This is a genomic window from Vibrio sp. RM-41-2B (assembly GCF_024744415.1).
Lineage (GTDB): Bacteria > Pseudomonadota > Gammaproteobacteria > Enterobacterales > Vibrionaceae > Vibrio > Vibrio diabolicus.
The window spans coordinates 230,687-288,357 of the sequence record NZ_JAMQWD010000003.1 but is presented as its reverse complement, the minus strand read 5'-3'; the positions used below and the strand labels follow the sequence as shown (position 1 = coordinate 288,357).

At 45.5% G+C, this 57,671-nt stretch carries 52 protein-coding genes (2 of these 52 running past the window's edge); 30 read left to right on the top strand and 22 right to left on the bottom strand.

All coding sequences use genetic code 11. The features are described 5' to 3' along the window. The 3 genes from dapD to NB463_RS01410 all read right to left on the bottom strand — a co-directional run. Window positions 1–754, bottom strand: the 5' portion of a protein-coding gene (gene dapD, locus NB463_RS01420) for a 2,3,4,5-tetrahydropyridine-2,6-dicarboxylate N-succinyltransferase (protein WP_258431132.1). 278 nt of this gene lie to the left of the window's left edge; the window shows 754 of its 1,032 coding nt (coding positions 1–754); the start codon lies at window positions 752–754; its stop codon lies off the left edge, out of view. Between the two features lie 329 nt (window positions 755–1,083). Continuing rightward, entirely contained in the window at window positions 1,084–1,380 is a 297-nt protein-coding gene (locus NB463_RS01415) for a YebG family protein (RefSeq protein WP_041852896.1), read from the bottom strand. Between the two features lie 128 nt (window positions 1,381–1,508). Further along, complete coding sequence (locus NB463_RS01410) at window positions 1,509–2,435, bottom strand: LysR substrate-binding domain-containing protein (RefSeq protein ID WP_005482339.1); 927 nt, start codon at window positions 2,433–2,435, stop codon at window positions 1,509–1,511. A gap of 109 nt (window positions 2,436–2,544) precedes the next feature. Between NB463_RS01410 and NB463_RS01405 the strand changes: the two genes are divergently transcribed. Next, window positions 2,545–3,519 (top strand): TDT family transporter, encoded by a 975-nt coding sequence (locus NB463_RS01405; protein ID WP_005484954.1) that lies wholly within the window; start codon window positions 2,545–2,547, stop codon window positions 3,517–3,519. Between the two features lie 75 nt (window positions 3,520–3,594). Here the strand turns inward: NB463_RS01405 and NB463_RS01400 are convergent, their stop codons facing one another. Further along, on the bottom strand, window positions 3,595–5,418 hold the full coding sequence (locus NB463_RS01400; RefSeq protein WP_258431128.1) for a DUF3413 domain-containing protein: 1,824 nt from the start codon (window positions 5,416–5,418) through the stop codon (window positions 3,595–3,597). Between the two features lie 252 nt (window positions 5,419–5,670). Here NB463_RS01400 and recC point away from each other — a divergent pair, with 252 nt between their 5' ends. The 3 genes from recC (at window position 5,671) to recD (ending at window position 15,311) form a co-directional block, all read left to right on the top strand. Further along, window positions 5,671–9,162: an exodeoxyribonuclease V subunit gamma gene (gene recC / locus NB463_RS01395; RefSeq protein ID WP_258431127.1), complete on the top strand. Its 3,492-nt coding sequence runs from the start codon at window positions 5,671–5,673 to the stop codon at window positions 9,160–9,162. A 327-nt stretch (window positions 9,163–9,489) separates the two neighbouring features. After that, window positions 9,490–13,164: an exodeoxyribonuclease V subunit beta gene (recB, locus tag NB463_RS01390; protein WP_258431144.1), complete on the top strand. Its 3,675-nt coding sequence runs from the start codon at window positions 9,490–9,492 to the stop codon at window positions 13,162–13,164. Then, complete coding sequence (gene recD / locus NB463_RS01385; protein ID WP_145473550.1) at window positions 13,164–15,311, top strand: exodeoxyribonuclease V subunit alpha; 2,148 nt, start codon at window positions 13,164–13,166, stop codon at window positions 15,309–15,311. Before recB ends, recD begins: the two co-directional genes overlap by 1 nt. A gap of 34 nt (window positions 15,312–15,345) precedes the next feature. On the opposite strand, the gene NB463_RS01380 is transcribed toward recD, so the two are convergent. Together NB463_RS01380 and argA are read right to left on the bottom strand one after the other, a co-directional pair. After that, window positions 15,346–15,534, bottom strand: coding sequence for a hypothetical protein (locus NB463_RS01380; protein WP_005380230.1), 189 nt, complete (start codon window positions 15,532–15,534; stop codon window positions 15,346–15,348). Between the two features lie 400 nt (window positions 15,535–15,934). Continuing rightward, window positions 15,935–17,272, bottom strand: a complete 1,338-nt coding sequence (gene argA / locus NB463_RS01375) for an amino-acid N-acetyltransferase (RefSeq protein WP_065645525.1) — start codon at window positions 17,270–17,272, stop codon at window positions 15,935–15,937. 162 nt (window positions 17,273–17,434) lie between these two features. Between argA and NB463_RS01370 the strand changes: the two genes are divergently transcribed. The 5 genes from NB463_RS01370 to NB463_RS01350 all read left to right on the top strand — a co-directional run bounded on the left by NB463_RS01370 (window position 17,435) and on the right by NB463_RS01350 (window position 21,837). Beyond that, window positions 17,435–17,890: a DUF2850 domain-containing protein gene (locus NB463_RS01370; protein WP_065645491.1), complete on the top strand. Its 456-nt coding sequence runs from the start codon at window positions 17,435–17,437 to the stop codon at window positions 17,888–17,890. Between the two features lie 273 nt (window positions 17,891–18,163). Further along, the gene (mltA, locus tag NB463_RS01365) at window positions 18,164–19,267 is read left to right on the top strand and encodes a murein transglycosylase A (protein ID WP_145473551.1); all 1,104 of its coding nucleotides are present in this window, start codon (window positions 18,164–18,166) and stop codon (window positions 19,265–19,267) included. 99 nt (window positions 19,268–19,366) lie between these two features. After that, on the top strand, window positions 19,367–20,176 hold the full coding sequence (gene tcdA / locus NB463_RS01360) for a tRNA cyclic N6-threonylcarbamoyladenosine(37) synthase TcdA (RefSeq protein WP_005380241.1): 810 nt from the start codon (window positions 19,367–19,369) through the stop codon (window positions 20,174–20,176). A gap of 19 nt (window positions 20,177–20,195) precedes the next feature. Then, complete coding sequence (gene csdE / locus NB463_RS01355) at window positions 20,196–20,624, top strand: cysteine desulfurase sulfur acceptor subunit CsdE (RefSeq protein WP_053809816.1); 429 nt, start codon at window positions 20,196–20,198, stop codon at window positions 20,622–20,624. Window positions 20,625–21,207: 583 nt separating this feature from the next. After that, a complete protein-coding gene (locus tag NB463_RS01350; RefSeq protein ID WP_258431126.1) occupies window positions 21,208–21,837 on the top strand; it encodes a GGDEF domain-containing protein in 630 nt (209 codons plus the stop codon). 33 nt (window positions 21,838–21,870) lie between these two features. Here NB463_RS01350 and csdA read toward each other — a convergent pair whose 3' ends face one another. The 4 genes from csdA to NB463_RS01330 all read right to left on the bottom strand — a co-directional run bounded on the left by csdA (window position 21,871) and on the right by NB463_RS01330 (window position 25,491). Beyond that, a complete protein-coding gene (csdA, locus tag NB463_RS01345) occupies window positions 21,871–23,082 on the bottom strand; it encodes a cysteine desulfurase CsdA (RefSeq protein ID WP_145473552.1) in 1,212 nt (403 codons plus the stop codon). Next, complete coding sequence (locus NB463_RS01340; RefSeq protein ID WP_006742560.1) at window positions 23,082–23,681, bottom strand: DJ-1 family glyoxalase III; 600 nt, start codon at window positions 23,679–23,681, stop codon at window positions 23,082–23,084. Before NB463_RS01340 ends, csdA begins: the two co-directional genes overlap by 1 nt. Next, on the bottom strand, window positions 23,678–24,568 hold the full coding sequence (gene panE / locus NB463_RS01335; RefSeq protein WP_145473553.1) for a 2-dehydropantoate 2-reductase: 891 nt from the start codon (window positions 24,566–24,568) through the stop codon (window positions 23,678–23,680). Before panE ends, NB463_RS01340 begins: the two co-directional genes overlap by 4 nt. A 107-nt stretch (window positions 24,569–24,675) precedes the next feature. Continuing rightward, a complete protein-coding gene (locus NB463_RS01330) occupies window positions 24,676–25,491 on the bottom strand; it encodes a nucleoside-specific channel-forming Tsx family protein (RefSeq protein WP_104970872.1) in 816 nt (271 codons plus the stop codon). Window positions 25,492–25,814: 323 nt separating this feature from the next. Here NB463_RS01330 and NB463_RS01325 point away from each other — a divergent pair, with 323 nt between their 5' ends. The 4 genes from NB463_RS01325 to NB463_RS01310 are packed head-to-tail and all read left to right on the top strand — an operon-like array spanning window position 25,815 to window position 29,051. After that, complete coding sequence (locus NB463_RS01325; protein ID WP_170891056.1) at window positions 25,815–26,411, top strand: LON peptidase substrate-binding domain-containing protein; 597 nt, start codon at window positions 25,815–25,817, stop codon at window positions 26,409–26,411. After that, window positions 26,408–27,766, top strand: a complete 1,359-nt coding sequence (locus NB463_RS01320; protein ID WP_258431125.1) for a DUF4397 domain-containing protein — start codon at window positions 26,408–26,410, stop codon at window positions 27,764–27,766. Before NB463_RS01325 ends, NB463_RS01320 begins: the two co-directional genes overlap by 4 nt. Window positions 27,767–27,810: 44 nt before the next feature. Continuing rightward, window positions 27,811–28,395, top strand: coding sequence for an RNA polymerase sigma factor (locus tag NB463_RS01315; RefSeq protein WP_005380255.1), 585 nt, complete (start codon window positions 27,811–27,813; stop codon window positions 28,393–28,395). Beyond that, the gene (locus tag NB463_RS01310) at window positions 28,392–29,051 is read left to right on the top strand and encodes a ChrR family anti-sigma-E factor (RefSeq protein WP_006742555.1); all 660 of its coding nucleotides are present in this window, start codon (window positions 28,392–28,394) and stop codon (window positions 29,049–29,051) included. Before NB463_RS01315 ends, NB463_RS01310 begins: the two co-directional genes overlap by 4 nt. 63 nt (window positions 29,052–29,114) lie before the next feature. Here the strand turns inward: NB463_RS01310 and NB463_RS01305 are convergent, their stop codons facing one another. From NB463_RS01305 to NB463_RS01290, 4 genes are all read right to left on the bottom strand, one after another. Continuing rightward, window positions 29,115–30,467 (bottom strand): AmpG family muropeptide MFS transporter, encoded by a 1,353-nt coding sequence (locus NB463_RS01305; protein ID WP_258431124.1) that lies wholly within the window; start codon window positions 30,465–30,467, stop codon window positions 29,115–29,117. A gap of 71 nt (window positions 30,468–30,538) precedes the next feature. Then, on the bottom strand, window positions 30,539–31,084 hold the full coding sequence (locus tag NB463_RS01300) for a peptidylprolyl isomerase (RefSeq protein ID WP_258431123.1): 546 nt from the start codon (window positions 31,082–31,084) through the stop codon (window positions 30,539–30,541). Further along, window positions 31,084–31,653 carry a YajG family lipoprotein gene (locus NB463_RS01295; RefSeq protein ID WP_012841484.1) on the bottom strand — a complete coding sequence of 190 codons (570 nt, stop codon included), beginning with the start codon at window positions 31,651–31,653 and terminating at the stop codon, window positions 31,084–31,086. The genes NB463_RS01300 and NB463_RS01295 overlap by 1 nt, the downstream gene beginning before the upstream one ends. A 32-nt stretch (window positions 31,654–31,685) precedes the next feature. Then, a complete protein-coding gene (locus NB463_RS01290) occupies window positions 31,686–32,840 on the bottom strand; it encodes a methyltransferase (RefSeq protein ID WP_258431122.1) in 1,155 nt (384 codons plus the stop codon). A 243-nt stretch (window positions 32,841–33,083) separates the two neighbouring features. On the opposite strand from NB463_RS01290, the gene bolA reads away from it, so the two are divergent. The 11 genes from bolA to dinB all read left to right on the top strand — a co-directional run bounded on the left by bolA (window position 33,084) and on the right by dinB (window position 42,730). After that, on the top strand, window positions 33,084–33,392 hold the full coding sequence (bolA, locus tag NB463_RS01285) for a transcriptional regulator BolA (protein ID WP_005380262.1): 309 nt from the start codon (window positions 33,084–33,086) through the stop codon (window positions 33,390–33,392). 473 nt (window positions 33,393–33,865) lie between these two features. After that, on the top strand, window positions 33,866–35,206 hold the full coding sequence (locus tag NB463_RS01280) for a Na(+)-translocating NADH-quinone reductase subunit A (RefSeq protein ID WP_041853022.1): 1,341 nt from the start codon (window positions 33,866–33,868) through the stop codon (window positions 35,204–35,206). Window positions 35,207–35,211: 5 nt separating this feature from the next. Then, the gene (locus tag NB463_RS01275) at window positions 35,212–36,456 is read left to right on the top strand and encodes an NADH:ubiquinone reductase (Na(+)-transporting) subunit B (RefSeq protein ID WP_006742551.1); all 1,245 of its coding nucleotides are present in this window, start codon (window positions 35,212–35,214) and stop codon (window positions 36,454–36,456) included. After that, complete coding sequence (locus NB463_RS01270) at window positions 36,446–37,216, top strand: Na(+)-translocating NADH-quinone reductase subunit C (protein ID WP_258431121.1); 771 nt, start codon at window positions 36,446–36,448, stop codon at window positions 37,214–37,216. Before NB463_RS01275 ends, NB463_RS01270 begins: the two co-directional genes overlap by 11 nt. Then, complete coding sequence (locus tag NB463_RS01265) at window positions 37,216–37,848, top strand: NADH:ubiquinone reductase (Na(+)-transporting) subunit D (protein ID WP_005380269.1); 633 nt, start codon at window positions 37,216–37,218, stop codon at window positions 37,846–37,848. The genes NB463_RS01270 and NB463_RS01265 overlap by 1 nt, the downstream gene beginning before the upstream one ends. 7 nt (window positions 37,849–37,855) lie before the next feature. Next, the gene (gene nqrE / locus NB463_RS01260) at window positions 37,856–38,452 is read left to right on the top strand and encodes an NADH:ubiquinone reductase (Na(+)-transporting) subunit E (RefSeq protein ID WP_005380270.1); all 597 of its coding nucleotides are present in this window, start codon (window positions 37,856–37,858) and stop codon (window positions 38,450–38,452) included. Between the two features lie 33 nt (window positions 38,453–38,485). Then, complete coding sequence (gene nqrF / locus NB463_RS01255; protein WP_005380271.1) at window positions 38,486–39,709, top strand: NADH:ubiquinone reductase (Na(+)-transporting) subunit F; 1,224 nt, start codon at window positions 38,486–38,488, stop codon at window positions 39,707–39,709. A 155-nt stretch (window positions 39,710–39,864) separates the two neighbouring features. Further along, window positions 39,865–40,869, top strand: a complete 1,005-nt coding sequence (locus NB463_RS01250; RefSeq protein WP_047008896.1) for an FAD:protein FMN transferase — start codon at window positions 39,865–39,867, stop codon at window positions 40,867–40,869. Window positions 40,870–40,891: 22 nt separating this feature from the next. After that, entirely contained in the window at window positions 40,892–41,125 is a 234-nt protein-coding gene (gene nqrM, locus NB463_RS01245; protein ID WP_005436655.1) for a (Na+)-NQR maturation NqrM, read from the top strand. A gap of 231 nt (window positions 41,126–41,356) precedes the next feature. Further along, entirely contained in the window at window positions 41,357–41,590 is a 234-nt protein-coding gene (locus NB463_RS01240) for a DUF2789 domain-containing protein (RefSeq protein WP_258431120.1), read from the top strand. 75 nt (window positions 41,591–41,665) lie between these two features. Then, window positions 41,666–42,730 (top strand): DNA polymerase IV, encoded by a 1,065-nt coding sequence (gene dinB, locus NB463_RS01235; RefSeq protein WP_053809828.1) that lies wholly within the window; start codon window positions 41,666–41,668, stop codon window positions 42,728–42,730. Here the strand turns inward: dinB and NB463_RS01230 are convergent. Beyond that, window positions 42,727–44,652 carry a RecQ family ATP-dependent DNA helicase gene (locus tag NB463_RS01230; protein WP_258431143.1) on the bottom strand — a complete coding sequence of 642 codons (1,926 nt, stop codon included), beginning with the start codon at window positions 44,650–44,652 and terminating at the stop codon, window positions 42,727–42,729. The two genes, dinB and NB463_RS01230, sit on opposite strands and share 4 nt — an antisense overlap. Window positions 44,653–44,728: 76 nt before the next feature. Between NB463_RS01230 and NB463_RS01225 the strand changes: the two genes are divergently transcribed. Next, window positions 44,729–45,208, top strand: a complete 480-nt coding sequence (locus NB463_RS01225; RefSeq protein WP_109169655.1) for a GreA/GreB family elongation factor — start codon at window positions 44,729–44,731, stop codon at window positions 45,206–45,208. A gap of 61 nt (window positions 45,209–45,269) precedes the next feature. After that, window positions 45,270–46,013 carry a YggN family protein gene (locus NB463_RS01220; RefSeq protein ID WP_005385316.1) on the top strand — a complete coding sequence of 248 codons (744 nt, stop codon included), beginning with the start codon at window positions 45,270–45,272 and terminating at the stop codon, window positions 46,011–46,013. Window positions 46,014–46,147: 134 nt separating this feature from the next. Here NB463_RS01220 and NB463_RS01215 read toward each other — a convergent pair whose 3' ends face one another. Then, window positions 46,148–48,694 carry an Ig-like domain-containing protein gene (locus NB463_RS01215; RefSeq protein WP_258431119.1) on the bottom strand — a complete coding sequence of 849 codons (2,547 nt, stop codon included), beginning with the start codon at window positions 48,692–48,694 and terminating at the stop codon, window positions 46,148–46,150. Window positions 48,695–49,071: 377 nt separating this feature from the next. On the opposite strand from NB463_RS01215, the gene NB463_RS01210 reads away from it, so the two are divergent. Continuing rightward, window positions 49,072–50,436 carry a sodium-dependent transporter gene (locus NB463_RS01210; protein WP_258431118.1) on the top strand — a complete coding sequence of 455 codons (1,365 nt, stop codon included), beginning with the start codon at window positions 49,072–49,074 and terminating at the stop codon, window positions 50,434–50,436. A gap of 105 nt (window positions 50,437–50,541) precedes the next feature. On the opposite strand, the gene NB463_RS01205 is transcribed toward NB463_RS01210, so the two are convergent. The 5 genes from NB463_RS01205 to tsaA all read right to left on the bottom strand — a co-directional run bounded on the left by NB463_RS01205 (window position 50,542) and on the right by tsaA (window position 54,418). Then, complete coding sequence (locus tag NB463_RS01205; protein WP_012841490.1) at window positions 50,542–50,733, bottom strand: DUF4250 domain-containing protein; 192 nt, start codon at window positions 50,731–50,733, stop codon at window positions 50,542–50,544. Further along, window positions 50,733–50,939 (bottom strand): YaeP family protein, encoded by a 207-nt coding sequence (locus tag NB463_RS01200; RefSeq protein ID WP_005391765.1) that lies wholly within the window; start codon window positions 50,937–50,939, stop codon window positions 50,733–50,735. The genes NB463_RS01205 and NB463_RS01200 overlap by 1 nt, the downstream gene beginning before the upstream one ends. Before the next feature lie 111 nt (window positions 50,940–51,050). Beyond that, window positions 51,051–51,719 carry a tellurite resistance TerB family protein gene (locus NB463_RS01195; protein WP_046874978.1) on the bottom strand — a complete coding sequence of 223 codons (669 nt, stop codon included), beginning with the start codon at window positions 51,717–51,719 and terminating at the stop codon, window positions 51,051–51,053. Window positions 51,720–51,895: 176 nt separating this feature from the next. Beyond that, window positions 51,896–53,611, bottom strand: coding sequence for a proline--tRNA ligase (locus tag NB463_RS01190; RefSeq protein ID WP_203346994.1), 1,716 nt, complete (start codon window positions 53,609–53,611; stop codon window positions 51,896–51,898). 111 nt (window positions 53,612–53,722) lie between these two features. Further along, the gene (tsaA, locus tag NB463_RS01185) at window positions 53,723–54,418 is read right to left on the bottom strand and encodes a tRNA (N6-threonylcarbamoyladenosine(37)-N6)-methyltransferase TrmO (RefSeq protein WP_047008891.1); all 696 of its coding nucleotides are present in this window, start codon (window positions 54,416–54,418) and stop codon (window positions 53,723–53,725) included. Window positions 54,419–54,541: 123 nt separating this feature from the next. Here tsaA and NB463_RS01180 point away from each other — a divergent pair, with 123 nt between their 5' ends. From NB463_RS01180 to NB463_RS01170, 3 genes are all read left to right on the top strand, one after another. Then, window positions 54,542–54,802, top strand: a complete 261-nt coding sequence (locus NB463_RS01180) for a type B 50S ribosomal protein L31 (protein WP_012841491.1) — start codon at window positions 54,542–54,544, stop codon at window positions 54,800–54,802. Window positions 54,803–54,805: 3 nt separating this feature from the next. Beyond that, window positions 54,806–54,931 (top strand): type B 50S ribosomal protein L36, encoded by a 126-nt coding sequence (gene ykgO, locus NB463_RS01175; protein WP_074191703.1) that lies wholly within the window; start codon window positions 54,806–54,808, stop codon window positions 54,929–54,931. A gap of 230 nt (window positions 54,932–55,161) precedes the next feature. Further along, window positions 55,162–56,748 carry an AbgT family transporter gene (locus NB463_RS01170; RefSeq protein WP_006742541.1) on the top strand — a complete coding sequence of 529 codons (1,587 nt, stop codon included), beginning with the start codon at window positions 55,162–55,164 and terminating at the stop codon, window positions 56,746–56,748. 107 nt (window positions 56,749–56,855) lie between these two features. Here NB463_RS01170 and NB463_RS01165 read toward each other — a convergent pair whose 3' ends face one another. Further along, window positions 56,856–57,671 carry the 3' portion of a hypothetical protein gene (locus NB463_RS01165; RefSeq protein WP_258431117.1) on the bottom strand. Its footprint extends 258 nt past the window's final position, so the window shows 816 of its 1,074 coding nt (coding positions 259–1,074); its start codon lies off the right edge, out of view; its stop codon occupies window positions 56,856–56,858.

Below are 57,671 nucleotides of genomic sequence, written 5' to 3'. Positions count from 1 at the left end.
CCACTTTTCCGCCGCCAGATAGTGTACCCATGATAGATGCACCGCCACCGATGTCTGAACCGTTACCAACAACCACACCCGCAGAAATACGGCCTTCAACCATGCTCACGCCAGTAGTACCCGCGTTGAAGTTGATGAAGCCTTCGTGCATTACCGTTGTGCCTTCGCCAACGTGTGCACCAAGACGTACGCGAGAAGTATCTGCGATACGAACGCCAGTTGGAACCACGTAGTCCACCATTTTAGGGAACTTGTCTACGCAATCTACGCTTAGCGTACGGCCAGCTAGGCGAGCTTCGATTTGACGCTCAGCCAGCTCAGGTTGGTCGATTGGGCCTTCGTTAGTCCATGCGATGTTGTGTAGTAGACCGAAGATGCCATCCAGTACTGTGCCGTGTGGCTTAACTAGACGGTTAGAGATAAGTTGAAGTTTTAGGAAGCCTTCAGCAACAGATTGTGGCTGTTCATCCGTAGCTAGAATAACCAGTACAAGCGGCTGTGCTGATTCTGCAGCTTTGGTTGCGAAAGATGCGTTTGCTGCATCGCCGTTTGCTTCGAATGCTGCCGCAAGTTCTGCACTTTGTGCTGCAGAGATCTCGATAGCTTGGTTGCCTTGTTCGTAACCTGCTACTGCTGCTAGTGCGTTAACAAGCTCTTCATTTGGGTTAAGAACTGGGTTTGGAAAAAACGCTTCAATGATTTTGCCATCGCGGTTTTTAGTCGCTGTACCAAAGGCTAGAGAAAAGAAAGCCATAGTTGATCTCCATGTGTTGAGTCTTGTGTCTCGTCTGTTCACTGACAAGAAATAATTAAGTTGTCAGCCATCATAATGAGAGTGCTAGGGAGTTTAAAGAGGGGAAATAGATAAAGTCTGTAGATGGATACCTTTTGTCTTTTGGGAGATATGTTTGTCTGATGAGAAATGTGGTTGTGAGGTGATCAATTAGCAGGTGTTTGTTGAAATGAAAGAAGGCGATTTGTCGTATCTGTGCTCGAAAGAAAGGGCGATCTTTCCATGATGATGTGTGCCTTCAGATATAAAAAACGCCACATGATGCGGCGTTTCTTTAACAAATGAGAGACTTATGCAGCGTCTTCTTGCTTGTCTTCTTCTACAGATTCAAGCTTTTTTGCTTTCTTTGGTGCTGGTTTGCGTTTTGCACCCAGTGCGTAAAGCACTTCTTCTTTGTTTTGAGCGAGGTACATCGCAAGATCTTCTTGCTTACCTTCGTCTTCTAGAAGTTCACTTTTACCTAGCAGCGTGAATAGTTCATCTGCCATATCCAGCATTTTGTCGTATGCGTCAGCTTCCGCTTTAGAGGTAAAAGTCATTTTCTCTTCTCCATTGCGTTCTACCACGTACTTGACGATTACAGCCATGGTTGGTCCCCTAATTTGGTGTATTGATACTGGCTTTTTATACAGTTTTTGACCAATCAAGTCTAGCCACAAGCCTCAGAATGAGAGACACGTACAACTAACTGACTAGCATTTAAACTATCTTGGTTTCACTTTGCGGATTTATTCCCCAAAGGAAGGTTGGTTGGTCGTTCCCAATCTTGGCAAAATTCGATAAACGTTTTGAGCAATGGGCTTTGATATTTCTCTTTATGAACCAGTAACCAGAAGCGGCGTTTCATATCTAAAGGCATGTCGAGCAGTTTTACACGACCGTCACGAATAGCAGGTTCTGCAGACAAGCGTGACAAGCAGCCTAAGCCCAGCCCAGCAGATACTGAGTTGATCAACGCTTCGGTGGTATTGAGCTGAAAAGCTTCATGCCAATGTTCCAAGCGCGGTGCGACAACGCGCATAAAAAATTCGCGTGAACCAGATCCTGCCTCTCGCAATATCCATTCACTGTTTTCTAGCTCGGTTAAGTTTACTGGCCCTTCGTGCGCGGCTGGGTAATCGGGCGCGCAAATCACGCACATTTCATCTTCGCTAAACTGGGTAGACTGCAATTCAGGGTGAAGTGTTTTGCCTTCAATGAGGGCTATGTCTAACTCATAATCGGTCAGCATGTCGCAGATTTGTGCGGAGTTAGAAATGAACAGGCTTTGAGAACGATGGTTCGTTTGCTGACGAAATTCGCTAAGCAAATAGGGCGCGACTTGGTTACCAATGGTGTCGCTGGCACCAATGCGAAGTTGGCCCGATAGCGCTTGGTCACCATCGAAAATGCTCTCGATGTCCTTGGCTCGGTTGAGTAATTCGTCCGCCAGTGGCAGCAGTTTTTGACCTTCTTGGTTCAAAATCAGTCGGTTATTAACACGATCAAACAAGTGATGGCCGATCTGCTTTTCTAATTCTGAGAGTGCCATGCTCACAGCGGCTTTTGACAAAAAGAGACTATCAGAAGCTGCTGTGAGCGTTTTGTGCTGCGTGATCGTCGTAAACACTTTCAGTTGTTTAAGAGAAATGTGACTTGCCATACCCCACCGTTAAGTAATTTTGAACGTTTGTTTTAAATAATTAGATATATCGGAACGAAGTGCAAGCGTATTATACGCTCCATCAAGAGTGAGTCTGGTTGAGGTCATCATGATTCAAAGAACAAAAGCAAAAGTAATGGGAGCACCAACTCCAATGGCGGGTTTGGCTCTTGGTATTGCAAGCTTGGGCTGGAGTTGGGAGAACTTCGCCGAATTACATGGCTACGGACAGTGGATTAGTGCGGGTATCGCGAGCGTATTATTGGCTATATTGGCAACCAAGTTTTTGCTACATAATCATCTATTGAGACAAGATCTTGCTCATCCGGTTGTGGGCAGCGTGGTTCCGACATTTGCGATGGGCACTATGGTGGTATCGAACTCTCTCGGCCATTTTTACCCATTGGCTGGTGATGTGCTTTGGCTGATTGCAGTGGTTCTGCACATCGTGTTCTTGGTGAGCTTTGTTTACCATCGCGCCAAAGATTTTGAATTGCACCACATGGTTCCTAGTTGGTTTGTACCGCCAGTGGGTATCATCGTTGCGGATGTGTCTTTCTCTGGAAACCCGATGTTAGCACCAGTAGCACAAGGTGCATTGATGTTTGGGATGGTGGCGTACGCGATCATGTTGCCGATGATGATTTACCGTTTCATGTTTACCCATGAAATTCCGGATGCAGCGAAACCAACAATGGCAATCATGGCAGCGCCAGCAAGTCTATCATTGGCAGGGTACTTAACGGTCACTGCGACACCATCACCAGTGATCATCGCTATGCTATTTGGTATCGCGGTATTGATGACAGCCATCATTTACCTCGCATTCTTTAAATTGCTTAGACTGCCATTTAGCCCAGGCTATGCGGCGTTCACTTTCCCGATGGTGATCGGTGCGACGGCGCTGTTTAAAATGGCGAATTGGATGGAGTTGCAAGGATTGGCTGCGCACTATGTTCAACAAGTGCGAGGCTTAGCTGGTCTTGAGTTGATTGTGGCAACATTTGTTGTCTCTTATGTGGCTTTACAATACATCAACAACTTATTGATTCAGCCACGCTTGATGCACGCTCATCACGCTTAAATAGCAGATAGGGAAAAGCCTCTTGGTCTTACAGCCAAGAGGCTTTTTTATTTCAATCGGCGTCGATGTTGGACACTAGCCTTTTTTGTAAAATCGCGACATCTCATCCAGAGAATGACGAATGATATCGACAGGAACTTTCTGTTCTTTCTCGACTTTTAACTGGCGATTCAGTTGCTGAGAGTGCCCGCCAGGATTGACCACAAGCATCAGTTCTTTGCCGACCAATGCATAGTTGTAGTAGCTGCCAGCAATATACCAATCGCGAGGGGCAGAGCTATCAAACAAGTTATGACCAACGCTGTATGAACTCGTTGTGCCTTGAACGTCAAACAGCGTATTCATCATGGTTGGCACGACGTCAAAATGGGTCGTGCGGTAATCAATTTGCTCTGGTTGACGATTTGGTATGTACACGTAAAGAGGCACATGCACTTGTACGTCACTGTAGTTACCCGTGTGGCCCCAATAGTTCATCTTATGGTCGTTAAACTCTTCACCATGATCTGATGAAATCACCACAATGGTATTGTCTAAGTCGACGTTTTTCAGCACATCACCAATCAAGCTATCGATGTAGTACAACGAGTTCTTGTATCGATTGTGGTAAAGCGAAGCGTCAAAATCGTTGTTGAGCAAAATGTGGTCAACGCGTTCCCAGTATGGTTTGAATTTCGCAAATTCAGGTTCAGGAAACACCGTGCCGTGGGCGGCATCGTAGAACAGAAAACCAAAGTACGGTTTGTCGCTGTCCTGCTTTTGGAACTCGATGAACTTGTCTGTGATCTGCTGATCGCGCTCGACAGCTGTTTCCCCAGTTTGTTTCAAGGTCAAGTCCGACACTTTTTTGAATACCGTGCGAGAAAGTGGCGGGCTGGTGAGCGGTGCCGAGCCAAAAATGCCCATGCGGTAGCCTTTTGCTTGCAGCGTATCCATAAAAACAGGAGAGCGTTGGCTTGCGTAAAAGCTTTCCCAGTAGGTCGCTGGCAAGCTGTAAAACAGGCTGAAAATACCCGCTTGAGTTGAGTTGCCGCCGCTCATGTGTTGTGTGAAATTCACTGTCTTTTCGGCGAACTTGCTGACATTTGGCATGATTTCCGGCGTCGCATCACTGTAGCGCCACGCGTCAACCAAGATAAACAAAACATTGGGCTGTTTCTCTTTGCTTTGCACTTGAATCGGCGCAAGCGGGTAGTTGAGTGAGCTACGTTCAATGTTGGTTAACTCTACGCGGTTCTTCGATGCAATGTTCTCATCCACTAGGTCGTGTTTGTAAATAAATTTACGGGCCGTCAGCGGGTAGTAAAGTGGCCAGTTATTCGAAAACTGACTGACTTCATCGTCGTAAAGCGCGTTTTTGTACGCATGAATCATCTGTGTACTGAGCAATACAACAAACCAGACGCCGATCAAAACGAACTTAGCTCGGCTTTGTGCCAGTTTATTACTTACCCAAACGGTACAGGCGAGCCCGATCACCAGAATGGCAATTTCACTGATGAAGATTAGCCAACTCATCCAAGAAATATCGAAGACATCACCGCCACCTTCGAAAAACATACGGATTAATAGGGCGTTGATGTGAAGTTTGTATTGCTGAAAAACGAGGATATCGACTTTAAACATGATCAATAGACAGATCGCGATAGCGATCACGATGCCTTTGAATGCTCGAGTCGGTAGAAAAGAGAGCAATAAACTCAACAACATAAATGGAAGAGCGATCAAGCCCAGCCAGCCATATTGAGTCGAAACTAAATAGTAACCTTGCAACAAGGTTAGCGGTTCATTCTGATTGTTAGACAACACAAAAGGATAACAAGCGATCGACAGATACACTGCAAAGCAAGCAAAAAAAGCAATCAGCCAAGCGCTGTTGGAAGACAGTTTGCGAAACATACTTTTTGTTTGTTTATAAATTATGGGTAGAGGGAGTATAAAACAGTGTTTTTTATTATGGAATAGTTGCGACGAATGTCACATTTTGTATGGAAGTGTCATACTTGATTGACATGTGAAAATTCAGAAGATTCATACTCTATTTGAGTGATATATAACCTTTTGTTTTTTCCGAACGCGAGATCACTGCGGGTTTAAATGGGGCTGTGCTAAGCTAGCTAACAGTTTCAATCGGCGCTCGGTATTCCCAATTTGTTTACTGTTTATCACTCCAACCAAGTTGACGTTCTTAAATCACTCCTTGTCGAACTGATTCGAATCAGTCCGCTGGAAAACCCGTTCGAAAAAGAACAAATTCTGGTTCAAAGTCCGGGCATGTCCCAGTGGCTAAAAATGGAATTGGCCAAAGAGTTTGGTGTTGCCGCGAACATTGACTTTCCGCTCCCTGCAACCTTCATTTGGGAAATGTTTACGCAGGTGTTGCCAGACGTGCCCAAGCGCAGTGCGTTTAACAAAGAAGCGATGACGTGGAAGCTGATGCATCTGCTACCGGGGCTTCTCAACCAAGACGTGTTTTCGCCGTTAGCGCAGTACCTCAAAGATGACAGTGACCACTCTAAGCTGTACCAGCTGGCTGAGAAAATTGCCGATATTTTCGATGGTTACTTGGTGTATCGTCCGGAATGGATCGCAAGTTGGGAAGCTGGGCTGGGTGTGCCAGAGCTGGAAGATGAGCATCCGTGGCAGCCGATCCTATGGCAAGCGTTGTACGATCACACTGTGTCATTAGGGCAGTCTCCATATCACCGTGCCAACCTTTATGAGCATTTTATCGACACGTTAGCGAGTTTTAACGGCAATTTTGACCATTTACCCAAGCGTTTGTTTGTTTTTGGCATTTCTTCGTTGCCGCCTCGCTATATGGATGCGCTAAAAGCAATTGGTGAACACATCGACGTGCATCTGATGTTCACCAACCCTTGTCGTTATTACTGGGGTGAAGTTCGAGATCGCAAATATCTGGCTCGTTTGGCGGCGAAACATCGTCAGCATGTTGTGTGGCAGGACGATCACTCGGAAGTGCAAGGTGAAACTGAGCAACTGAAAGGATCACTGGAAGATAATGTGATCGATGAGCTGCACACCGATGTGGTCGGAAACAGTCTGTTGGCATCCATGGGTAAACTCGGGCGCGACAATATGTATCTGTTGTCTCAGCTGGAATCTCATGAAATTGAAGCCTTTGTTGATGTTGAGCGCGACAGTCTGCTCCATCAATTGCAAGCGGATATTCTCAATCTTGAAGAACATCAAGATGACCAACAGATTGAAAACAGTCATCACAAACAAGTGGTTAGCTTGGGTGATAAATCACTGAGCCTACACGCTTGTCACAGCCCGATGCGTGAAGTGGAAGTGCTGCATGATCAACTGTTGGCGATGTTCGATGCTGACCCAACGTTAAAACCGCGCGATATTATCGTGATGGTCGCGGACATCAACGCTTACAGCCCTGCGATTCAGGCGGTCTTTGGTAACGCGCCGGGTGAGCGTTTTATTCCATATTCGATTTCTGACCGAACTGCCGATCAAGAGAGCCCAATTCTGGCTGCATTTATGCAGTTGGTGAACTTACCCAATACGCGCTGTTTGGCATCAGAACTACTCGAACTTCTGGAAACTCCAGCGATATTAAAGCGTTTTGAACTCAGCGAAGATGATTTCTTACAAGCCAAACAATGGGTTGAGGAATCGGGAATTCGCTGGGGGTTGGATGCCAATACCGGACGCGAATTTGAACTGCCGGAAACCCGTCAAAACACATGGCAATTTGGTATTCAACGAATGTTGCTTGGCTACGCGATGCCAGAATCCGCAGGTTTGTTTGAAACCGAGCAAGGCAGTTTGTCTCCGTACAACGAAGTGCAAGGCATGGGCGCAGAGCTGGCGGGCAAGTTGGCACACTTTATCCAACAAATTAGCACTTATCGAAGCAAACTTTCTCATGTTCAAACTATCGATGGTTGGCGAGAGACTTTGGTTTCACTGCTGGATGACTTCTTCTCAGTTGAGTTAGAAGGCGAAATGGCGCTCAAATCCATTCGCGATACGCTCAGCCAACTCAAAGAGCAATTAGCTGATGCCGCATTTGATGATGCGTTATCGCCGTCGATCATCAGCCAATACCTTCAAAACAAATTATCTGGCACACGAGTCAGCCAGCGCTTCCTTGCTGGTCAAGTGAACTTTTGTACCCTGATGCCGATGCGCTCTATTCCGTTTAGAACCGTTTGTCTACTGGGGATGAATGACGGCGTGTACCCACGCTCCATGCCGCCAGAAGGCTTTGACTTGATGACAGGAAGAACCAAACCGGGCGACCGTTCGCGCCGAGATGATGACCGTTACCTATTCCTCGAAGCGATGTTGTCTGCACAGCAAACGCTGTACATCAGTTATGTTGGCCGTTCAATCCAAGACAACACCGAGCGAGTGCCCTCGGTATTGGTTTCTGAGCTGATGGAATACTGCCACCAAAACTATTGTTTAAGTGGTGATGAAGCGTTGCCCGTTGATGAGTCTGGCGACAACTTGTTAAACGCGTTGGTGAATACCCACGCCATGGTGCCGTTTAGCCCAAGTGCGTTCCAAGGCATGCACGCCAGCTACGCGAAAGAATGGATTCCAGCGGCATTGACTCAAAGTAGTCAATCGCAAGGCTATGTTCGTCGTGATTTTAACCGTGCATTAGACGACTATCTGTTAGGAGCGACGTTCCCACTTGAGCTCGACTTAGTCGAGTTGCAACGTTTCTGGCGCTTACCGGTGCAGTATTTTTTCAATCGTCGCTTAAAAGTAATCTTTGAGCCGCCACTGCCGGTGATGGAAGACGACGAACCCTTTGTTTTAGGTGGTTTGGAAAGCTATCAAATGCGTGATGAGCTGTTAGAAACCTTGCTTGAAACGACATTGATGCAGCCAGAGAAAAAAACAGAGGTGCTTAAACACTTTATGAGTCAACAGCGCGCGCAAGGCAAACTGCCGGTGGGGGCGTTTGGTGATATCGAGTTTGAAACCAACCGAGTTCAGGCGGAAGAGCTGGTGGACAAACTGGCGTTTTTATCTGGTGCGCCTCAAGACGATTTGGAAATCGACCTGACGTTTGATTCCTTGTTTGAGCGAAATGAAGGCGAAGAGAAAAACGTTCGCCTAACAGGTTGGCTAACCCAGTGTTACCAATCTGGGTTGATTCGTTACCGAAGCGGTAAGATTCGCTCGCAGGATTACCTTGCAGCGTGGACCGATCACCTTGCCATGTCGGCGTCGGGTCATGCTAAGAAAACCCACATCATTGGTTACGATCGTAAAGAAGGTGCGATGCATTTGATCTACCCAGAAATTGCCGATGCGCAGTATGCCAAACAGTTACTGACTGAATTAGTTCGCTTGTTCTTCGAGGGTATGACTAAGCCTTTGCCTTATTTCCCGAAAACGGCGTTGGCTTGTGTTGAAGCGGGCTTTAGCCGCGGTCAGTGGGTAGATGACGAAGAGAAATCTTTGAAGAAAATGGCTGACGCATTCAATGATGGCTTCATGAGCCCGGGCGAAGGCAATAATGCGTACATCTCTCGAATTTGGCCTGCTTGGAATGATGAGTTGGCCTCAGAGGTTCGCTTGCTGACAGCATTAGTTCTGCAAGGTGCGCGCTTAGCGGTTCAAGACGCCGATGATGTAAAAGCGTAATAAAGACAGTTGGATAAAGATAAGGAAGAGTAGGGTGGCCGCCAGAAAATCATTATTTTTTGTAGGGCGTTCGCTGTACGGCCACAAGGTCAGAGGGACCATGATACTTTTGTTTAATTCATTTGAGTTGTGCCGCCAAAAGGGTTTGGCGTATCTCGTGGGGCGCATACTAACGGTACGTCTTATGGATAACCGTGAGAAAGATCTCACAAAGCTCTAAATTATCCAACTTGTTAAACATATTAATAGAATTTTTAACTATAGATCACATTTATTAGGTGATACGTCCTAGTAAATAATCCGGAGAGATTCAGCGTTATGGATCAAATGTCAGGTGCAGAGTGTCCTCTACATACGTTAGACCGCACAGAGCAACCTCAACCAACGCCACTAGAACCGATGACGTTTCCTCTGCATGGTGCGAGGTTAATCGAGGCATCAGCAGGTACAGGTAAAACCTTCACTATTGCAGGTTTATATCTGCGCCTTTTGCTTGGTCATGGTAGTGCGGAAACTCGACATCGCGTACCGCTTACGGTCGACCAAATTCTGGTCGTAACCTTTACCGAAGCGGCAACTGCGGAATTGCGCGATCGTATCAGGGCAAGAATACATGATGCGCGAATCGCGTTTGCGCGTGGACAGAGTTCCGATCCGGTGATCCAACCTTTGCTTAATGAGTTTGACGATCACAAGCAAGCCGCAGAAATTTTATTGCAGGCAGAACGTCAGATGGACGAGGCGGCGGTCTACACCATTCACGGTTTTTGCCAACGCATGCTAACGCAAAATGCGTTTGAATCTGGCAGCCGATTTAATAACGAGTTTGTGACCGATGAAAGTCACCTAAAATCGCAAGTTGTAGCCGATTACTGGCGTCGCAATTTCTACCCGTTGCCATTTACCTTGGCTGGAGAAATTCGCCAGCTATGGAGCTCTCCATCTGCGTTGTTGTCTGACATCAGCAATTACTTAACCGGTGCGCCGTTAAGCCTTTCTGTTCCTGCAATGAAAGGCAGTTTGGCTGATCTTCATACTGAAAATTTGAAAAAAATTGATGAATTAAAAGCACAGTGGCGAGAAAGCCAAGATGACTTCTTAACGCTGATTTCAGATTCAGATATTAACAAACGTAGCTACACCAAAAAGTCTCTGCCGACGTGGTTGGAGGCGGTGAATGCTTGGGCGGCAACGGAAACTACTGGTTACGATTATCCAGACAAGCTGGAAAAATTCGCGCAGAACGTCTTGTTGGAAAAAACACCGAAAGGCAGTGCGCCGCAGCACGCGGTATTTGAAGCCATTGAAACATTTCTTGCTAACCCAATCAGCTTAAAAGCACCACTGCTTGCTCATGCAATTGAACATTGTCGTGTGATGCTGGCCAACGCGAAAAATCAAAAACAGTGGCTCTCTTTCGATGATTTGCTGACGCAACTTTCTGCTTCTATCGATACGGACGAAAGCGAGCTTTTAGCTGCGCGTATTCGTACTTTGTATCCTGTCGCAATGATTGACGAGTTCCAAGATACCGACCCGCTTCAATACAGTATTTTCAGTCGTATTTATCTGAACAACCCGGAATGTGGTTTGTTTATGATCGGTGACCCGAAGCAGGCGATTTATGGCTTTCGTGGCGCAGACATTTTCACTTACATCAAAGCGCGTAACCAAGTAAGTGCCCACTACACGTTAGGAACCAACTGGCGTTCAAGTGCCGATATGGTGCAGGCGGTGAACCAAGTGTTTGCCTTGCCTGATAGTCCATTTATCTATGATTCGGATATTCCCTTCTTACCCGTTAAGTACAGTCCTAATGCCGAAAAACGCATTTGGACTATGGGTGGCCAAAAGCAACCCGCGCTGACTTATTGGTTGCAAGAAGCGGACGATAAACCGCTACCAAAAGGCGAGTATTTGACTCGAATGGCAGAGGCGACCGCAAGCCAAATCCAAACTATTTTGACGCAGGCTCAACAGGGGCAAGCGTGTCTGGTGAATGGCGAAAAACAGAAAGCGGTTCAAGCGGGCAATATCGCGGTGTTGGTTCGAACAGGTAGTGAAGGTCGAATGATCAAACAAGCGCTAGCAGAGCAAGGTATTGCCAGCGTGTACCTGTCTAACCGAGACAGTGTGTTTACCAGTTCAGTGGCGCAGGATTTACAGCGTTTGCTGCAAGCGGTGCTGACGCCAGAAAATGACCGTGCGCTGCGTGCAAGTCTTGCCTCTGAGCTGTTTGCCCTCGACGCAGCAAGTTTGGATGCGCTTAATAACGATGAAGTGGTGTGGGAAAACGCCGTAAACGAATTCAAAGAATATCGCAAACTTTGGGTTCAACGTGGTGTGCTGCCGATGTTGCGCGCGGTGATCAGCAAACGCCATATTGCCGAGCGATTACTAGAAGAAGGCGCGAGTTCACAGGGTGAGAATGGTGAGCGAGTACTTACCGATTTAATGCACATTGGTGAACTGCTTCAACAAGCCAGTAATGAACTGGATAGCGACCACGGTCTGCTGCGTTGGCTCGCTCAGTCTATCAGTGATGCGGAAAACGGTTTGGGTGGCAGTGATGACCAAATCCAACGTTTAGAATCGGAACGTAACTTAGTGCAGATCGTAACTATTCACAAATCAAAAGGCTTGGAGTATGACCTCGTATTTCTGCCGTTTGTGTTCAGCTATCGAGAAGCCAGTGAAGCCAAATATTACGATGCAGCCAATGACCGCACGGTACTGGATATCACTGGCAACGATGCGTCCATGAAGCAAGCGGATAAAGAGCGTTTGGCGGAAGACTTACGCTTGATATACGTGGCGTTAACGCGTGCTGTGTATGCGTGTTTTATCGGTGCCTCGCCTTTGCGCAATGGTCGTTCGACCAAAGAGCCAACCGGCGTACACCGCAGTGCAATTGGCTATTTGATTCAAAATGGTCAAGAAGGTGGCATCAACGATTTGTACCAAGGTTTAACAAAGCAACAAGACGAGCTTGATTGTGTCGTTGTGGCCGATCCGCCGCAGCAACTCGAAGAGAAGTACGTATCGCCACAAGAAGAAATACACGATCTTAGCGCGAAAGAGCTGCAAAACCCTATCGATAGAAACTGGCGCATCACCAGTTATTCTGGCTTGGTCAAGCAAGGCTCTCATCACGCCGAGCATGATGCCACGATTGAGATTACGGGTTTTGATATCGACTCATCTGAAGAACAAGACGAAGCGGATTTGGTGGAGCCAGAGCGTTCTATTTTTACCTTCCCTCGTGGTGCGCGTCCGGGTACGTTCCTGCACAGCCTGTTTGAGGAAATTGAATTTACTCAGCCAGCCACGACGGAAGAGAATACACAAATCATCCTTGGCTTGATGGAAAGCGAACAGCTCGATGAAGAGTGGTTGCCCATTTTACAGCAATTGATTGATACCGTACTCGCAACGCCGTTGGATGGTAAGTCTTTGCTGCTGAATCAAAAAGTACCGTCGCAACGTTTGGTGGAGATGGAATTTTTGTTGCCGATTGAAGTGTTGTCTGCACCGGCGTTAAACCGAGTCATTCAGCGTCACGATCCGTTGTCCGCGAAAGCGGGGGATTTAGGTTTCCAAACCGTGCAAGGCATGCTCAAAGGTTTTATCGACTTGGTGTTTGAACATCAAGGTAAATACTACGTGCTTGACTGGAAATCGAATCATCTTGGCGACGATGTGACGCACTACCATGGTGAGGCTCTGAAATCGGCGATGGCGGATCATCGCTACGATTTGCAGTATCAGATTTATGCGTTAGCACTGCATCGTTTCCTACGCAGCCGATTGGCGAATTATCAATACGAGCAGCACTTCGGTGGTGTGTATTACTTGTTCTTGCGCGGCATGGATGGGCAGAGTGACCACGGCATTTTTGCCGCGAAACCAACCTTAGAGTTCTTACAAGAGATGGATCGTTTGATTGATGGTCAAGCACTTGAAACGCGCTCAACTCAAGCCGGGCAGATGGAGCTACTTTAATGACGACAAATCACAATCTTCATTCTGGCCAAGATAGTTTATTGGTAGTGCTGGAACGCTTGGCGCACAAAGGTGCTATTCGTCAGCTCGACTACCAATTCGCCTGTTTTATTCATTCTCAAACGCATGATGAATCGTCGGACAGCCAAGCACTGGCGTTTATCGCTGGTGTTGTCAGTAGTGAGCTTGGCAAAGGACATATCTGTCTGTCTCTGTTCGATGCGCAAGGGCAATCTGCGGATTTAGCCAGTAAGTTAGGGCTGTTTGGTGAGTCGGCATTGGCGCTCAATACACAGTTGCAAGGCATAGACTGGATTCAAGTATTACAAAATTCCAGCGTGGTCGGCGCGCAAGGAGAAGCCTTACCGCTGATGTTCGATGGCGAGCGTCTGTATCTGCACCGCTATTGGCATTATGAAGTGACACTGGCGGAAAAGCTTAACCAGTTGGGCGCCGCAGTTAACTTGCAAGCGCAAGAGTTTTCGCGATTATCCGAGTTGCTCAACCATTTGTTTGCACGCCAATACTATTTTCTGTTTAACGCGTTAGGCAAAGCAGTAGAAGCGGGAAACAGCAACCAAGTGTTGCGTCAACAATTGGTGTGTGACCACCTTGATGTGGTCGCAAGCGAATCGTTGGATTGGCCTGCGATTGATTCCGTGCTTAGCAATGCGCGCAAGGTTCAAGATTTGCAAACACTGGATGAACTCGTACCACTCTCAGCTTGTGTGAACTGGCAAAAAGTCGCGGCGGCGGTTGCGTTAACTCGTCGATTTGCTGTGATTTCTGGTGGTCCAGGCACGGGTAAAACGACGACAGTAACCAAATTGCTTGCCGCTTTGATTGAACAGGCGACGCACGAGAAAAACCTAACCATCAAGCTGGTGGCCCCGACGGGGAAAGCGGCGGCGCGATTAACCGAGTCCATTGGTAAAGCGGTGCAAGAGCTGCCAGTTTCTCCGGAGCTAAAAGCCAAAATTCCGACTGAATCAAGCACCTTACATCGGTTGCTGGGCGCGATTCCTAATAGCGCAGAATTTCGTCACAACAAGCAAAATCCACTGCATTTGGATATTTTAGTTATCGACGAAGCGTCGATGGTCGATTTGCCAATGATGTACAAAGTGGTCGATGCCTTACCGAAACATGCGCGGCTGATTTTGCTAGGTGATAAAGACCAACTTGCTTCAGTTGAAGCTGGGGCTGTGTTGGGTGATATCTGTTCGTTCCATGCGTTGGGTTATGGCAAAGAGCAGGCGTCAGCCATCGCAAAACTGACGGGTTTCGATACTTTAGCGCATACGGGTAACAGTGCATCTAGCATTGCCGATAGTTTATGTATGCTGCAAAAGAGCTACCGATTTGATGCTCGCTCAGGCATTGGTCAGTTGGCAAAAGCGGTTAACTCCGGTTCTGCTGCGAGCGTAGATAACGTCTGGGCGCGTGACTTTTCTGACATCGAACATTTCGCGCTAAGTAGTCAACATTACAACCAAATGATGCAGACGTTGGTGCAGGAATACGGTCGTTACCTCAAACGCATTGGACAACAGGAAACTGATCCTAAAACCGGAGAGCCAGAGTCGCTAACGCACAAAGCCAAAGCGGTGTTAGATACCTTCAACCAATGCCGACTGCTGTGCGCGATCCGTGAAGGTGACTTTGGTGTTGCTGGGCTAAACCAGCGCATCGAGAAAGCGCTCGCGGCGCGCAAGTTCATTCAAGTTCAGGATGAAATTTGGTATCACGGCAGACCTGTCATGGTTACGCGTAATGATCATGGTCTAGGTTTGTATAACGGTGATATCGGTATTTGCATGCTCGATGACAGTGAAGAAGAACCGCGTTTGAAAGTCTTTTTCGAGTTACCTGACGGCAGTGTGAAATCGGTCTTGCCAAGCCGAGTGCCTGAACATGAAACGGCTTACGCCATGACCATCCATAAATCGCAAGGCAGTGAATTTGATTACACCCTGATGATTTTGCCACCAGACTTTAGCCCGATATTAACTCGTGAGTTGATTTACACAGGCATTACCCGCGCGAAAAAGCGTTTAGCTCTTTACGCCGAACTCAACGTTCTGAAGCGAGGCATTAAAGTGAAAACGGCTCGCGCGAGTGGATTAGTACAGCGGCTTACCAACTAAAACAAGAAGACCGAGCTTATGGCTCGGTCTTCTTTTATGCATGTTTTGCGAACGCGTTGGTAAAAGATACGCTGCGTATTTTGTATTGCTGTTGATAAGCAAGAATAAAATCTCGGATAGCATCATTTACGGGGAAAACACAGTGGACGTCTAGGCCTTCTAAAAACTGATTGTCAGCCATATCCCAGAAGCTTTGAAGCGAATTACAAATGATTGTTCTCATAACAGTGCTCGTCTCGGCTTATTTAAAGTCAGATTAACAACTGTCCTTGGTGTGCAATACGGAGCTAACTAGTTTTTCAATTGCCCAGTATTTTAGGGTGAAGGCTACATTACATCACCTAGATCCATTCGTATTGGTTAAAAACCAATCACTAGCGAGCAGAGTATAGCCAACCAAATGTATATTTAAAAGATAAAATTGGAACGAAAATCAAGCAATGGTTTGCGTATTTCTAAGTTGGTGTTTATATGATGACTCGCTAGCTCGAAGCAGGATTTATGTGAGGCCTTACTCCAAAACAAACTTGATGTGCAGGATTGAGCGTTAATGAGCTGAATCCCGCACCTTGAGGTTTTGGTATAGCGGAGCGTTAAATTTTGCTTCGTGATTTAAGGTTAAGCTACAAATCTAGCGCTAAGATTTTTGACTTACGCTGGAAGTTATATAGCCCTTGTTTGGCTCCGGGCAAATAGTCGACACTGACTTCGTAAAAACCTTGCTCTCTGAACCAATGCAGACTGTGTGTCGTGAGGACAAAAATCTGATCAATGGTTTCGGATTTAGAACGATGTTTCATGTAGTTGAGCAGTAACAAACCTCGGTTCCCATCACGATAGTCAGGGTGAATCGCTACGCAAGCCATCTCAGCTTTGCGCTCTTCTGGGTATGGATAAAGGGCAGCACAGCCAATAATCAAGCCGTCTTTTTCGATGATGGTAAATTTTCCAATCTCTTGTTCTAGCTGCTCTCGAGAGCGCCTAACGAGTACACCTTGCTCTTCTAAAGGACGAATGAGGTCTAAGATACCGCCAATATCGTCAATATTGGCTTGCCTCACTTGTTCAGCGCTCGCCATAACGACTTGGGTTCCGATACCGTCGAAAGAGAACAACTCCTGAATTAGGGCTCCATCTACTTTATAACTGATCAAGTGGCTACGAGGTACTCCGGCACGGCAAGCGGCAATAGACCCTTTAAGAAAGCGCAGTGTCCCAGTGTTGTAATCTAGGTCAGGAGACGTATTTTCAGAGAGCGTTTTGATGACATGCTCCGCCTCAATTGGCAGCAACTCGGCGACAGCATTACCGTTGTCATCAATGACCCCTTGTTCTGAACAGAAACCAATCAGTTTGTCTGCGCCCAACTTGATCGCCAGTTGTGTCGCGACTTCTTCAGAAAGTAAGTTAAAACACTCGCCAGTCACGGAGCTCGCAATGGGGCCAAGTAGCACAATAGAGCCTTGATCAAGAGTGCGGTTGATAGCATCGGTGTCAATGCGGCGAATACGTCCACTATGGCAATAATCCACCCCGTCATCAACGCCGAGTGGCTGAGCAATGATGTAGTTTCCGCTAACGACATTGAGCTGGGTGCCTGCCATCGGAGTGTTGTTGAGGCTCATTGATAGGCGCGCAGTAATCGCAAGTTGAAGTTGTCCGGCAGCTTGCATAACAACAGATAAAGCCGATTCATCCGTAATGCGGATATTTTTGTGGTAAGGCGTAGTGAGGTCTTGTTTTTCTAGCAGCTGATTAATTTGAGGACGTGCACCATACACCACCACGACTTTAATTCCGAGGCTGTGCATGAGTGCGATATCATTAATAATATTGCCAAAATTTTTGTGTGCGACGGCTTCTCCGCCCAGCATGATCACCATGGTTTTTTCGCGGTGAGCATTGACATAAGGTGTTGATTGACGGAATCCTTTTACGAGAGCAGTACTACGAATTTTCACCACAGCTATTCCTTTGTTTAATTATGTCAAAATAATGCCTTTTTATTCACTTGGTGGCAAGGTGAAATTTTGGAATAAAGCACAAACATATTGAGGTAGGTTCTTGGTCCCGTTGAAAGGGAGAGTTACAATGAGCGCGTCTTTTCTCAACACGTGAACCTCATGTCTTCTGTTGTTAATAAGAATGCTGCGATCACTGCTTCAAATCTGTCAAAAACGTCATCTAAATCAATGCTTCGTAAGTGGCTAGAGCGTTCTCTCATGCTTATAGCGATAGTTGGAACCGTTGTCGTGTGCATGCTATATAGTGATTTGATTACTCGAACCATTAATCCGCCTATTCCTAAATCGACTATTTATGGCCGCTGGGTTGAGCAAGATGTTGCGCCTTATGCTCGTGAAGAATTTGTGTTGAGTGAGCGCGGTGTTACTGTAAATGGTTCTACAGTGGCTACCAGTTTTGAATTCGATGGGGATTCGTTTTCGTATCGAGTGGGTTCAAATGAGCGGCACTTCAATTTTGTGGGTAAGCAGCATGCAGAAATGAAGCTGGATGCCAATGCACATTATCTACCTGTATTCCGTTTAGAGGGGCGTGCAAGGATTGCGGTAAGATAGTCGTTTTTATCATTGTCTTTTAAGCAGAGATCTCTTGCGTCTGTGAGTCACATGGATGATCACAATTTCATCTCTCAATAGGTAAATCTTACTTTCAAACATAATCCGGACAATTCCGTAATTCTTCCGCTGTTATCATGTTGCATTAACTGAATGAATTCACAACGAGTAAACGGATTGGCTTAGCGTTGAAACATTTTGTCGTTGCTTTTCAATTGCGTCGTATGCATTTGTTTGCCATCCTTTTGCTATTCTCTTTTACGGAAAAGACACGTGTTAAAAAAACTCCTTCCTATTATCTCTTTGAGCCTACTCTTTGGCTGTGCTCAACAAAATGATCGTGCTCAGCAATATCTTGATGGTGAGTTTCCTCAGATCCTCAATCAAGTGGATGTGGTTGAGTCTAACAAACCACGCGATTTTACTGAATTTAACAAGCAAGCTGAGCAAGTGGTGATAAAGTCACCATCCATGGCGAAGATGTACCAACCGCTATATCAACGATTAAGTGAGTGGGCGCAACAGAGCGGAGATACCAGCGCGTTGAGTGCGTTTGGCATTCAAGCCGCGCAATTGGGTGGTGGTGATAAAAAAGGTAATGTGTTGTTTACCGGATACTTTTCTCCCGTGATGGAACTGCGTCATACACCAAACGACATTTTTAAGTACCCAGTTTATGGCAAGCCAAACTGCTCATCAGATTGTCCGACTCGCGCGGAGATCTACAATGGAGCACTAGATGGACAAGGTTTGGTGCTAGGTTACGCGCCTAATCGTATCGACCCATTTATGATGGAAGTGCAAGGCAGTGGCTACGTGCATTTTGAAGATGATGATACGTTGGAGTACTTTGCGTACGCGGGTAAAAACAATAAAGCTTACGTCAGCATTGGCCGCATTTTGATTGAACGTGGTGAAGTCCCGCGTGAAAAAATGTCCCTCAAAGCAATCAAAGAGTGGGTGATGGACAACGACGATGCGAAAGTGCGCGAGTTGTTGGAGCAAAACCCTTCTTACGTTTTCTTTGCGCCAAAAGCAGAAGCGCCAGTAACAGGCTCGGCTGGTATTCCGTTGTTGCCAATGGCCGCCGTCGCGGGTGACCGTTCTATCTTACCAATGGGTACGCCAATCTTGGCGGAAGTGCCACTGCTGAATGCCGATGGTACGTGGAGTGGTGCGCATCAACTGCGAATGCTGATCGTTTTAGACACTGGTGGTGCGGTAAAACAGAACCATTTGGATCTGTATCATGGCATTGGTGCGAGAGCAGGAACGGAAGCAGGGCACTACAAGCATTTTGGTCGAGTGTGGAAACTTGGGTTAGAAAACTCACCAACTCAAGCGCCTTGGGCTTTACCGCCAGAAAAGCTACAATAGTCGTCCAAGAGAGAGGAACACTCTCTTATCTAGACATTTCATCAAAGAGTGCGTATAAATCGCACTCTTTGTTTTTCTATCGATCATCTGGACTTCAATATGCGTGAACTCGATACCCCAGCATCTGACAGCTACAATCAACGCTTTGGCGGCACTCGTCGTCTTTATGGCAACAGCGAAGTGGACATTCTTCGCGCTGCACACGTTTGTGTGATTGGTATTGGTGGCGTAGGTTCATGGGCGGTGGAAGCGCTGGCTCGTACAGGGATCGGTGAGCTAACTCTGATTGATATGGACGATGTTTGTGTCACGAACATTAACCGCCAAATTCATGCGATGACGGGCACCGTTGGCCAAAGCAAAATTGAAGTGATGGCCGAGCGTGTCAAATTGATCAACCCAGAGTGTAAAGTCAACCTGATTGATGATTTCATCACGCCAGACAATCAACATGAGTACTTAAGCAAAGAGTTTGATTACGTGCTAGATGCGATTGACAGCGTAAAAGCGAAGGCGTCTTTGTTGGCGTATTGCCGCAGCAACAAGATCAAAGTGATCACTACGGGGGGCGCTGGTGGTCAGGTTGACCCAACGCAGATCATGGTCGCTGATTTAACGAAAACGATCCAAGATCCTCTAGCGAAGAAAATCAAAGACACCTTGCGTCGTCATCATAACTTCCCTAAGAATCCGGCTCGTAAGTTTGGTATTGATTGCGTGTTTTCAACCGAGCAGCTGAAGTACCCTCAAGCAGACGGTTCAGTGTGTGGTGTGAAGTCGACAGCGGAAGGCCCCAAACGTATGGATTGCGCTAGCGGTTTTGGTGCGGCGACTGTCGTAACTGCAACGTTTGGCTTTGTCGCGGTATCGCGAATCGTTGAGAAGTTGATTTCAAAATATAAGAAGTAAACTAGAAGAAGAGCGCATCATGACAGATTTTCCCGTTTCTCCATTTGGTACAGATATCACCAGCGAAGACATTGTAGCGACTATGCAGCAATTTAAAGGCTGGGAAGATCGTTACCGTCAGGTTATTCAGTGGGGTAAAAAGCTGCCACAAATGCCAGAAGAGCTGAAATCAGAACAAGTTACCGTTTCGGGCTGTGAAAGCTTGGTGTGGCTAGTGAGCCAAGAGCAAGATGGCGTTTGGCATTTTTGTGCGGACTCCGATGCGCGTATCGTCCGTGGGTTGATTGCCTTGGTAATGGCAGCTTATGACGGTAAAACGGCCGATCAAATTCAAGCATTTGATATTGATGCTTATTTTGATCAACTGGGGCTTGTCTCCCATTTAAGCCCGTCACGTGGTAATGGCTTGAAAGCTATTGTAGAGCAGATTAAGCAAACCGCCGTGTAACGAGTCATTTTCCCAATTCTTAAAAAACGCCGAATAGCCTAGCTGTTTGGCGTTTTTTGTATCTGAGTTGAGATATTTTTTGCATATGGATAAAAAATATGCAAATGGTCGACTATTTTAGCGTTAATTAACCATTCTATTGATCCTGGTTCATTATATTGCCCACTTGGTTTTTATAAACTCAATTGTATTTAAAATTTGTCTATATTAGATAATAGACATATGCCCCATTAGCTCCTATTCCCCAATGTGGAAACACACTTGGAAGCGATTGGGTTACTTAGATACAAATGCTAGGAACCTCCCTATATGCAATTCACCTTGGAACATGCGCAAGACGTGTTATCCGGAATGCCAGACCCCACTTTTATTCTGAGTGAAGATGGTATCTATATTGATGTTTTTGGAGGAACAGATAAAAAAGCCTATCACGATGGAAGTAATTTGATAGGTGAGACGCTGCACAGCGTACTTGAGAAAGATAAAGCTGACTGGTTTATCGAACAGATAAATCGGTCACTGAAACAAGACAGTATTGTGACGATCGAGTACAAGATGTGCGCCGACAGCATTCAGGGAATAGATGCGCGACCTATACTACGAAGGAAAGATCTGCCCACTCGCTATAAAATACCGAGGTCGTCGCGTTGTCCTTATTCTTACACGTAACATCTCCAATCGCCACCGAGTTGAAACCCTTCTTCGCCATCAAAGCCAAATTGATGCTCTTACCAACATCTACAATCGACGTGTCTTTTTCGAAAAGCTCACAGAAGAAGTTATTAAATCCCAAGCTCCGGATTATCACTCCGCGTTGTTATTATTTGATTTGGATTTTTTTAAAGTCATCAATGATAAACGTGGTCATGATGCGGGGGATTATGTCTTAGAGACGTTAGCTGATTTGGTTTCTCACTTACTCGTCAAAGACGAAATTTTTGCAAGAGTCGGAGGGGAGGAGTTTGCGATTATTTTGCCAGAAACTTCTCTGTCGGCGGCGAAAGAGGTAGGAGAGGAAGTACGTTCCCATATTCAAAATTGTCAGTTCGAATTTGAAAAGATTGAAATTCCGGTCACGGTGAGTGTAGGCGTGGTGGAAATAGGCAGAAATGAAACCACCAAACGTTTGTATGCGCATGCAGATAAAGCGCTTTATGCTGCGAAAAGAAATGGCAGAAATTGCGTGGCGACTCTGGATAGGCAGATGGAGTAACCTTGTTGGTTACTCCAAATCAAACCGTTGGCGTTATAGCATGTCGACGGCTTTTTCTACGGCGGCGATGAGTCTATCCACATCTTCAGCCGTGTTATAAATACCAAAAGAAACGCGTACCGTGCCTTTAACGTTTAGCGCATCCATCAATGGGTGAGCGCAGTGGTGTCCTGCTCGTACCGCAATGCCTTGTTGATCGAGCAGCGTCGCCATGTCTTGGTGATGAACGCCGTCCATTACGAACGTCAGTACAGAGGCATTCGGTTGATAGCCTAGAATATGGATGTCATCCAACGCGTTTAGTGCTTGGTAGGCCTTATCCTGAAGCGCATGGAGATGATCCTCGACTGCGTGATGGTCAAAACCTTGGTACCACTCAATGGCTTTCGCTAAAGCAATCGCGCCCGCTACGTTTGGTGTGCCCGCTTCAAATTTGCCAGGAAGTGCTGAAAAGGTCGTTTTCTCGAAAGAAACGCGTTCAACCATTTTACCGCCGCCGTGCCATGGTGGCATAGCTTCTAACAACTCTAGTTTGCCGTATAGGACACCAATACCTGCTGGCGCATAAAGCTTGTGACCTGAGAAAACGTAAAAATCGATATCTGATACCGATAAATCAAGCTGCTCATGGACGATGCCTTGAGCGCCATCAATCACAACAACCGCGCCAACGCTGTGCGCTAGTTCAGTGATTTTTTCGATAGGTTGTCGTGTGCCCGTGACGTTGGTGATTTGCGCACAAGCAACAATTTTACAGCGGTCAGACAGAAGCACCTTAAATGCGCTGATGTCGAACTGGCAATCTGATGTCATTGGAACTTTTATGACTTTGGCGCCCGTTTGCTCTGCCACGATTTGCCAAGGCACGATGTTAGCGTGGTGCTCCATCTCGCTAATCAAGATCTCATCACCCGGTTGTAACGTGCTGCGGGCGTAAGTCTGAGCAATTAAGTTCAGTGCTTCGGTTGCGCCCCGTGTCCAAATGATCTCTTTAGAGCTGTTTGCACCAATAAAGTTTGCCACTCGTTCTCGTGCCGCTTCAAATTGGCTGGTGGCATTAGCCGTTAAACTATGACTGCCACGGTGAACATTGGCATTTTGCGCACTGTAGTAATGACTGATGACATCAATCACACATTGCGGTTTTTGCGTTGTCGCTGCGCTATCTAGATACACTAAGGGCGTATCGTTGACGGATTGATTTAGAGCGGGAAATTGCTCACGTACAGCATTTACGTCAAACATTATTCTTCACCAAGCTTATGGTAATGCAGAGTAGGCAGAGGGATCATTGGTTCAGCAACTGACCATGCGTGTTTTTTACCTGAGAGTTGAATGATTACTTCCATTGCGAACTCTAAAGCAGTGCCCGGACCTTGACTGGTGATAAGGTTGTGGTTGATATCAAAGGTCACGCGTTTGCTGCGCCACTTCTCTTCCGGGATATGTGACTGAAAGCTCGGGTGACAGGTCATCAGTGATTGTGGGAAAAGATCATGGTGTTGCAATACCAACGCCGGTGCTGCGCAGATAGCAGCGACCAACTTTCCCTCGTAGATGTGCTGCTTAAGGATTTCTATCATCACCGTGCTATCACGAAAAATTTCTGCACCACCAACACCACCAGAAAGCGCTATGGCGTCAAACTCATCATCAGCGATATCGACCAGCTTACAATCGGCTGTTAATGTGACTCCGCGAGAAGCTTTCATCGTCAATGAGCCATCAAAAGCAGCACTCGCTACCGTAACGTCATAACCCGCGCGAACCATCATGTCGATAACGGTGACGGCTTCCATTTCTTCGGTGCCCGGAGCGATTGGCACTAAGATTTTCTTACTCATTGTTCTGTCCAGCTTTGTTCTATTTGTTTGATGCGTTGGTAAAGTTTTAAATTCTCAGGCGTATTGATGCGATGTTTCTCGGCAGCCTTTAACAAGTATCCGGTTATAAAATCAATTTCCGTTCGACGTTGATGGAATACGTCTTGCTTCATTGAAGAATAGTTCTCAGCTGTGGCGTTCACCACTTGTATTACCGTATCGAAAAGAGAGCGATACTCGATAGCAATACCTTCTTTACTCATTACTTCAACCAGTTCTTGAGTGATGCTTTCGAGTTGTATCTTAAACTCGGGCTGCGCAAGCTCACCATTCTTACACTGGTGAATCGCAGTCAGTGGGTTAATCGCGCAGTTAATTGCTAACTTAGTCCATAACGCAGATTGGATGTGTGGATTCCAAATGGCCTCTGGAAGGGCATGATGCATAACATCTTGCAGAAAAGCGCACTGCATTCCTTTGTCATTATAACCACCCACTTGCGTTGTTCCGTGACCGGTATGCAGTACGTGTTGGTTATCTGGTTTGTATGCGCCGTGCGTCGTTGTGGCGAGCACTATCGGATTGTTTGGCAGAGCCTTCTCCACGCCAGAGGCGGTACCCATACCATTGTGCATCAGCATGATAATCGTGTCAGCGTTGATATGAGGCAGTAAAGGCTGAATGGCGTCTTCCACTTGCCAAACTTTTACCGTGATCAAAATGAGATCCGCTTTATTTACGGAGGAAATATCTTGATTACTGAATACGGTTGCAGGTGTGTCATCCAACTGAAGTGATTGTTGTCTCTCTGAACTTCTTCCCCACAATGAAACATTGTGTCCGGCAAGCTGAAATTTTGTTGCCCAGAGTGAGCCAACCGCACCTGGACCGAGGATAAGGATATTCACCAAACGCTCTCATTAAAAAGGTTTGCTGCAAGGATAATGAGGGAAAAAAGGAAAGCAAATAAAAATGGCGCCAAGAGGCGCCATTTTTGGGGAACTTATCGGTTCTATTAGAACTTGTAAGTTACAGCTACGTAGTGACCTACGCCTGAAGACTCAGATTTTGTCGAAGAATCCCATGGTAGACCAGTACCATCTTCGAAACCATATACGTCATGGTATAGCTTTAGACCGTAACCTACCGCGAAGCGGTCAGAGTGCCAGTAGATACCGTTGAACATAGCACCGCCATTACTAACTTGAGAATACTCGTCTTTCATACCAAATTGGTAATCGATGTAACCTTGGTAAGAGATGAATGAACCGTTCTCGAAGAAGTAGAATGGTTTGAACCAGTTAGTCGAGATTTGGAAACCGTTCCAATCTTTTTGGTTTGAGTCGTAAGTGCCGTAAAGGTTTAGACCCATTTTACCAAACCAAGGAACCATTACGTCAGAACCAAGACCTACTTTCTGAGTGTTAACACCGCCATTGTTACCGTCCCATTCAAAAAGAGTAGACAAGTAAAGCTCTTGTACTGGACCGAAAGATAAGTCTTTACCAGTAATAGCGTCTAGAGACATACGAGGGGCGAACTTCATAAAGATTTTACCATCTCTATCAGCTTTATCACTGCTGCTGTCGGAAGTTAGGTTGAATACGTCAACATAGCCGTAAAGGTCGAAAATACCAGAGCGACCGCCAAATTCCATTTCTAGGTAATCGTGAGTTGATTCGTAAGGACCTTTCTCATTTATTGCGCCCATGATGTTGAACTGCATCCACTTGTAATCGTTCTTGTGGATATCGCCGTCTGAGTAGTCAGCAGCCATAACTGGAGCTGAAGTAGCCGCTAGAAGGCTAAGAGCTAAAAGTGATTTACGCATAAGGGGACTCTCTATGTTTGTAATGATTCAGAACACGCAATCTGTGCTGCGCTTTCCAATTGGCGGGAATAATAGCGATAAAAATCCCAAATGAAAGTGATAAAGGGTGCAAAATTGAACGTTTTTGGTGAGTTGCGTCACGAAATTATCTTTATTTACGGAACTTTTTGTTTGTTGCATTTGATTGCAATAAATATGTGATTTGGATCGTTTGCGTAAGCGATTTTATGACTTTTTAAGCCAGTCGATTAACCAACATAAATCGTTAGTGATCGGAGTGATAAGGGATTCGTATGTATCGGTGAATCAAAGAGGACGTTTGAATGAAAGAAGTCATGTTATTCCCACTCACTTCAGTTGTACTCCCTGAAGGTAAAATGAATCTGCGCATTTTTGAGCCACGATATAAGCGAATGGTAAAGGAATGCAGCCTACAAAATGTGGGTTTTGGAGTTTGCCTAGTAGGTAGTGAAGGTGACCCTAAAGACGTGGGAAATGTTTCATCTATCGGAACTTTGGTCAGGATCGTTGATTTTGAAACACTCAGTGATGGTCTTCTTGGTATTACAGTCGCTGGTGAGAAACGCTTTGTTGTCAAACGAGTTCGTGCAGATGCGGACGGCTTACGCCATGCAGAGGTCGAATGGTTAGAAAATTGGCAACATCCAGACAACTCACCAGATTTCTTCTATTTAAGCAAGCAGTTATCCCATGTTTATGAAGAGTTTCCTCAACTTGGAAATCTCTACCAGCATCGTTTTTACGATGACTCAGCTTGGGTGACCCAGCGCTGGCTTGAATTACTTCCTTTAGACTGCAATCTGTTCGAACAGCTCGTTGGCGCAGAGAACTGCATTCCTGCGTTGCAATTTCTGACAGAAGCCATAGAAGCCCCGACTAACAAAGAGGCAAGGATATGAAAGGATTTAGCAGAGCTGCGCTAACTATGGTGGCGGCATTAGGACTGGCGGCGTGTGGCTCCGACAGCGACACCATCGAGTATTCCAATTTGCAAGCAGTACATGCGTCTTCTGATGCGCCGCTTGCAAATGTGTGGATAAACGATAAATCATCATTGACAGGTGTTGATTATGGTATGGGTTCTGGTTACATGAAGTTACGTGAGGGCATGAACTCCATTCAAGTTGATGTTCAACTTCCAGGCGATGAAACCGCGACCGTAATACCTAAAACAGAACTAGACCTTGATTCAGACCTCAATTACAACGTGTTCGTTGTTGGTGATGCCAATGGTTCACCAAACCCAGTAGAACCTTTAGTTGTGACTCGCAGCGCCGATTCAATGGCTGATGCCAATAGTTTAGATGTTCAAGTTGTTCATGCAGCGTCTGGCGTTCCTGCCGTTGATCTCTACGTCACTGAGCCAGGGGCTGATCTTGCTAGCGCGACACCGCTTATGAATCTTGCATATAAAGCATCTACAGACGTATTGAACATCCCCGCTGGTGAGTACCAAGTTCGACTTGCTGTTGGGGATAGCGTTGCTTTTGACTCGGGCACAATATCTCTTGCTGCTAATTCAAACTTGACGATTGCCGCTATCAGTACCGGAGATTCAAATAGCACGTCACCGGTTAAGCTGTTGGTATTGGATGGTTCAGGATCTTCTATAATCGAGGATATGGGCAGCCAAGCTGAAGTAAGAGTTGGACATCTTGTTGATGGAGCGCCAATCGTCGATGTCAACGTTAACGGGGCGGCCTTCGGTCCTCTTGCCGACTTAGCGTTCAAAGAGATTCGTGGTTATTTGGATCTCGATGCTGGCGCTTACGATATTGACGTTTACGTGGATGGCACAACAACCAATCCTATTATCGATGTTGACGGATTAATGGTTGCGGGCGGAATGGATTACAGTGTTTACGCAGTCGGTGTTGTTAGCCCAGCGATTGATATCGAACCTCTAGTTGTTGAAGACATGAGACGTGCAGTGGCAACTAGCGCGACGCTGAATGTGACACATGCGGCGGCGAATCCCGTAGCGGAAATGGTGGATATTTATCTCACTACAAGCGCTGGAATAGATGGAAGTGATCCAACTATTGCTAATTTTGCGTACAAAGATAGCGTTCAGGGATTATATGTCGCTGAAGGTACCTATTATGTAACCGTGACAGTGGCAGGCGATCCAAGTACGGTTGCTGTTGATTCAGCACCAGTCAATGTGATGAATGGTGTTGTGTATCAGGTGGTTGCCATTGATGATGGAAACAACGGTGGCTTCAACTTGTTGGTTGATGACGTTACCGATTAGGACGAATGGGAGGAGATGACTCCTCCCTAAAATTAAGGCCGATTATGATGAGTGATAGCCCAAAAAAACTGGGGCGCAGTGATTGGAACGATTACATGGACAAAGTGAAGGCTCGAGATAAAGACGCGTTCGCTTTTGTATTCCGTTTTTACGCACCCAAGCTGAAGCAATTCGCTTACAAACATGTTGGTAATGAGCAAGTTGCTATGGAGATGGTGCAAGAGACCATGGCGACAGTTTGGCAGAAAGCGCACCTCTATGATGGGGAAAAGAGCGCGTTATCAACTTGGATATACACCATAATCCGAAACCTATGCTTTGATCTGTTGAGAAAGCAGAAAGGTAAGGAGTTACACATTCATTCTGATGACATTTGGCCGTCAGAATATTATCCACCAGATCTTGTTGATCACTATTCACCAGAACAAGACATGTTGAAAGAACAGGTGGTTAAATTTTTAGATATTTTACCGAAAAATCAGAGAGACGTTTTACAAGCGGTGTATCTTGAGGAGCTACCTCATCAGCAGGTCGCTGAATTATTTGATATACCCCTCGGTACCGTAAAATCCAGGCTGAGGCTTGCAGTAGAAAAGCTAAGGCATTCAATGCATACGGAGCAACTATGAACAAACACCCAGATAACAGCTTGTTAGAAGCATACGCTTCGGGAAGCATTGATGCAGTTTCTGGTCTTGTGGTCGCAACCCATTTAGAAACATGTACCAAGTGCCGAGCTTATGTGAACCAAGTCGAAGCCAGCCAAGCGAATATCGTGAGCGACATCCCCTCTGAATATGTCCCTGAATTCGACGATATGTTCAATGATATTATCAATGCGGAGCCAGCGACAGATAACATCGTTATCCGAGATCCTGCCGCAGTGAATGTTGCAGGAAAGAGCTTTGAACTTCCCAAAACCTTAGCGCGTTTCTCTGACCTTGTAGGGTCATGGAGAAGTTACGGAGGCAAGGTTTTCAGTGCTCAGATTGATCTAGGGGAAGATGCTCGTGTTAGCTTAATGTACATCGGAGAAGATGTGCAAATCCCTCAACATACGCACAAAGGCTTAGAATCTACATTGATCCTACATGGTGGGTTTAGTGATGAGGATGGCCAATATGAAGAGGGCGATTTGATGATTCGAGACGCGTCAGTGAAGCACAGCCCTTACACTAAAGTCGGAGAAGATTGCTTGTGTTTAACCGTATTGACCGAGCCGATGATCTTTACTCAAGGTGTGGCACGTATATTTAATATGTTTGGCAAAGGGCTATACCCATAGACCTCTTATCTCATATCTCGCAAAACAAAAACCACCGAATTCGGTGGTTTTTTGATGCGCTTCTTAGTGCTTGTGACGTGCTTTTTCTAATAAAGCATCAAAGTAATGTCGTAGCGAGTACAACATAATCAAGCTTGGCACGACCATAACAGCGGTAAGCACAAAGAACGTGCTCCAGTCATTGAGGTAGTCCACCAGTTCTCCACTGAAAGAAGCAAGAGTCGTTCGTCCGAAGTTCCCCAAAGAGGCAAGCAACGCATACTGAGTTGCCGAGAATGCTTGTCCGGTTAGAATCGTCAAAAATGAAACAAAAGCGACAGTTGAGAAAGCAGTCGTAAAGTTATCGACAATAATGGTTGCTAAATACAGGTGCTCATTTGGGCCTACCGATGCAATCCAAGCAAACATCAAGTTACTGGCAGACATAGCAATACCGCCGATCATTAATCCACGTACAATACCAAACCTGACGTTGAACATGCTTCCGACAAAGGTAAAGAAGATAGTGGCTCCCCATCCGATCAGTTTGGAGTAATAACCAATTTGTTCGTTACTAAAACCAATATCTTTATAGAACGCGATCGACATCCTGCCCAAAAACGCTTCGCCAATTTTGAATAGGAAAACGAACAGCAAAAGAGTAATCGCGACACGGACGCCATTGCGATTAAAGAAGTCAAGGAAAGGTTCTACAACAGTCACAGTAAACCAAGCCACGACTTTTGAACCAACCACTTCTTTGTGGCGTTGTTCAGCGGCAGACTGAAGTTGTTCGCGTTGAGTCTTAGGCTCTCCGACTAAAATCGTAAAGACCATTAGAATGCCGACTATCACCGCCATCCCGTAATACACGCCATTCCAACCGACACTATCAGCATTAACAAACGCTAAATAACCCGGTAGTGAATAACCTGTCCACCAGCCAATGACCGCCATTGCAGAAGCTTGTGGCAGCTTAGATTCTTCTAATTTTGGGAAAGTATCAATACGAAAAGCATCAATCGCAATGTCTTGTGTTGCTGATGCGGTTGCAATACACAAGGCGAGTAGAGACGCAAACACCAAGTTCTCTGCTGGATTCACGCCCGCAATAAATACCGTCGCGACGAGTACAATACTTTGACAGAAGAAAATCCAGCTACGCCTTTGTCCAAGTAGTCGATAGAGCACTGGTAGCTTCACCCGGTCTACGAGTGGCGCCCAGAGAAAGTTAATTGCATAAACCGCAAAGACACTACCAAAGTAACCTATTGCGGATAGGGTCAAACCAGCGTCTTTTAGCCAGCCAGACATATTTGAACCGATAAGTACCCACGGAAAGCCGCTAGAGCAGCCCAACATGAAAACCCACATGAGTCGTTTATCGAGGTAACTTTTTACCGTTTCCAACCAAGTGATGGAAGGTAATGAAGACATAAATCAATCCAATAAAATGAAGCCGTTGAAAGAGAAAGCCCTTCGATTATTCAAAGGGCTTATCGTTTTGGCTATTTAAGTAGTGTTGCTTTAGTGATGACGATTTGAGTCTCGGGAACATCACGCATACCGCGAGTCGTCGTAGTTGGCTGTTTTGCCATTTTTTGGATAATGTCGAATCCTTCCGTGACCTCGCCAAATACAGCATAACCCGGTGGACGAGCGCCGTAGTTTAGAAAATCATTGTCGACTAAATTGATAAAAAACTGACGAGTAGTAGAGTCAGGCGCGTTGGTGCGCGCCATTGCAATCGTCGCACGGTCGTTATTTAAACCGTTATTACCCTCGTTTTTGATTGGAGCGTAAGTCTTCACCATTTGCATATCTTGGTTAAAGCCACCACCTTGCGCCATAAAGCCTGGAATAACGCGGTGAAAAATAGTGCCTTCATAGCTACCGTCTTCTACATATTTCAGGAAGTTCGCTACCGTAATCGGCGCTTTCTCTTCATTCAGTTCGACAGTAAATGAACCTAACGTTGTTTCAAACGCCACTTTTGGTCCAGCCCAAACGCTGCAACTGAGTAGCGCGAGAGAAAGAATTGCCTTGCGTAACATTAGAAACGCTCCTGCATGTATTGACGAAGCTCAGGATCATTGGCAATTTCCTTAAGTGTTAATGTCACTACATCATTCAGTGTTTGCTCAATGTCGGCATCAGACGCACTCAATGTGCCAGAACGCTTCGCAGTGCCTGTGTAAGTTTTGACCAGCTTGCCTTCTGGTGTTTCTGCGGTGATTTCAAGCACGACTTTCGCATCCATCTCATTTTCCATCACCGAATGTTTTACGTTAACTAATGCTTCTTGAACGTTTAATTCAATTGCATTGTTGCTGTTTAGATCGGCATGGAAGCCCTGAGATGAAAACTGCTTCTCTAATGCTTCTTCTAACGCAATACGTAAATTCTGTTTAGCATGAAGAGGAAGAATGTTCGAACGGCCGTTATCCACCAACGCCACGTACTGCGCTGCACGTACATCTTTGCTGGTCAAGCTGTAAGTCTTGCCTTGAACAATTGGATTGGTGCTCAGTGTGCTTTCTGGCATCAAATTCAGCTGAGGCTGTTGAGGCGCTGAACACGCAGCAAGCAACGCAACCGAAGCCGCAAGTACCAATTTTCTCATTTTATTATTCCTTTTAACTATTTTGCTAAAGCTTATTTTGCGCTTAATTTAGCAGGATTTTTTGTGGCCTGTAAAATCACAAACTTATTGTTGGAAGCGATAAGTTTCACATTCTTATCGCCAAACAGCCGTTTTAGTTTTGCGTCGTAACCAAGATGACGATTTCCAATCACCAGTAACTTACCACCTTCACTTAATACTTGCTTTGCATCACAGAACATTTGCCAAGCAATATGATCGGTGATGGCCTGCTGTTGGTGAAAGGGTGGGTTACACATAATCATAGAGCAGCTGTTGTGTTTAAAACCGTCCAAACAATTGTTTGCGACACACTGTATGTCTCTATCTTCACCAAGGTTATCTAGCAGGTTCTGCTTCGCTGACTCAAGCGCCATAAAGCTTTCATCAACACATGTTAATCGAGCATTCGGATTCAGCTGACCAAACTTCACAGACAGAACACCATTACCGCAACCGAGATCGATAACATTATCTACCAATGGGTCTTGAGGTAGGTGCTGCAGCATAAAACGCGCACCTAAATCTAAGCTTTCTCCTGAATAGACATTTGGCATGTTCTTGAGTTCGATATCTTCGCCATCAACGCGCCAAGTAGTGAAAGGGCTCACTTCAATTGTTGGTTCAACCGTTGCTTGAGCAAATACCAATCGGTGCTTTTTCCATGCCAGAGATGTTTTTGTCTCACCCAAGTATTTTTCAAACAGTTTTAGCGTTGAAGTATGAATGTCTTTCGCTTTATTAACTGCAATGATGGGGCAGGATGCAGGCAGTGCTTTTCTTAACTGACTGAGTATCCAAACGAGGTGACGGTTACTTTTTGGCAGTTGCAGCAATACGAGATCAGTATTGGAAGGTACGGGGTCCATCGTGGTTGCAAATGCTACCTTATTGCACTGGTTTTGCTCAAGGTTCTGCAGCACACCCTTATGAGAAATGAATGAATCACTCATTAGCGTTACATGGTGCTTTTCTGAAAACCAGCAGGAGAGGGCACCAAAGCTGTCATTAATCACGAGGATGTTTTGATTGTCTGGCAAAGCAAGTTCTTCAACATGATTAATAAGATACTCATCACCGGCATCCCACGCTTGTAGAGTTTCATTGCTGCGTTTTGGGAAACGATGAAGTGTTAAGCTTCGCTCGTGAAGATTCAGTTCGGTTTTCATAGCTAAATGTAAGTTGATTTAGAAATTAAGTGTTATTGTCGCAAATGATGACGTGTCGAGATACAAAAAGCTGTCAAATTTTACGTGTTCAGTGGTGGTCGCTCTCTAGGCATGTTCATAGCGTCAAGCGCTTTGAAATCAGTTGAACGTAAAATGCATCAATAATGAGAGTGATGTTTGAGTGATACACGTCTGCTTTACTTAGGTATATACTTATGGAATTCGCATCAATGAGGAACGAATATGATCCAAGAAATCATAGAGAAGAAACTACACAGTGAGCTGCAACCAAGCTATCTCAAAGTGATTAATGAGAGCTACATGCATAATGTGCCACCAGGCTCGGAGAGTCACTTCAAAGTGATTGTTGTGAGTGATTCGTTCGCGGGACAGCGTTTGATTGGACGCCATCGCCAAGTTCATCAAATTTTGGCAGATGAGCTAGATAACCACATTCATGCACTAGCTATTCATACATACACTGATGAAGAGTGGAAGCGAGAACAAGATGGCGCTCCTGATAGCCCTATGTGTATGGGTGGCGGTCACTAAAGACGCAAAATATAAAGGTGCAGAGAAAAGGTGGCTAAGGCCATCTTTTTTCGTTTTACATTCTTTAGGGGCATTGATGTGGCACAAATTCTGGTTAAAAAATGTGTTAACAGTGTTTCAACAAATGAATGGAAATTGCAGGATATTTCAGGCGATGAATATGACTTTTCCATAAGATATGTATGGAATATGGCATTTGTGCGATCGGTCAAAGTTATGACTATTCTTTGACCTTTTAGACCTGATTCTACCGAAATAACCCCTCTATTCTAATGATTGGTCATGGCATCAAGTTCCTAAAAAATGCTAGACTACGGCACCTGATAAATCTCGCGTATTCCTTGTGACGAGATTTTTAATAGGATGTTGCGATTTTGATGTTTAAAACAACATCAAAACCGGACACTGATGTCGTGTCTAAAAGTTACGCAATCAAAAGAATCTTTTTCCCGATAAAAGTAGTGCAAGTGCGTATGATTACAATAAAGAAGGGCTTGGATCTTCCTATCGCAGGAACTCCATCCCAGGTGATTAATGATGGTAAGACCATCAAAAAAGTCGCCTTGCTTGGCGAAGAGTACGTTGGCATGCGTCCTACCATGCATGTCCGCGTTGGTGATGAAGTGAAAAAAGCGCAAGTTCTTTTTGAAGATAAAAAGAACCCTGGCGTGAAATTTACTGCACCAGCAGCCGGTAAAGTGATCGAAGTTAACCGTGGCGCTAAACGTGTCCTTCAATCTGTAGTGATTGAAGTGGCAGGTGAAGAGCAGGTGACATTTGATAAGTTCGAAGCCGCTCAACTTTCAGGTCTAGATCGTGAAGTGATCAAGACTCAGTTGGTTGACTCTGGCCTATGGACCGCTTTACGTACTCGTCCGTTTAGCAAGGTTCCTGCAATCGAGTCTTCTACTAAGGCTATTTTCGTAACTGCAATGGATACTAATCCATTAGCAGCTAAGCCTGAGTTGATCATTAATGAGCAACAAGAAGCATTCATTGCTGGTCTAGACATTCTTTCAGCCCTGACAGAAGGCAAGGTTTACGTATGTAAATCTGGCACTAGTTTGCCACGCTCTTCACAGTCTAACGTAGAAGAACACGTCTTCGATGGCCCTCACCCAGCAGGTCTTGCTGGCACCCACATGCATTTCCTATACCCAGTGAATGCAGAAAATGTGGCATGGAGCATCAACTACCAAGACGTTATCGCGTTCGGTAAGCTGTTCCTAACTGGTGAGCTATACACAGATCGTGTTGTGTCTCTAGCTGGTCCAGTTGTGAATAACCCTCGTCTAGTTCGTACCGTAATCGGTGCAAGCTTAGATGACCTAACAGATAACGAGCTGATGCCTGGCGAAGTTCGTGTGATTTCTGGTTCTGTACTGACAGGTACACATGCAACTGGTCCACACGCATACCTTGGCCGTTACCATCAACAGGTTTCTGTATTACGTGAAGGCCGTGAGAAAGAACTATTTGGCTGGGCAATGCCTGGTAAGAATAAGTTCTCGGTAACTCGCTCTTTCCTTGGTCACGTATTCAAAGGTCAGTTGTTCAATATGACAACGACGACCAATGGTAGTGATCGTTCAATGGTTCCAATTGGCAACTACGAACGCGTAATGCCTCTAGATATGGAGCCTACTCTGCTGCTTCGTGATCTATGTGCAGGTGATACAGACAGTGCTCAAGCACTGGGTGCGCTTGAACTGGATGAAGAAGATCTAGCATTGTGTACCTTTGTATGTCCAGGTAAGTACGAGTACGGTACGTTACTTCGTGAATGCCTAGATACTATCGAGAAGGAAGGGTAATTTTCATGGCTCTTAAAAAGTTTCTTGAAGACATCGAGCATCATTTTGAGCCTGGTGGTAAACACGAAAAATGGTTTGCCCTGTACGAAGCTGTAGCAACAGTTTTTTACACTCCAGGTATCGTAACAAATAAAAGCTCGCACGTTCGTGATAGCGTTGACCTAAAACGTATCATGATCATGGTTTGGTTTGCGGTATTCCCAGCAATGTTCTGGGGTATGTACAACGCAGGTGGCCAAGCTATTGCAGCGCTTAACCACATGTACGCTGGTGATCAACTAGCGACAGTTATCTCTGGTAACTGGCACTACTGGCTAACTGAAATGCTGGGCGGAACGATTGCCGCTGATGCAGGGGTTGGCAGCAAGATGCTACTAGGTGCGACCTACTTCCTACCTATCTACGCAACAGTATTCCTTGTTGGTGGTTTCTGGGAAGTGCTTTTCTGTATGGTGCGTAAGCACGAAGTAAACGAAGGCTTCTTTGTTACTTCTATCTTGTTCGCACTTATCGTTCCACCAACGCTACCTCTATGGCAAGCGGCACTAGGTATCACATTTGGTGTTGTTGTTGCGAAGGAGATCTTCGGTGGTACAGGTCGTAACTTCCTTAACCCTGCACTTGCAGGTCGTGCATTCCTATTCTTCGCTTACCCAGCGCAAATCTCGGGTGACGTAGTATGGACTGCAGCTGACGGCTTCTCTGGTGCAACTGCTCTTAGCCAATGGGCTCAAGGTGGTAACGGTGCTCTAGTTAACACAGTAACTGGTTCTCCTATCACTTGGATGGACGCTTTCATCGGTAACATCCCTGGCTCTATTGGTGAAGTATCGACTCTAGCTCTAATGATTGGTGCAGCGATGATCGTTTACATGCGAATCGCTTCATGGCGCATCATTGCGGGCGTAATGATCGGTATGATTGCAGTATCGACTCTGTTTAACGTGATCGGTTCTGACACTAACCCAATGTTCAACATGCCATGGCACTGGCACCTAGTTCTAGGTGGTTTTGCATTCGGTATGTTCTTCATGGCAACGGACCCAGTATCAGCGTCATTTACTAACAAAGGTAAATGGTGGTACGGCATCCTGATTGGTGCAATGTGTGTGATGATCCGCGTAGTTAACCCGGCGTACCCAGAAGGTATGATGCTGGCGATTCTATTCGCGAACCTATTCGCACCTCTGTTCGACCATGTAGTGATTGAGAAGAACATCAAGCGGAGACTAGCACGCTATGGCAAGTAATAACGACAGCATTAAAAAGACGCTGGGTGTTGTTATCGGGTTGAGCCTTGTTTGTTCAATCATCGTATCAACAGCAGCAGTAGGTCTGCGTGATAAGCAAAAAGCTAACGCTGTCCTAGATAAGCAATCAAAGATCGTTGAAGTTGCAGGCATTGACGCAAACGGTAAGCAAGTACCAGAGCTATTTGCTGAGTACATCGAACCTCGTCTGGTAGACCTTGAAACAGGTAACTTTACTGAGGGTAATGCATCTACGTACGATCAGCGTGAAGCATCAAAAGATGCAGAACGTTCAATCGCATTGACACCAGAAGAAGACGTCGCTGATATCCGTCGTCGTGCGAATACAGCAGTGGTGTACTTAGTAAAAGACCAAGATGAAGTCCAAAAAGTTATCTTGCCTATGCACGGTAAAGGACTATGGTCGATGATGTATGCCTTTGTAGCCGTTGAAACTGATGGTAACACTGTGTCTGCTATTACTTACTACGAGCAAGGTGAAACTCCTGGACTTGGTGGTGAAGTAGAGAACCCTTCATGGCGCGATCAATTCATTGGCAAGAAATTGTACAATGAAGATCATCAGCCAGCGATTAAGGTCGTGAAAGGCGGCGCACCGCAAGGTTCTGAGCACGGTGTTGATGGCCTATCAGGAGCAACGCTCACTAGTAATGGTGTTCAACACACATTTGACTTCTGGTTAGGTGACAAGGGCTTTGGTCCTTTCCTAGCAAAAGTTCGTGACGGAGAACTTAACTAATGTCTAGTGCACAAAACGTTAAAAAGAGCATTCTAGCGCCAGTATTGGATAACAACCCAATCGCGCTACAAGTTCTTGGTGTATGTTCTGCTCTTGCAGTAACAACTAAACTAGAAACAGCTTTTGTAATGACGCTAGCGGTAACATTTGTAACTGCGTTGTCTAACTTCTCTGTTTCATTGATCCGTAACCACATTCCTAACAGTGTGCGTATCATCGTTCAGATGGCAATTATCGCATCGCTAGTAATCGTGGTAGACCAGGTGCTAAAAGCTTACCTATACGATATCTCTAAACAGCTATCTGTATTCGTTGGTCTGATTATCACTAACTGTATCGTAATGGGTCGTGCTGAAGCATTCGCAATGAAGTCTGCGCCAGTACCATCTCTTATTGACGGTATTGGTAACGGTCTAGGTTACGGTTTCGTTCTTATCACTGTGGGTTTCTTCCGTGAGCTATTTGGCTCAGGCAAACTATTTGGCCTAGAAGTTCTACCTCTAGTGAGCAACGGTGGTTGGTACCAGCCTAACGGCCTAATGCTACTAGCACCATCAGCATTCTTCCTAATCGGCTTCCTTATCTGGGTAATCCGTATTCTGAAACCAGAACAAGTAGAAGCGAAGGAGTAAGGACGTCATGGAACATTACATTAGTCTGTTAGTTAAATCGATTTTCATCGAAAACATGGCTCTGTCTTTCTTCCTAGGTATGTGTACTTTCCTTGCCGTATCTAAGAAGGTTAAGACCTCTTTCGGCCTAGGTGTTGCAGTTGTGGTAGTACTGACTATCGCTGTTCCTGTGAACAACCTAGTATACAACCTAGTTCTGAGAGAGAACGCGTTAGTTGAGGGCGTGGACCTTAGCTTCCTAAACTTCATCACCTTTATCGGTGTAATTGCAGCACTTGTACAGATTCTAGAGATGGTTCTAGACCGTTTCTTCCCACCTTTGTACAACGCGCTAGGCATCTTCCTACCTCTGATCACAGTAAACTGTGCAATCTTCGGTGGTGTATCTTTCATGGTACAACGTGACTACAACTTTGCTGAATCTATCGTTTACGGTTTCGGCTCTGGTGTGGGCTGGATGCTGGCAATCGTTGCTCTTGCAGGTATCCGTGAGAAGATGAAGTACTCTGACGTACCTCCAGGTCTACGTGGTCTTGGTATCACATTTATCACTGTAGGTCTTATGGCGTTAGGCTTTATGTCTTTCTCTGGTGTTCAACTGTAAGTCGGGTAAACCGCAACAATTAAGGAATAGTCAATGGACATTATTCTTGGTGTAGTGATGTTTACTCTGATCGTACTTGCACTAGTACTAGTGATTCTTTTCGCTAAGTCTAAGCTTGTACCAACAGGTGACATTACAATTTCTGTGAACGATGACCCTTCTCTGGCGATCGTTACACAACCAGGTGGTAAGCTACTGAGTGCTCTAGCCGGTGCTGGCGTATTCGTATCTTCTGCTTGTGGTGGCGGTGGCTCATGTGGTCAGTGTCGCGTAAAAGTTAAATCAGGTGGTGGCGACATCCTACCAACCGAGCTTGACCATATTACTAAAGGTGAAGCGCGTGAAGGTGAGCGTCTAGCGTGTCAGGTTGCTATGAAAACTGACATGGACATCGAGCTTCCTGAAGAAATCTTCGGCGTTAAGAAGTGGGAATGTACCGTTATCTCTAACGATAACAAAGCGACATTCATCAAAGAGCTTAAGCTACAAATTCCAGATGGCGAATCAGTACCTTTCCGTGCTGGTGGTTACATCCAGATTGAAGCACCTGCTCACCACGTGAAATACGCAGACTACGATATTCCTGAGGAATACCGTGAAGACTGGGAGAAGTTCAACCTTTTCCGTTACGAGTCTAAAGTTAACGAAGAGACAATCCGTGCATACTCAATGGCTAACTACCCAGAAGAGCACGGTATCATCATGCTTAACGTTCGTATCGCAACTCCGCCGCCGAACAACCCAGACGTACCACCAGGCATCATGTCTTCGTACATCTGGTCTCTAAAAGAAGGCGACAAGTGTACTATTTCTGGTCCATTTGGTGAGTTCTTTGCGAAAGATACAGATGCAGAAATGGTATTCGTTGGTGGTGGTGCTGGTATGGCTCCGATGCGCTCACACATCTTCGACCAACTTAAGCGTCTGCACTCTAAGCGTAAGATGTCTTTCTGGTACGGCGCACGTTCTAAGCGTGAAATGTTCTACGTAGAAGACTTCGATATGCTACAAGCTGAGAATGACAACTTCGTATGGCACTGTGCACTGTCTGATCCACTTCCAGAAGATAACTGGGATGGTTACACTGGCTTTATTCACAACGTTCTTTACGAGAACTACCTACGTGATCACGAAGCACCAGAAGACTGTGAATACTACATGTGTGGTCCACCTATGATGAATGCGGCTGTTATCGGCATGCTAAAAGATCTAGGTGTAGAGGATGAAAACATCCTACTAGATGACTTCGGTGGTTAATCCCTCCAAGTGATTGAATCTATGGCTAGCTCTCTAAGAGCTAGCCATTATTTTTTGTAGAAGTAAAAATAATATTCAACAGTTGATATAGGTAATTGGATTTAAGTAATCGGTCCCATTCCCCATATCAATTCAACAACATTGGGAGTTAACAAGTGAAAACGTGGCTTGTTGCATTCGCTTCTCTATTGATTTTGGCTGGCTGTGAGCAGCCAGCAGATCAAATTCATCTAAGTGGCCCTACCATGGGGACTTCTTATAACATCAAATATATCGAGCAAGATGGTATTCCTACGCCAAAAGCGATGCAGACGGAAATTGATCGCTTACTGGAAGAGGTTAATGACCAAATGTCGACTTACCGTGATGATTCAGAATTAAGTCGCTTTAACCAGCATCAAACGAGTGAGCCATTTACTGTATCGACACAAACAGCAACCGTAGTCAAAGAAGCGATTCGTCTCAACGGTCTTACTTTAGGCGCATTGGATGTGACAGTCGGTCCTTTAGTTAACCTGTGGGGCTTTGGCCCAGAAGCTCGCCCTGATGTCGTTCCTACAGATGAAGAGCTAGCGGCACGCAAAGCCAATACTGGCATTCACCACCTATCTGTTGATGGCAATAAATTGTCCAAAGATATTCCTAACTTGTATGTCGATTTATCAACGATTGCTAAAGGTTGGGGGGTTGACGTGGTTGCTGACTACCTTCAATCTGAAGGGGTTCATAACTTCATGGTAGAAGTGGGCGGCGAAATGCGCCTCAAAGGCGTGAATCGTGAAGGCGTGCCGTGGCGCATTGCGATTGAAAAGCCGACTATTGATGAGCGCTCAATTCAAGAAATTATTGAGCCAGGGGACATGGCAATTGCAACAAGTGGTGACTATCGTAATTACTTTGAGAGTAATGGTGTGAGATACTCTCATATTATTAATCCAAGAACAGGCAAACCTATTCATCATAAAGTGGTGTCTGTAACGGTATTAGATAAATCGTCGATGACTGCTGATGGTCTTGCAACTGGTCTTATGGTGCTAGGTGAAGACAAAGGCATGGCAATTGCGAACGAAAATAATATTCCTGTTTTCATGATTGTGAAGACGGAAAATGGTTTTAAAGAGCTGGCTTCGGAAGCATACAAGCCGTTCATGAAGAAATAACAACAGAAGTGAGCATGTTCTTATGAGTACATTTCTAATTACGTTTGCAGTTTTTGTTGCGGTAATCGCAGCGATGGCTGTTGGCTACATCTTCCAGAAGAAAGTAGTGAAGGGTAGCTGTGGCGGTCTTGGTGCAGTAGGTATTGAGAAAGTATGTAACTGTCCAGAACCATGTGACGCGCGTAAGAAACGTGAAGCACGTGAAGCGGCGCGAGCTGAGAAATTGGCTGCATGGGAAAAAGATCGAATTGCTTAAGTATCGGTCATCCAAAGAGTAATACAAAATAACCCAGCTAAAGCTGGGTTTTTTTATATTTCTCGCTCTACTTCTCTGAGAGTTTATACTTTGCTTGCTACGTTTAATCTAGGATGACCGGAAGCTTAAGTCGGTGCAGACTTCACAGCCAAGTCATTTCCCTTTAATCACCGTACTTAACTGTTATTTGGTTATATACTCAAACTAAAGCGCGTTAACTTAGGAGGAAATATGGAAATGCATCAACACGGTATGGCTGAATTGTTTCAACAACTAGGCCTCGGCAGCTCTGCTCAAGAGATAAAGGACTTTATTAACGAACATCGACACAAAAGAGCTTCAGCCCCTCTGCATGAAGCCAGCTTTTGGACAAGTTCGCAGGCTACATTTCTCAAACAAGCCATTGAAGAAGACGCAGACTGGGCAGAGTTGGTCGATCAGCTTGATGTGATGTTACGAGATTAAAGCACGTTTAAAAACTCTCATTTCTATCAAGGCAGATTTAATTTATACTGTTTTTTTGAACAGTGTTTAATGGCTATGTCAGACCGAATAAGAAAAATCATTCACGTCGATATGGATTGTTTTTATGCTGCCGTTGAGATGAGAGATAATCCTAGTTACCGTGGCATTGCACTCGCCGTTGGCGGTCATGAAAAACAGCGTGGCGTGATTAGCACCTGTAATTATGAGGCGCGCAAATATGGCGTTCGTAGTGCAATGTCAACGGCGCGTGCATTGCAACTCTGCCCCCATCTGCTGGTGGTTCCCGGTCGAATGCACGTGTACAAACAAGTCTCTCAGCAGATTCGTGCTATTTTTGAGCGTTATACGCCTATCATTGAACCTCTATCATTAGATGAAGCATACCTCGATGTCACGGACTCGACAGCTTGTCGTGGCTCCGCAACGTTGATCGCAGAGTCTATTCGACGCGACATTTGGAATGAGCTTGGACTGACGGCATCGGCGGGCATTGCACCGATTAAGTTTCTTGCCAAAGTCGCCTCTGATATGAATAAACCCAACGGTCAGTTTGTTATCCCGCCAGATAAGGTCCAGGAAGTTATCGATACACTTCCGCTGGAAAACATTCCTGGTGTTGGGAAGGTGAGTCTTGAGAAGCTACATCAAGCGGGCTTTTATCGATGTGAGGATATTAAAAACAGCGACTATCGTGAATTGCTGAGACAGTTTGGTCGTCAGGGAGCATCTTTATGGCAGCGTAGCCATGGAATTGATAATCGAGAGGTCGTCGTTGAGCGAGAGAGAAAATCCGTCGGTGTGGAACGGACATTCAGCCAGAATATCTCGAGCTATGATGAATGTTGGCAAGTGATCGAGGATAAACTTTATCCTGAACTCGAGAAACGCTTAGAGCGTGCAAGCCCAGATAAATCGATTATTAAACAAGGTATTAAAGTTAAATTTGCCGACTTTCAACTGACAACAATTGAGCATATCCATCCGCAATTAGAGCTTGAGGACTTCAAGATCTTGTTAAGAGATATTCTTAAGCGCCAAAACGGACGGGAAATACGCCTTTTAGGCTTGAACGTGATGCTCAAGCCCGAGAACCAAGCGCGTCAATTGAGCTTTTTCTAGGCTCTTACTGCTTCTACCTGATCTAATACTTGCTCAAAGCTTGTGTTGGCCATCGCACCATAACCTGACAGTTTTGAAGCTTTTAGCTGGCTAATTAAAGGGGTACTAATGCCACACAAGAAGCGGGCGACAGCATCATTGCTGATAGCTGAAGGGGAGAGCTGAATAAATTCCTGCACCCACATTGCTACTTGAGGTGGCTCAATATCCTCACTTTGTGGTGTTGGGAACGAAGCGACTTGACCACGACACACGGAGCAGTGACCACATTGCTTTGGTGCATTGTGATCAGCAAAGTAGTTCGCCAATTGTGAGCTCAAACAGTGCTCTGACTGGAACAAGCGCAGCATGGTGTGAATTCTTTCGATATCTTTGCTTTCTTTGGATTGGAACAGTTCATACAGTTGTTGGATTAAAACATCAGAACTCTGTGTGGTTGGCAAAACAGAGTACACGTCGGTCAGTTGTTTGCTCTCTAGCTCTATCCAACCATTCTGGTGAAAATAGTCGAGGGCTGCGACAACTCGGCTGCGTTCCGATTGATAGTTCATCCATAACGCTTCTAGGTCAACTTGGCACCACACTTTGGCTTTTTGCGAGCAGGAGAAAATAGCCTCCACGAATTGACGTCGCTCGCCTTGAAACTGATTCACAATAAATTGCTGATCGTGCAAAAACTTAAAGCGATATTCCGCAAAGTAACTGTATTTTGCTTCAATGAGTTTATGTAGCTCCAAATAAACCAACAAGGTTTTGAGTGGCAATTGGCGGATATTACTTTCACGCGATAAACGCAGTGGCACTACCTCCCATTGTGGAGCATGTTCTTTCGCTTGCTCGACTACATAGTTAATCGAGGTTAGTTCAGGTGTGTCACCATAGACAAAGTTTTCCAACACCGTTAAGCCGGACGTATTGCCCAGCAGAATGCACTCAGAACGTTGCCCGTCCCTGCCTGCACGTCCAATCTCTTGTGCGTAGTTCTCGATTGATTTGGGTAAGTCGAAGTGAATGACGCGGCGGATATCAGATTTATCGACCCCCATACCAAATGCAATCGTTGCAACAATACAGTCAATTTGGCTATCCATGAACTGCTGTTGGATTTGTTCACGGATGTCGCTTTTCATACCTGCATGGTACGCGTGAGCATTAATGCCAATACGGATTAGTGACTTTGCTACTTGCTCTGCTGTCTGCTGTTGTGTCACGTATACGATAGTCGGAAGCTTAGGTGAAGAGGCGATGATCTCACTTAGCTTTTCTTGTTTCGTTGCTTCCTCGCACGGGATCACCGAGATATCCAGATTGGGGCGGTAGAAGCCTGTAACGGTAATATGTTCACTGGCAATATCGAACTTTTGTTTCATGTCTTCAATAACTGCGGGCGTTGCTGTTGCAGTGAGAAGCAAAGATTGTGGAATGTTCAGTTCACATTGATATTGCGGTAGCTTGAGATAATCAGGGCGGAAGTTATGTCCCCATTCGGAAATACAGTGCGCTTCATCAACCACCATCAAAGAGATCGGTACTTGGCGAATGAACTCACGAAAACGCTCGTTTTTTAGGCGCTCAACAGAAATCATCAATATTTTGATCTGTCCATTTTTTACCCCTGCCATGACGCGTTGTGAGTCTTCTCTGCTTTGACTGCTATCGATAGAAGCGGCCGGGATCCCTTTACTTTGCAAAAAGTTCAGCTGATCTTTCATTAGCGCCAACAACGGCGAGATCACCAACGTAAGATTGGGCAATACGGTTGCTGGCAATTGGTAACAGAGAGACTTACCCGAACCTGTAGGAAAGATGGCCGCAGCAGAGTAACCATTCATAACCGCTTCAATAACGGGTTGTTGACCTTGGCGTAATGAGTCAAAACCAAATACGGATTGAAGTGTTTGATGCAGCGAGTCACTTTGCATAATAGGGAAACCTTTCTTTGATGGTAAACTTAGGTACATTAACACACCCTGAGTGCCAAACGCGCGTCCTAAAAGTATGAACAAAGCTGACTTAGTCCAAATTATCATCCAACATCTGGAAGAAAAACTTCAAGTGGCCCATGCATCGGCTCAGCGAGCCATTGATGCCGCGACAGATGAAGAAACTGTTCCCGAGCATAAGTACGATACGTTAGCACTTGAAGCCGCGTATCTTGCTCATGGACAAGCAATGCGAATCCAAGAGAGTGAAGACGAGCTGCGTCAATATCGCGCTCTAGTGACTCGCGACTTTAAAGGCGCACCTGTTGGTGTAGGTGCTTACGTCGTTCTCGCAGATGAGAATTTGCTTGAAAAGCACTTCTTTGTAGGCCCTTGCTCTGGTGGTCTGACTGTTAAATATCAGGCTCAGGAAGTCTTTGTCTTAACAGCAAAATCTCCTCTTGGTCGAGCGTTATTCGGGAAAGAAGAAGGCGATGAGATTGATGTGAAAATAGGAGAAAAAACAACTTGTTACGAAGTCGTGACGGTTTGCTGACATCTCATGTATCACTCAGTGTTATGTTTAACACGAGTAATGTTAAATAAAAGAGAATGACATGAAAAAGCTTTTTACACTCTCATTGCTGATGGTCAGTGCTACTGGTTATGCAGCGCAGTGTCGTGTGGACATCAATAATGAAGTCCGTATGGATGGGCAAAGCTTGGAAATTCGCCAAACGACAGGTGATAAAGCTGTCGTGGATGAGGATAACAACCTATTCATCAAAGGTGAGCTAATTGAACTCAATGCCGACCAAAAAGCGGCAATTGAAGACTATCGCGAAAAAATGAACGCGTATATTCCACAAGCAAAGCAGTTGGCGAGTGATGGTTTAGCGCTTGCAAATGATATCATCGATGATGTCGCGGAAAGCCTAGACGCACCTGGCGCGTTTGATAACGTCAAAGTCGCAGTACAGGACTTTTTCGCTGATGTTGAATCACGTTACTACAAAGATGGCGATTTCATTCTACCAGCGGAAAGTTTTGAGTCCATGACACAAGGGTGGACTGAAGACTTTGCAAAAGCACAAGAGATCTTCAATAAAGAGTTTTTAGCGAGTTCGTTGGATGCTTTATCGAAAAAAATGAAGGAAGAGGGGGGAATAAACCTCACTGCATTATCGGAGAGTATGGCTGAACTCAGCGCGAAAGTAGAAGAGCGTTTAGCTGAGCATTCGAAAGAGGTAGAGCAACAAGCAGAAGACTTGTGTGACTCGTTGGATGACATGGCAGGGCAAGAAGACGATTTGTTGAAGAAAATCCCTGAGCTAAAAGATTACCGAGTATTTACGATTTAATTACCCTTCAAAAAGTAGAACTCAATGGTATAAAGAAAGAGAGCACAATTGTGCTCTCTTTTCGTTTTTACATACTTGAACAAGTAATGAAAGCAAGACGATATTTCCGTTTTACCCGCTTGTTCTTTGATAGCTTATTGCGCGTTCATCTCGGTGAGCTTATCGCCGACAGGTTTTGAGAAATTAAAACCATCATGCTGATCCCAGTTGATAGACCACGTCATTACCCCTGCATAATTCGGGTAATTGAACGCTGGCTTAACGGTGCCACATGAAGTGCCTTTGGTTAAACAATCTAGTGCGCTGATAATATTCTGTGTCGGAGCCTGCCCTGAATTTGCCGAGCTAGGACCTGAAGGTAAGCCGATTGCGACTTGATCATCACGTAGTGGTGCAAACTGAGTGCCGTCGGCCAATTCAAAGCCTTCGATAAGCATTTTAGATTGCGCTACCATCATATCCACAGAGCCTTCTGGTGCACTGCCTGGCAGATATGGGTTTGGCAAGCCACCGTTGTTATATAGCTGGACATGAAGCAGGTCGAGCGTGCTGCGTGTCTCGTTTATCACAGGAATGTAAGCTCCCCAAATACCGCTGTAAGCCACATAGCCGCCTTGAACATAAGGATGCTCAGGTGCCATGGTTAGGTACATATCGCCACCCATGTTTTGCTCTATTTGAAGCAAAGCACGACCAAGGCGAGCTTGAATTTGCGAGCCATGAACCAAGTTAGATCCACTCTCTAAATCCACATCAAGACCATCAAAGCCCCACTCAGCGATAAGACCTGTTAGGCTAGAGACAAAGTTGGCTTCATCTTGATCGGTATTCAGCGTAATCGTGCCTTCTGCGCCGCCAAGAGAGAGAACAAACTTTTTACCTTTAGCTTGAAGCGCTGCCATGTCTTGTTTGAACTGTGCTGGGTCGAGCGCTGGACAATCGCTGTAAATATCGCCTGAATATAGATTAAAGTGCACGGTACCATCACTGTTGCGGTCATTTTCGGCAAAGGCAATATCAATCACATCCCACGCATCAGCCATATCCGCTAGACGAATTGGACAGCCAGCCCCATTTACAAAATTGTGCCAGTAACCGATGAGTTTATGACGTTTCTCTGCTTGCTCAACCACCGTTATTGCTGCTGCGTCAGACAATGCATTGCTTCCTGACAAATCCACAGCTTGGGCGCTAACTGTAAAGTTACCAAGTGCAGTTGGTGTCCAGTTGGCTGTGTAAGGTGCCGTGGTATCGGTTGCAACAATAGAGCCGTTGATCATGAAATCAACGTGTTTAATGCCTGAGGTTAAAGATGTTGCATCGGCACTTAATGCGAGGTTTTTGCCTAAGCCGACGGTTTGACCGCTACTTGGTGAAGTCAGTGAGACGACCAAATCTTTATCGCTGACTTCCACACCAACCAAGGACTCTGACGTGTTGTTATCATTATCGGTTGCGACGGCTTTAAGCTGGTTAGCGCCAATAAGTGTGGCGTTCCAAGTAACGGAATATGGTGCTTGAGTGGTGACCCCTAAGCTGGTGTTGTTCGCAAAAAACTCAACTTGCGTGACTGTGCCATCAGCATCGCTTGCGTTAGCCGTGATTTCGTTATTGCTGCCAGCGAGCACGACTTGTCCATCCGTTGGTGCCGTAATGGTAACTTGCGGTGGCGTCGAACAAGCACCTAGGCCACTCCAAGCATCTTGCCAGTATAGCCCTTCACCTGGCTCGTAAGCCCATGTCGCATCCGAGGAACACCAACCAGCAACATCACAACGATATTTTTGGTTGAAGTGAGAAACCAGGTCGCCAACTTGATAACTCGTTCCCGCCGCGTAAGGCACTGCATCTGAACATCCGCCAGTCCCTGTTTCTGAATTACTAACAACCAGCGCTACTTCTTGGCTCATCGTTGCGAGGTTTGTATCATCAGTCGCTTGTGCTTTGAACGAGTATGTACCTGGACTCGCGGTCCATTGATATTCGTAAGGTGCACTAGTATCAATGGCGACAGATTGATTGTTTACGAAGAACTCAACTTGTGTGACCACACCATCAATATCGTCAGCTTGAGCGGCTACGGTTAGGTTATCACCTACATTAAGCACTTCTGTGCCTACTGGGCTGGTCAATGAAATGCTTGGTGGTGGTAATTCGACTTGTGGTTGAATTTGGATAGAAATCGTCGTGGTGCTAACGGCTCCCTCATTATCGGTCGCAATTGCGGTCAATTGCGAGATCCCTTCAATAGCGGTCCAAGAAGCTTCGAATGGTGCTTGAGTTACCACAGCAACCGTTTGGTTGCCTGCAACAAACTCAACTTGTGTGATTTGGCCATCTTCGTCTGCTGCGTTGGCTAACAAAGTGATCGCACTGCCTTCGGGAATTTGTGCGTTGTTTATTGGAGAGGAGAACGACACCGTTGGTGATAAGTTGTTGCTTCCACCATCGCATTGCCCTAACGCTTTCCATGCTTCCCAAGATCCTGAGTTGGTCACGGGGTCATTGCCTTGTGTCCAATATGCAGCCTCATAAGCGGCTCCTTGCGTTTTTACTAAAGCGCCCGATGTATAAGTCGCAGTGCTGTCCCAGCCGGGTAGACTTTGACAGTTATAGGCTTGAGCTTGGTAGCTGGCGCTGAGTGCTACAATCATCGCTCCGTGAAGTAGGGTGACCTTCATTTTCCTCTCCTTGAATCATGGGTATAAATGAGAACAGAGTAATAACTAGCTGATAAATAGACATTAGGGGGAAAAAGCGAAGCACAATATTCTGCTTTTCGACACAGTATCACGAGGAACAGTTCGTCCCTTACACCAGAGCTCATTATTTTTCGGCTCACTTCACGGCCGAAGGATTCGTAAAATTCAGCCACGTGAAACGAGCAACAGTCGCGAGGCTTTTGAGCGATGAATATGAGATGTACGTTAAAATTTACAAGCTGAATGACTGTGAATTGTTTCAACTGTCGAGTATTTAACCGGAGCGCTCTTGTTGAATAGTGAATATTGCTATAGTGTACTAGTTAGCTAGTTCAATGATATTTTGTGTGAGTAGTATGACACAGCAAACCTCTTCTCAGCCTCGTGAGCATTTTGGCTCTCGTCTCGGATTCATCTTAGCAGCCGCAGGTGCCGCAGTTGGCCTTGGCAATATTTGGGGCTTTCCAACCCAAGCTGCCAGTAATGGCGGCGGAGCTTTCCTGTTGGTTTATTTGGTGATGATTCTTATCGTCGCATTTCCTATGCTGGTGGTTGAAATGGCGATTGGTCGTCATGGTCAAGCCAATCCGGTAGATAGTATGCGTTCGCTTACCAATCATCCGGTAGGTAAAAAGCTCGGCGGTATTGTGGGCTGGATTGGTTTAAGCGTACCAAGCGCTGTTTTAGCGTTTTACTCCATTGTCGGTGGTTGGTTGATCTGCTTTTTACTGGGTGCAATCACAGATCTAATGGGGTTAGAAGCAGCAACTCAATGGCTAAAGGGCTTTAGCGTTGAACGTAACTTGTTCGGAGCCATTACTTTTTATGTGCTAACGATTCTCATCGTACAAGGTGGCGTAAAACAAGGTATTGAGAAGTGGTCCACACGTTTGATGCCAGCATTGTTTGTTTTGTTTGCTCTACTGTTTGCTTACATCATGACGCAAAACGGTGCGATGGAAGGGCTAAAGCATTACTTGGTACCGGATTTCGAAAAGGTATGGGACCGCAAGTTGATTCTTGCTGCAATGGGGCAGGGCTTCTTCTCGCTTACGATCGGTGGCTGTTCAATGCTGATTTATGGCTCTTACTTGAGTAAGAAAGAGAACCTACCAAAGATGGCGATGAACGTGACCATGGTAGATACTGCCGTTGCTTTCATTGCAGGGTTAGTGGTGATGCCAGCGATGTTTGTTGCGATGCAAAAAGGCGTTCAAATCTATGCTGAAGATGGCTCTCTATTAAGCTCTGATACGTTGGTATTTACCGTATTGCCGTTGATGTTTGATAGCTTAGGTTTGCTTGGTCAATTGTTCTCTATTGTGTTCTTTTTATTGCTGACGATTGCGGCGCTAACGTCTTCCATTTCAATGTTAGAGTGTCCAGTGGCGTTAGTGAGTGAGCGTTTCAACACCAAGCGTAGCGCAACGAGCTGGGTTTTAGGTGGTCTCATCGCCTTGCTCAGTGTGGTGATTGTTTATAACTTTGGCGCTCTGTTTGGTATGGTCGCGACGGTTGCTACTCAGTATCTACAACCAACCGCTGCGCTCTTATTCTGCTTATTTGGTGGTTGGGTATGGAATCGCAACTCAAAAATCAAAGAGCTTGAGCAAGGTTGCCCGGAGTTTACGCAAGGTTGGTTTGGTAAGTTATGGCCTGCGTATGTGAAGTTTGTATGTCCAATTCTTGTGGCTACGGTCATATGGGCTTCATTCGGCTAATCGAAACGTCTATTGGACAAAAGAGAAGGGCTTGATGAGTGATCATCAAGCCCTTTTTCATGTTGGTTATTCCCCATTTCAGTTACCCGCGGTGATTGCTGCGGGTTAACGGAATTGTCCTGCTTCTGGAAGAAAGTCAAAACCAGCAGAAGCCAGTTTTGCTTCTAGTGCTGTGCGATCGATATCGAAGAAAGCTACCAGTTTATCTAAGTCACCACCGAAGTCGTCGCGTAGCTTCATATTTACAATGCTCATGAGCATGACAGGATCCATGGATTCAAAGTTCGCTAGATTCATTACTTATCCTCAAAATCTGAAATCAGTAGGTTTGCTGCAGCAAATGCCGCTTTTTCACGCACTTCTTTAGGCAGCGATTCATCCGCTGCAACATCGTTCAGCGCTTTAACAGCACATGAAATTGCCTGAGGAATGTAAGCTTGATCGCCACTACCAATTTGAGCATAAAGCTCACGAACCAGTTCACAACAGCCGTATACTTGCATGTTTTCTTTCCACTAAATGATAACTTATCTCAATATACACACAGCAGATTTGAAACTCAAAGTGCAGAGTTGTTTTGGCTCAAGTTGAGGAGTTGCTTGAGCGAGATTTAATCACTGCATTTGTACTTCTAACTGCTGAGTGACTTCTGGTGAAAGCTGAAGCTGTTTTGCCAGTTCTTGCAAATACGCTTTTTCCATGAAGTTTTGCTCATCAGCAACAATCAAAGACGCGAGATAAATTTCTGACGCTTGTTGGGGAGAGGTCGCCTGATTAGCAATTTCAGCAGGATCAAGCGGTTTGTTTAGTTCTTGCTGAACGAGCTGACGTACGTGCTCATCTGCGCCCATATCCGCGAGGGCTTGCTCGATGCGGGCCATTTCCTCTTCATCGACATGGCCATCGGCTTTTGCGGCTCCAATCATTGCTTTTAAAATGAGTACACTGTGTTTGCTGTCATCGGGGTCAAAGGTCTCATGAACACCTTGACCGGACTGTTTGGCTTGCCAGTCGTTATAAACTTTGTAGGCTAATGCTCCAAGCGCAGCTGCGCCACCGACTTTTAATGCGCCCGAGCCTATTTTCTTGGTCATTTTTTTACTTTTCTTCGAGCCCATCAGCATACCGATAAGGCCTCCGCCAACGGCACCTGCTCCTAGCGTTTTCAGACTACTTGAGTTTGATGAGGATTTGATGTTGTTAGTTTGTTTACCTAACGCATCAGCCCCTTGCTTGAGTAAGTCTGATTTGAGTGCTTGGTTTAGAAGACTTTTTAAATCCATAACTGACCTCCTTTAGATGATGAAATCAGTTTAATAGCAAGAAGCTGAACCAAAGATTAACAAAGTGAATAGATCTAAAGGGGAGTAGTAAGGTTGCCCAGTAATAAAAAAGGGCTGACCGAAGCCAACCCTTTCTAATTATTTGAAATTACTTCAAATGCGAACTCGTCGAGCGCTTACTTTAGTTGAGCTTTTACGTGCTCGATAATATCAGTCATTGCGACTGGCGTTTTCTCACCAGTAGCACGGTTCTTGTACTCGAAGTTGCCTTCTTTCATTGAGCGGTCACCGATAATAATGGTATGCGGTACACCAATAAGCTCCATGTCAGAGAACATTACGCCTGGGCGTTCTTTACGATCATCAAATAGTACTTCGATGCCCATTGCCGTTAGCTCAGCGTACAACTTTTCAGCGGCTTCTTTTACTTCTTCTGACTTGTGCATGTTCATTGGAACGATCGCAACCTGGAATGGTGCGATTGCATCTGGCCAGATGATGCCGTATTTGTCATGGTTTTGCTCAATAGCAGCCGCTACGACGCGAGTGATACCGATGCCGTAACAGCCCATTTCTAGGATGACGTTCTTACCATCAGGACCAAGTACACCACAGTTCATCGCTGCCGAGTAAGCGTTGCCAAGTTGGAAGATATGGCCAACTTCGATACCACGCTTAAGCTGGATAGTGCCTTTACCACATGGGCTTGGATCGCCTTCAACCACGTTGCGTAGGTCTTCAACTTGACCAAGCTCTGCGTCACGACCCCAGTTAATGCCGAAGTAGTGTTTGCCATCGATGTTCGCACCCGCACCGAAATCACTCATTACCGCTACGCTGCGGTCAACGATGAACGGCAGTTTAAGGCCAACAGGGCCTAGAGAACCAGGACCAGCACCGATAAGCTCACGAATTTCTTCTTCAGATGCCATTTCCAGTGGAGCTGCAACTTGAGGAAGGTTCTCTGCTTTCACTTCGTTCAGCTCATGATCGCCACGAATGATAAGCGCGATGATTGGTGCATCAACTTCGTCAGACGCTTTCACAAACAAAGTTTTCACTGTTTTTTCAATTGGCAGCTCGAACTGTTCAACCAATTCAGCGATTGTTTTTGCGTTTGGCGTATCTACCAACATCATTTCTTGCGTTGGTGCCGCTGCTTCAGAGGCTGGAGCTAGTGCTTCTGCTTTTTCGATGTTTGCTGCGTAATCTGACTCGGTAGAGAATGCGATGATGTCTTCGCCACTTTCAGCCAGTACGTGGAACTCTTGAGAGCCGCTACCACCGATAGCACCGCTATCTGCTAGTACAGGACGGTAATCCAGACCCATGCGATCGAATGCTTTGCAGTAAGCATCGTGCATTGCGTCGTATGACTTTTGTAGGCCGTCTTTATCAATGTCAAAGCTGTACGCATCCATCATTGAGAATTCACGTGAACGCATTACACCGAAGCGTGGACGACGTTCGTCACGGAATTTGGTTTGGATTTGGTACAGGTTTAGCGGAAGCTGTTTGTAAGAGCTCACTTCATTGCGAACAAGGCTAGTGATCACTTCTTCAGCGGTTGGGCTAAGTACAAACGGACGAACATGACGGTCAGTAAAGCGAAGTAGCTCAGGACCCATCTTTTCGCTGCGGCCTGTCTCTTCCCATAGTTCAAACGGCTGAACAACGGGCATCAAAGTTTCGACTGCGCCTGCATTGTCGATTTCTTGACGAACGATGTTTTCGACTTTACGCAGTACACGTAGACCAGTAGGTAGCCAGGTGTATAGACCTGAAGCCAGCTTACGGATCATACCTGCACGTAGCATGAGCTGGTGGCTCACTACTTCTGCGTCGTTTGGAGTCTCCTTCAGAGTAGAAAGAAGATAATTACTGGTACGCATTAAATTTATCCGTTTATTTAAGTTAGATACTCAAGCTTGAATAAGCTGGAGTATAGGAGTTCCCGAAAGGGAAATTTATTAGCCGTCTATAATATCAGCCAATTGCGTTTGTCAAAAGCTTTCAATAGCGGTAACCGTTATTAAGTTGCTTGTTGCTGTGAACTTTACGTTCAAGTCGAACAAATTTACCGCATATTCTTTGTCGTCCGGCTTGCTTTTCTTGTATGCAGGACGAGGATCTTGGGCCAGAACTTGTTCAATGACTGACCTTACATAGTCAGTATCGGATCGATTTTCTATCGTTGCTAATGCTTGAGCAGAAAAGTTGACTTGTGACTTTTCTGGTTCTTGGTCTGCGTATCCACCTTGTGCTTCTGGAATCGAATCCGAATAGGGGATATAGGGCTTAATGTCCACAATCGGTGTGCCATCCACGAGATCAACGCTGCCTAAATCAAGATAGATTTGATCGCCTTGCTTAGTGACTCCTTTCACTTCAACGGCTGACATTCCGATTCCGTTTGGGCGGAAAGTCGAGCGTGAGGCAAAGACACCTATTCGTTCATTGCCGCCTAGTCGTGGCGGACGGACGGTTGGCTTCCAACCTGCTTCCAGATTTTGATCAAACAAAAATAACAGCCAAACGTGAGAGAACTGTTCTAGCCCACGCACTGCTTCAGGGCTATTCGCTGCGCCTAACAGTTTTACGCGTGCTTTCGCTGTTGGTACTAAGCGAGGCTGGCGCGGTACTGCAAACTTTTCTTTGTACGGTGTCTCAATGACGCCGATGGGTTCAATGGAATACATGGTGGACATCTTTAAGAATTCATTGAGATGAAAAGTATCACAAATTTCTCTTGCTTTTCTTGTTGATAATGATTATTAATTAAAATGTTATAACATAACACTTTAATTAAGAGGAAAAGTATTATGAAACCAGGAATCCACCCTGAATATCGTCCAGTGGTGTTCCACGACACCAGCGTAGATGAATACTTCGTTGTTGGTTCTACGTTGAAAACAGAGAGAACCATCGAATGGAAAGATGGCAAAACCTACCCTTACTTTACGTTAGATGTGTCGTCAGCCTCCCATCCGTACTACACCGGTAAACAGCGAGTGGTTCAAACAGAAGGTCGTATTGCGAACTTCAACCGTCGTTTTGGTCAATTTAAGAGTGAAAAGGAATAAATCATGAAGGTAGTCAAATCATTAAAAAGTGCAAAAAGTCGTCATCCGGATTGCCAGGTCGTAAAACGAAGAGGGCGTCTATATGTCATTTGTAAGGCGAATCCGAGGTTTAAAGCAGTGCAGAAGTAATCGTTCTGCATATTTCTGGCTTATGGTTTTGTTTAATTGATAATTTTGACTTAACTGTTTTACATGGATGAAATATCTGCATTTTTGTTTATTATTGGTTATAAAACTCTCCAATGGTCACAGTTTGTAACATTTAGGGCTTTTCTTTAACCTTCTACTCAAGTACCCTTCGCTCGCTTTTTTGACATTTTTGTCACATTTGCACAGGAATAAAAACAAGGAGGGAACAGATGAGTTCATCTGATTCAATTAAACAAAACTCGCCTAAGAAGCCGCTGTTTACGCGCTTTTTGGATACTGTCGAATATTTGGGGAACTTATTACCTCACCCGATCACACTATTTGCCATTTTCTGTTTAGCCATTCTGGTGATGTCGGGCATTGCAGGATACTTCGAAGTTTCCGTTGTAGACCCTCGTCCTGAGGGCGCAAAAGGTCGTGCCGCAGATGGCATGATTCATGTCGTCAGCTTACTTAACGCTGATGGACTCGAACTTATCGTTACTAACTTAGTGAAAAACTTTGTTGGCTTTGCACCTTTAGGCACGGTTTTGGTTGCGATGTTGGGTGTTGCTATTGCTGAGTACTCTGGTTTGCTATCTGCAGCTATGCGTGGCTTGGTCATGGGCGCATCTCAACGCATGGTAACAGTGACTGTTGTTTTCGCTGGTATCATTTCAAATACGGCATCAGAGCTGGGGTATGTGGTACTTATTCCACTGGCAGCAATGCTGTTCCATTCTCTAGGTCGTCACCCACTTGCAGGCCTCGCTGCGGCATTCGCTGGCGTATCCGGTGGTTATTCAGCAAACCTACTTATCGGTACGGTTGACCCGCTACTGTCAGGTATTACTGAAACAGCAGCGCAAATGATTGACCCAACTTACACTGTTGGTCCAGAAGTTAACTGGTACTTCATGTTTGTTTCGACGTTCTTCATTGCAATCACTGGTGCGTTTGTTACTGAAAAAATTGTTGAGCCAAAGCTTGGCAAATACAGTGAAGAAGAAGCCTCAGAAGATTTGTCGAACGACAAAATGGGCGGCTTGACAGACATTGAGAAGAAAGGTCTAAAACTAGCAGGTGTTGCTGTACTGGTTGTTTCCGCGTTGCTTGCTTGGACGGTTGTTCCAGCTGACGGCATTCTACGTTCTGATGCAGGTACAATTGCAGGTTCTCCATTCCTGAAAAGTATCGTGGCATTCATCTTTGTGTTCTTTGCTATCCCAGGCTTTGTGTTTGGTAAAGTTGTTGGCACGATGAAGACGGATCGCGATGTGATTGATGCAATGGCGAAATCTATGTCTTCTATGGGCATGTACATTGTATTGGTTTTCTTTGCTGCTCAGTTCGTTGCTTTCTTTAAATGGACTAACTTCGGTCAGGTATTCGCAGTTGCTGGCGCTAGCTTCTTGCAAGAAATTGGCTTAACTGGCCCAATGTTGTTCTTTGCCTTCATCCTCATGTGTGGCTTTATCAACCTAATGATTGGTTCGGCATCGGCACAGTGGGCAGTGACGGCACCGATTTTTGTTCCTATGTTGATGCTTGTTGGTTATGCACCGGAAACGATTCAGGCTGCTTACCGAATTGGTGACTCGACGACAAACATTATTACTCCAATGATGAGCTACTTTGGTTTGATTCTTGCCGTAGCAACTCGTTACATGAAGAACTTAGGTATCGGTACGCTGATCGCGACCATGCTACCTTACTCAATCTGCTTCATTGTCGGTTGGAGTGTGCTGTTCTACCTATGGGTATTCGTATTTGGTTTACCAGTAGGCCCTGGCGCAGCAACATACTACACACCGTAAAAAACGGTTACCTCACACAGCTCCATTACAAAAGCCTGCGAACGTCGCAGGCTTTTTTATCGATCCAGATTGTGTGCAAGCAGGTTTGCTTGGTTATCGATGTCGTTTTATAGCTGAAAACGCATCAACAAAGGGCGATAAAAGTGCTGAGTGAGCCAGCACAAGCTTTTCCAAATTACGCGTTTGTACCAAGGTAAGTGCGCAATATAAACATAGCTAAATTCAATTTCTGGCTGGGCTTTTCGGTTGCGTTTAAAAGCTGGAGCCCCTGAGCTCATATTAAAGCGACGCTGGCATATCATTGCATGGCGGATGGTATAAGCAGATATTCTTCTATACAGCGCAAAACTCTGCGGCTTATTGGTATCGTAGCCAAAAATTGGGCAAGTCATGTCGTTATCAATTTCTACTATGCCTAACGTAGCCAGCATCTCTCCTTGATAAAATAGTCCCACTAAATGCACTAAGTTATTCTGGCTAGCCTGTTTTAAATATTGGGTTGAAAACTGGATGTTATTCCGGCTGTATTTATCAAGGTAAAGCATGTCATATAACGCTTTGGCACGCTGAAACTCTTCATCAGTAGCCAGTGGCTTAAACTGCCAATCTTTATCATTAAACAGCTTGAAGTCTTTCGTTAAATCTCGGTTGAAGCTGAATGCTTGCCAATCCTCAAGTAAATACACTTGTCGCGTTACCAAACTTTGCCATTGTTGCTGCTTCAATCGCTGAATTAAGTGTGAATGCTGACGCTGGTTAATGGAGCGAAGCACCAAGGGAAAGGTGGGGTATTGATCGAGTGCCACGCGACGCAGTTCATCAAGGTTTAAGGATTCCCATTGTTCGCTATACATATTGGTGGACAAGCACTGATTGTTGAGCGTTTGGACTTGATCCAATCCAGCCAATGATAAGATTGGTTT

What these genes read in the sequence shown, in the direction of transcription:
- NB463_RS01210 (WP_258431118.1), top strand. Translation starts at nt 49,072, where the DNA reads ATGACACAGCAAACCTCTTCTCAGCCTCGTGAGCATTTTGGCTCTCGT.
- NB463_RS01400 (WP_258431128.1), bottom strand. Translation starts at nt 5,418, where the DNA reads ATGTTTCGCAAACTGTCTTCCAACAGCGCTTGGCTGATTGCTTTTTTT.
- NB463_RS01170 (WP_006742541.1), top strand. Translation starts at nt 55,162, where the DNA reads ATGAGTTCATCTGATTCAATTAAACAAAACTCGCCTAAGAAGCCGCTG.
- NB463_RS01410 (WP_005482339.1), bottom strand. Translation starts at nt 2,435, where the DNA reads ATGGCAAGTCACATTTCTCTTAAACAACTGAAAGTGTTTACGACGATC.
- NB463_RS01415 (WP_041852896.1), bottom strand. Translation starts at nt 1,380, where the DNA reads ATGGCTGTAATCGTCAAGTACGTGGTAGAACGCAATGGAGAAGAGAAA.
- NB463_RS01405 (WP_005484954.1), top strand. Translation starts at nt 2,545, where the DNA reads ATGATTCAAAGAACAAAAGCAAAAGTAATGGGAGCACCAACTCCAATG.
- NB463_RS01325 (WP_170891056.1), top strand. Translation starts at nt 25,815, where the DNA reads ATGAAAGAAGTCATGTTATTCCCACTCACTTCAGTTGTACTCCCTGAA.
- dinB (WP_053809828.1), top strand. Translation starts at nt 41,666, where the DNA reads ATGTCAGACCGAATAAGAAAAATCATTCACGTCGATATGGATTGTTTT.
- NB463_RS01290 (WP_258431122.1), bottom strand. Translation starts at nt 32,840, where the DNA reads ATGAAAACCGAACTGAATCTTCACGAGCGAAGCTTAACACTTCATCGT.
- NB463_RS01280 (WP_041853022.1), top strand. Translation starts at nt 33,866, where the DNA reads ATGATTACAATAAAGAAGGGCTTGGATCTTCCTATCGCAGGAACTCCA.
- csdA (WP_145473552.1), bottom strand. Translation starts at nt 23,082, where the DNA reads ATGTTTGACGTAAATGCTGTACGTGAGCAATTTCCCGCTCTAAATCAA.
- NB463_RS01340 (WP_006742560.1), bottom strand. Translation starts at nt 23,681, where the DNA reads ATGAGTAAGAAAATCTTAGTGCCAATCGCTCCGGGCACCGAAGAAATG.
- NB463_RS01320 (WP_258431125.1), top strand. Translation starts at nt 26,408, where the DNA reads ATGAAAGGATTTAGCAGAGCTGCGCTAACTATGGTGGCGGCATTAGGA.
- recD (WP_145473550.1), top strand. Translation starts at nt 13,164, where the DNA reads ATGACGACAAATCACAATCTTCATTCTGGCCAAGATAGTTTATTGGTA.
- ykgO (WP_074191703.1), top strand. Translation starts at nt 54,806, where the DNA reads ATGAAGGTAGTCAAATCATTAAAAAGTGCAAAAAGTCGTCATCCGGAT.
- NB463_RS01225 (WP_109169655.1), top strand. Translation starts at nt 44,729, where the DNA reads ATGAACAAAGCTGACTTAGTCCAAATTATCATCCAACATCTGGAAGAA.
- NB463_RS01205 (WP_012841490.1), bottom strand. Translation starts at nt 50,733, where the DNA reads ATGAATCTAGCGAACTTTGAATCCATGGATCCTGTCATGCTCATGAGC.
- nqrF (WP_005380271.1), top strand. Translation starts at nt 38,486, where the DNA reads ATGGACATTATTCTTGGTGTAGTGATGTTTACTCTGATCGTACTTGCA.
- NB463_RS01220 (WP_005385316.1), top strand. Translation starts at nt 45,270, where the DNA reads ATGAAAAAGCTTTTTACACTCTCATTGCTGATGGTCAGTGCTACTGGT.
- nqrE (WP_005380270.1), top strand. Translation starts at nt 37,856, where the DNA reads ATGGAACATTACATTAGTCTGTTAGTTAAATCGATTTTCATCGAAAAC.
- nqrM (WP_005436655.1), top strand. Translation starts at nt 40,892, where the DNA reads ATGAGTACATTTCTAATTACGTTTGCAGTTTTTGTTGCGGTAATCGCA.
- NB463_RS01180 (WP_012841491.1), top strand. Translation starts at nt 54,542, where the DNA reads ATGAAACCAGGAATCCACCCTGAATATCGTCCAGTGGTGTTCCACGAC.
- NB463_RS01305 (WP_258431124.1), bottom strand. Translation starts at nt 30,467, where the DNA reads ATGTCTTCATTACCTTCCATCACTTGGTTGGAAACGGTAAAAAGTTAC.
- NB463_RS01200 (WP_005391765.1), bottom strand. Translation starts at nt 50,939, where the DNA reads ATGCAAGTATACGGCTGTTGTGAACTGGTTCGTGAGCTTTATGCTCAA.
- NB463_RS01270 (WP_258431121.1), top strand. Translation starts at nt 36,446, where the DNA reads ATGGCAAGTAATAACGACAGCATTAAAAAGACGCTGGGTGTTGTTATC.
- NB463_RS01230 (WP_258431143.1), bottom strand. Translation starts at nt 44,652, where the DNA reads ATGCAAAGTGACTCGCTGCATCAAACACTTCAATCCGTATTTGGTTTT.
- recB (WP_258431144.1), top strand. Translation starts at nt 9,490, where the DNA reads ATGTCAGGTGCAGAGTGTCCTCTACATACGTTAGACCGCACAGAGCAA.
- csdE (WP_053809816.1), top strand. Translation starts at nt 20,196, where the DNA reads ATGACAGATTTTCCCGTTTCTCCATTTGGTACAGATATCACCAGCGAA.
- bolA (WP_005380262.1), top strand. Translation starts at nt 33,084, where the DNA reads ATGATCCAAGAAATCATAGAGAAGAAACTACACAGTGAGCTGCAACCA.
- tsaA (WP_047008891.1), bottom strand. Translation starts at nt 54,418, where the DNA reads ATGTATTCCATTGAACCCATCGGCGTCATTGAGACACCGTACAAAGAA.
- NB463_RS01330 (WP_104970872.1), bottom strand. Translation starts at nt 25,491, where the DNA reads ATGCGTAAATCACTTTTAGCTCTTAGCCTTCTAGCGGCTACTTCAGCT.
- NB463_RS01300 (WP_258431123.1), bottom strand. Translation starts at nt 31,084, where the DNA reads ATGTTACGCAAGGCAATTCTTTCTCTCGCGCTACTCAGTTGCAGCGTT.
- NB463_RS01380 (WP_005380230.1), bottom strand. Translation starts at nt 15,534, where the DNA reads ATGAGAACAATCATTTGTAATTCGCTTCAAAGCTTCTGGGATATGGCT.
- NB463_RS01275 (WP_006742551.1), top strand. Translation starts at nt 35,212, where the DNA reads ATGGCTCTTAAAAAGTTTCTTGAAGACATCGAGCATCATTTTGAGCCT.
- NB463_RS01195 (WP_046874978.1), bottom strand. Translation starts at nt 51,719, where the DNA reads ATGGATTTAAAAAGTCTTCTAAACCAAGCACTCAAATCAGACTTACTC.
- NB463_RS01190 (WP_203346994.1), bottom strand. Translation starts at nt 53,611, where the DNA reads ATGCGTACCAGTAATTATCTTCTTTCTACTCTGAAGGAGACTCCAAAC.
- NB463_RS01240 (WP_258431120.1), top strand. Translation starts at nt 41,357, where the DNA reads ATGGAAATGCATCAACACGGTATGGCTGAATTGTTTCAACAACTAGGC.
- NB463_RS01310 (WP_006742555.1), top strand. Translation starts at nt 28,392, where the DNA reads ATGAACAAACACCCAGATAACAGCTTGTTAGAAGCATACGCTTCGGGA.
- tcdA (WP_005380241.1), top strand. Translation starts at nt 19,367, where the DNA reads ATGCGTGAACTCGATACCCCAGCATCTGACAGCTACAATCAACGCTTT.
- NB463_RS01315 (WP_005380255.1), top strand. Translation starts at nt 27,811, where the DNA reads ATGATGAGTGATAGCCCAAAAAAACTGGGGCGCAGTGATTGGAACGAT.
- NB463_RS01215 (WP_258431119.1), bottom strand. Translation starts at nt 48,694, where the DNA reads ATGAAGGTCACCCTACTTCACGGAGCGATGATTGTAGCACTCAGCGCC.
- NB463_RS01370 (WP_065645491.1), top strand. Translation starts at nt 17,435, where the DNA reads ATGTCTTCTGTTGTTAATAAGAATGCTGCGATCACTGCTTCAAATCTG.
- NB463_RS01295 (WP_012841484.1), bottom strand. Translation starts at nt 31,653, where the DNA reads ATGAGAAAATTGGTACTTGCGGCTTCGGTTGCGTTGCTTGCTGCGTGT.
- NB463_RS01265 (WP_005380269.1), top strand. Translation starts at nt 37,216, where the DNA reads ATGTCTAGTGCACAAAACGTTAAAAAGAGCATTCTAGCGCCAGTATTG.
- NB463_RS01350 (WP_258431126.1), top strand. Translation starts at nt 21,208, where the DNA reads ATGCGCGACCTATACTACGAAGGAAAGATCTGCCCACTCGCTATAAAA.